This is a genomic window from Mesoflavibacter sp. (assembly GCF_964226795.1).
Taxonomy (GTDB): Bacteria; Bacteroidota; Bacteroidia; order Flavobacteriales; family Flavobacteriaceae; genus Mesoflavibacter; species Mesoflavibacter zeaxanthinifaciens.
In genome coordinates, this window is sequence record NZ_CAXQQP010000005.1 from 115,344 (window position 1) to 173,014 (window position 57,671).

52 protein-coding genes (2 of these 52 cut by a window edge) are annotated in these 57,671 nt (G+C 30.8%); 28 read left to right on the forward strand and 24 right to left on the reverse strand.

Annotated elements, in window-relative coordinates; genetic code table 11:
• The 4 genes from ileS to ACEQT4_RS02835 all read left to right on the forward strand — a co-directional run.
• On the forward strand, positions 1–1,489 hold the 3' end of the coding sequence (gene ileS / locus ACEQT4_RS02820) for an isoleucine--tRNA ligase (RefSeq protein ID WP_370225920.1). The gene continues 1,916 nt to the left of window position 1, outside the view; 1,489 of the gene's 3,405 nt are visible here — the last part of the coding sequence; its start codon lies beyond the left edge, outside the window; it ends in the stop codon at positions 1,487–1,489.
• A gap of 5 nt (positions 1,490–1,494) precedes the next feature.
• On the forward strand, positions 1,495–1,878 hold the full coding sequence (locus ACEQT4_RS02825; protein ID WP_027879607.1) for a TraR/DksA C4-type zinc finger protein: 384 nt from the start codon (positions 1,495–1,497) through the stop codon (positions 1,876–1,878).
• A 76-nt stretch (positions 1,879–1,954) separates the two neighbouring features.
• Positions 1,955–2,572 carry a hypothetical protein gene (locus tag ACEQT4_RS02830; RefSeq protein ID WP_370225921.1) on the forward strand — a complete coding sequence of 206 codons (618 nt, stop codon included), beginning with the start codon at positions 1,955–1,957 and terminating at the stop codon, positions 2,570–2,572.
• Positions 2,573–2,639: 67 nt separating this feature from the next.
• Positions 2,640–3,266 (forward strand): lipoprotein signal peptidase, encoded by a 627-nt coding sequence (locus ACEQT4_RS02835; protein ID WP_370225923.1) that lies wholly within the window; start codon positions 2,640–2,642, stop codon positions 3,264–3,266.
• On the opposite strand, the gene ACEQT4_RS02840 is transcribed toward ACEQT4_RS02835, so the two are convergent.
• The 4 genes from ACEQT4_RS02840 to ACEQT4_RS02855 are packed head-to-tail and all read right to left on the reverse strand — an operon-like array spanning position 3,263 to position 6,098.
• Positions 3,263–3,826, reverse strand: coding sequence for a 5-formyltetrahydrofolate cyclo-ligase (locus ACEQT4_RS02840; protein ID WP_370225924.1), 564 nt, complete (start codon positions 3,824–3,826; stop codon positions 3,263–3,265). The genes ACEQT4_RS02835 and ACEQT4_RS02840 overlap by 4 nt on opposite strands.
• Positions 3,827–3,832: 6 nt before the next feature.
• Entirely contained in the window at positions 3,833–4,804 is a 972-nt protein-coding gene (locus tag ACEQT4_RS02845; protein ID WP_370225925.1) for a succinylglutamate desuccinylase/aspartoacylase family protein, read from the reverse strand.
• Entirely contained in the window at positions 4,804–5,682 is an 879-nt protein-coding gene (gene rimK, locus ACEQT4_RS02850) for a 30S ribosomal protein S6--L-glutamate ligase (protein WP_106677232.1), read from the reverse strand. Before rimK ends, ACEQT4_RS02845 begins: the two co-directional genes overlap by 1 nt.
• Positions 5,679–6,098, reverse strand: coding sequence for a RimK/LysX family protein (locus ACEQT4_RS02855; protein WP_027879601.1), 420 nt, complete (start codon positions 6,096–6,098; stop codon positions 5,679–5,681). Before ACEQT4_RS02855 ends, rimK begins: the two co-directional genes overlap by 4 nt.
• 137 nt (positions 6,099–6,235) lie before the next feature.
• On the opposite strand from ACEQT4_RS02855, the gene uvrC reads away from it, so the two are divergent.
• From uvrC to ACEQT4_RS02905, 10 genes are all read left to right on the forward strand, one after another.
• Positions 6,236–8,029, forward strand: coding sequence for an excinuclease ABC subunit UvrC (uvrC, locus tag ACEQT4_RS02860; RefSeq protein WP_370225927.1), 1,794 nt, complete (start codon positions 6,236–6,238; stop codon positions 8,027–8,029).
• The gene (locus tag ACEQT4_RS02865; RefSeq protein WP_370225928.1) at positions 8,026–10,260 is read left to right on the forward strand and encodes a patatin-like phospholipase family protein; all 2,235 of its coding nucleotides are present in this window, start codon (positions 8,026–8,028) and stop codon (positions 10,258–10,260) included. The genes uvrC and ACEQT4_RS02865 overlap by 4 nt, the downstream gene beginning before the upstream one ends.
• 217 nt (positions 10,261–10,477) lie before the next feature.
• Positions 10,478–11,632, forward strand: coding sequence for a homogentisate 1,2-dioxygenase (locus tag ACEQT4_RS02870; protein ID WP_027879598.1), 1,155 nt, complete (start codon positions 10,478–10,480; stop codon positions 11,630–11,632).
• Positions 11,633–11,645: 13 nt separating this feature from the next.
• Entirely contained in the window at positions 11,646–12,806 is a 1,161-nt protein-coding gene (hppD, locus tag ACEQT4_RS02875) for a 4-hydroxyphenylpyruvate dioxygenase (RefSeq protein WP_027879597.1), read from the forward strand.
• 144 nt (positions 12,807–12,950) lie between these two features.
• A complete protein-coding gene (locus ACEQT4_RS02880; RefSeq protein WP_370225930.1) occupies positions 12,951–13,730 on the forward strand; it encodes a DUF3108 domain-containing protein in 780 nt (259 codons plus the stop codon).
• 3 nt (positions 13,731–13,733) lie between these two features.
• A complete protein-coding gene (locus tag ACEQT4_RS02885) occupies positions 13,734–14,657 on the forward strand; it encodes a tryptophan 2,3-dioxygenase family protein (RefSeq protein ID WP_027879595.1) in 924 nt (307 codons plus the stop codon).
• The gene (locus ACEQT4_RS02890; RefSeq protein WP_370225931.1) at positions 14,615–15,937 is read left to right on the forward strand and encodes a peptidoglycan DD-metalloendopeptidase family protein; all 1,323 of its coding nucleotides are present in this window, start codon (positions 14,615–14,617) and stop codon (positions 15,935–15,937) included. The genes ACEQT4_RS02885 and ACEQT4_RS02890 overlap by 43 nt, the downstream gene beginning before the upstream one ends.
• A complete protein-coding gene (gene pgi, locus ACEQT4_RS02895) occupies positions 15,937–17,580 on the forward strand; it encodes a glucose-6-phosphate isomerase (RefSeq protein ID WP_370225932.1) in 1,644 nt (547 codons plus the stop codon). Before ACEQT4_RS02890 ends, pgi begins: the two co-directional genes overlap by 1 nt.
• A 166-nt stretch (positions 17,581–17,746) precedes the next feature.
• On the forward strand, positions 17,747–20,398 hold the full coding sequence (locus ACEQT4_RS02900; RefSeq protein WP_370225934.1) for a TonB-dependent receptor: 2,652 nt from the start codon (positions 17,747–17,749) through the stop codon (positions 20,396–20,398).
• Between the two features lie 105 nt (positions 20,399–20,503).
• Entirely contained in the window at positions 20,504–20,932 is a 429-nt protein-coding gene (locus ACEQT4_RS02905; RefSeq protein WP_027879591.1) for a hypothetical protein, read from the forward strand.
• A gap of 57 nt (positions 20,933–20,989) precedes the next feature.
• Here the strand turns inward: ACEQT4_RS02905 and ACEQT4_RS02910 are convergent, their stop codons facing one another.
• The gene (locus tag ACEQT4_RS02910; RefSeq protein ID WP_370225935.1) at positions 20,990–22,066 is read right to left on the reverse strand and encodes an endonuclease/exonuclease/phosphatase family protein; all 1,077 of its coding nucleotides are present in this window, start codon (positions 22,064–22,066) and stop codon (positions 20,990–20,992) included.
• Between the two features lie 142 nt (positions 22,067–22,208).
• Between ACEQT4_RS02910 and ACEQT4_RS02915 the strand changes: the two genes are divergently transcribed.
• The 3 genes from ACEQT4_RS02915 to ACEQT4_RS02925 all read left to right on the forward strand — a co-directional run bounded on the left by ACEQT4_RS02915 (position 22,209) and on the right by ACEQT4_RS02925 (position 26,915).
• Entirely contained in the window at positions 22,209–25,088 is a 2,880-nt protein-coding gene (locus ACEQT4_RS02915) for a carboxypeptidase regulatory-like domain-containing protein (protein ID WP_027879589.1), read from the forward strand.
• A 32-nt stretch (positions 25,089–25,120) separates the two neighbouring features.
• Positions 25,121–26,473 (forward strand): DUF5689 domain-containing protein, encoded by a 1,353-nt coding sequence (locus ACEQT4_RS02920; RefSeq protein ID WP_370225937.1) that lies wholly within the window; start codon positions 25,121–25,123, stop codon positions 26,471–26,473.
• Positions 26,474–26,540: 67 nt separating this feature from the next.
• Positions 26,541–26,915, forward strand: coding sequence for a hypothetical protein (locus ACEQT4_RS02925; RefSeq protein WP_027879588.1), 375 nt, complete (start codon positions 26,541–26,543; stop codon positions 26,913–26,915).
• A 2-nt stretch (positions 26,916–26,917) separates the two neighbouring features.
• On the opposite strand, the gene ACEQT4_RS02930 is transcribed toward ACEQT4_RS02925, so the two are convergent.
• Both ACEQT4_RS02930 and ACEQT4_RS02935 read right to left on the reverse strand, forming a co-directional pair.
• A complete protein-coding gene (locus tag ACEQT4_RS02930; protein WP_370225938.1) occupies positions 26,918–27,823 on the reverse strand; it encodes a histone deacetylase in 906 nt (301 codons plus the stop codon).
• Positions 27,824–29,947 carry a Tex family protein gene (locus tag ACEQT4_RS02935; protein WP_370225939.1) on the reverse strand — a complete coding sequence of 708 codons (2,124 nt, stop codon included), beginning with the start codon at positions 29,945–29,947 and terminating at the stop codon, positions 27,824–27,826.
• Positions 29,948–30,068: 121 nt separating this feature from the next.
• Here ACEQT4_RS02935 and ACEQT4_RS02940 point away from each other — a divergent pair, with 121 nt between their 5' ends.
• The 5 genes from ACEQT4_RS02940 to ACEQT4_RS02960 are packed head-to-tail and all read left to right on the forward strand — an operon-like array spanning position 30,069 to position 35,491.
• Entirely contained in the window at positions 30,069–30,506 is a 438-nt protein-coding gene (locus ACEQT4_RS02940) for a hypothetical protein (RefSeq protein ID WP_370225941.1), read from the forward strand.
• 6 nt (positions 30,507–30,512) lie between these two features.
• Positions 30,513–32,771: a hypothetical protein gene (locus tag ACEQT4_RS02945; protein ID WP_370225942.1), complete on the forward strand. Its 2,259-nt coding sequence runs from the start codon at positions 30,513–30,515 to the stop codon at positions 32,769–32,771.
• A gap of 19 nt (positions 32,772–32,790) precedes the next feature.
• Complete coding sequence (locus tag ACEQT4_RS02950; RefSeq protein WP_370225943.1) at positions 32,791–33,801, forward strand: hypothetical protein; 1,011 nt, start codon at positions 32,791–32,793, stop codon at positions 33,799–33,801.
• Between the two features lie 3 nt (positions 33,802–33,804).
• The gene (locus tag ACEQT4_RS02955; protein ID WP_370225944.1) at positions 33,805–34,821 is read left to right on the forward strand and encodes a hypothetical protein; all 1,017 of its coding nucleotides are present in this window, start codon (positions 33,805–33,807) and stop codon (positions 34,819–34,821) included.
• 46 nt (positions 34,822–34,867) lie between these two features.
• Positions 34,868–35,491 (forward strand): hypothetical protein, encoded by a 624-nt coding sequence (locus ACEQT4_RS02960; protein ID WP_370225946.1) that lies wholly within the window; start codon positions 34,868–34,870, stop codon positions 35,489–35,491.
• Positions 35,492–35,544: 53 nt separating this feature from the next.
• Here the strand turns inward: ACEQT4_RS02960 and ACEQT4_RS02965 are convergent, their stop codons facing one another.
• The 4 genes from ACEQT4_RS02965 to metG all read right to left on the reverse strand — a co-directional run bounded on the left by ACEQT4_RS02965 (position 35,545) and on the right by metG (position 40,493).
• Complete coding sequence (locus tag ACEQT4_RS02965; RefSeq protein WP_370225947.1) at positions 35,545–36,246, reverse strand: OmpA family protein; 702 nt, start codon at positions 36,244–36,246, stop codon at positions 35,545–35,547.
• 12 nt (positions 36,247–36,258) lie between these two features.
• Positions 36,259–36,729: a lipocalin gene (locus ACEQT4_RS02970; RefSeq protein ID WP_370225948.1), complete on the reverse strand. Its 471-nt coding sequence runs from the start codon at positions 36,727–36,729 to the stop codon at positions 36,259–36,261.
• 287 nt (positions 36,730–37,016) lie between these two features.
• Positions 37,017–38,345, reverse strand: coding sequence for a hypothetical protein (locus ACEQT4_RS02975; protein ID WP_370225950.1), 1,329 nt, complete (start codon positions 38,343–38,345; stop codon positions 37,017–37,019).
• A gap of 90 nt (positions 38,346–38,435) precedes the next feature.
• Positions 38,436–40,493 (reverse strand): methionine--tRNA ligase, encoded by a 2,058-nt coding sequence (gene metG / locus ACEQT4_RS02980; protein ID WP_370225951.1) that lies wholly within the window; start codon positions 40,491–40,493, stop codon positions 38,436–38,438.
• 72 nt (positions 40,494–40,565) lie between these two features.
• Between metG and ACEQT4_RS02985 the strand changes: the two genes are divergently transcribed.
• Positions 40,566–41,582 (forward strand): LD-carboxypeptidase, encoded by a 1,017-nt coding sequence (locus ACEQT4_RS02985; RefSeq protein ID WP_370225952.1) that lies wholly within the window; start codon positions 40,566–40,568, stop codon positions 41,580–41,582.
• A 2-nt stretch (positions 41,583–41,584) separates the two neighbouring features.
• Positions 41,585–41,944 carry a YraN family protein gene (locus ACEQT4_RS02990; RefSeq protein WP_027879576.1) on the forward strand — a complete coding sequence of 120 codons (360 nt, stop codon included), beginning with the start codon at positions 41,585–41,587 and terminating at the stop codon, positions 41,942–41,944.
• On the opposite strand, the gene ACEQT4_RS02995 is transcribed toward ACEQT4_RS02990, so the two are convergent.
• The 3 genes from ACEQT4_RS02995 to mfd are packed head-to-tail and all read right to left on the reverse strand — an operon-like array spanning position 41,941 to position 47,024.
• On the reverse strand, positions 41,941–42,291 hold the full coding sequence (locus ACEQT4_RS02995; RefSeq protein WP_370225954.1) for a DUF2200 domain-containing protein: 351 nt from the start codon (positions 42,289–42,291) through the stop codon (positions 41,941–41,943). The genes ACEQT4_RS02990 and ACEQT4_RS02995 overlap by 4 nt on opposite strands.
• Before the next feature lie 29 nt (positions 42,292–42,320).
• Positions 42,321–43,655 carry a TlpA family protein disulfide reductase gene (locus tag ACEQT4_RS03000; protein ID WP_370225955.1) on the reverse strand — a complete coding sequence of 445 codons (1,335 nt, stop codon included), beginning with the start codon at positions 43,653–43,655 and terminating at the stop codon, positions 42,321–42,323.
• A 30-nt stretch (positions 43,656–43,685) separates the two neighbouring features.
• Positions 43,686–47,024, reverse strand: a complete 3,339-nt coding sequence (gene mfd, locus ACEQT4_RS03005) for a transcription-repair coupling factor (protein ID WP_370225956.1) — start codon at positions 47,022–47,024, stop codon at positions 43,686–43,688.
• A gap of 241 nt (positions 47,025–47,265) precedes the next feature.
• Here mfd and ACEQT4_RS03010 point away from each other — a divergent pair, with 241 nt between their 5' ends.
• Positions 47,266–47,697 carry a TerB family tellurite resistance protein gene (locus ACEQT4_RS03010; protein WP_027879572.1) on the forward strand — a complete coding sequence of 144 codons (432 nt, stop codon included), beginning with the start codon at positions 47,266–47,268 and terminating at the stop codon, positions 47,695–47,697.
• 49 nt (positions 47,698–47,746) lie between these two features.
• On the opposite strand, the gene ACEQT4_RS03015 is transcribed toward ACEQT4_RS03010, so the two are convergent.
• From ACEQT4_RS03015 to fbp, 5 genes are read right to left on the reverse strand one after another with little or no spacing between them, the layout of a single operon-like run.
• The gene (locus ACEQT4_RS03015) at positions 47,747–49,273 is read right to left on the reverse strand and encodes an ATP-binding protein (protein ID WP_027879571.1); all 1,527 of its coding nucleotides are present in this window, start codon (positions 49,271–49,273) and stop codon (positions 47,747–47,749) included.
• A gap of 18 nt (positions 49,274–49,291) precedes the next feature.
• The gene (locus ACEQT4_RS03020) at positions 49,292–49,783 is read right to left on the reverse strand and encodes a Rab family GTPase (protein ID WP_027879570.1); all 492 of its coding nucleotides are present in this window, start codon (positions 49,781–49,783) and stop codon (positions 49,292–49,294) included.
• Positions 49,770–50,588 carry a cell envelope biogenesis protein OmpA gene (locus ACEQT4_RS03025; protein WP_370225958.1) on the reverse strand — a complete coding sequence of 273 codons (819 nt, stop codon included), beginning with the start codon at positions 50,586–50,588 and terminating at the stop codon, positions 49,770–49,772. Before ACEQT4_RS03025 ends, ACEQT4_RS03020 begins: the two co-directional genes overlap by 14 nt.
• Positions 50,589–50,602: 14 nt before the next feature.
• Positions 50,603–50,959 (reverse strand): hypothetical protein, encoded by a 357-nt coding sequence (locus ACEQT4_RS03030; protein WP_027879568.1) that lies wholly within the window; start codon positions 50,957–50,959, stop codon positions 50,603–50,605.
• A gap of 53 nt (positions 50,960–51,012) precedes the next feature.
• On the reverse strand, positions 51,013–52,017 hold the full coding sequence (gene fbp, locus ACEQT4_RS03035; protein WP_027879567.1) for a class 1 fructose-bisphosphatase: 1,005 nt from the start codon (positions 52,015–52,017) through the stop codon (positions 51,013–51,015).
• Positions 52,018–52,134: 117 nt separating this feature from the next.
• Here fbp and ACEQT4_RS03040 point away from each other — a divergent pair, with 117 nt between their 5' ends.
• Genes ACEQT4_RS03040 through ACEQT4_RS03050 form a run of 3 tightly spaced genes read left to right on the forward strand, consistent with a single transcriptional unit; the run spans position 52,135 to position 55,730 of the window.
• Positions 52,135–52,614, forward strand: a complete 480-nt coding sequence (locus ACEQT4_RS03040; protein WP_106677287.1) for a GNAT family N-acetyltransferase — start codon at positions 52,135–52,137, stop codon at positions 52,612–52,614.
• Positions 52,615–53,865 carry an aspartate kinase gene (locus tag ACEQT4_RS03045; protein WP_370225959.1) on the forward strand — a complete coding sequence of 417 codons (1,251 nt, stop codon included), beginning with the start codon at positions 52,615–52,617 and terminating at the stop codon, positions 53,863–53,865. It begins immediately after the preceding gene.
• Between the two features lie 41 nt (positions 53,866–53,906).
• Entirely contained in the window at positions 53,907–55,730 is a 1,824-nt protein-coding gene (locus tag ACEQT4_RS03050) for a lysophospholipid acyltransferase family protein (protein WP_027879564.1), read from the forward strand.
• Here ACEQT4_RS03050 and ACEQT4_RS03055 read toward each other — a convergent pair whose 3' ends face one another.
• The 5 genes from ACEQT4_RS03055 to ACEQT4_RS03075 form a co-directional block, all read right to left on the reverse strand.
• On the reverse strand, positions 55,731–56,057 hold the full coding sequence (locus ACEQT4_RS03055; RefSeq protein WP_336128073.1) for a metalloregulator ArsR/SmtB family transcription factor: 327 nt from the start codon (positions 56,055–56,057) through the stop codon (positions 55,731–55,733).
• Positions 56,058–56,145: 88 nt separating this feature from the next.
• The gene (locus ACEQT4_RS03060; protein ID WP_370225961.1) at positions 56,146–56,619 is read right to left on the reverse strand and encodes a hypothetical protein; all 474 of its coding nucleotides are present in this window, start codon (positions 56,617–56,619) and stop codon (positions 56,146–56,148) included.
• Between the two features lie 20 nt (positions 56,620–56,639).
• Entirely contained in the window at positions 56,640–57,029 is a 390-nt protein-coding gene (locus ACEQT4_RS03065; protein ID WP_027879562.1) for a VOC family protein, read from the reverse strand.
• A gap of 1 nt (position 57,030) precedes the next feature.
• The gene (locus ACEQT4_RS03070) at positions 57,031–57,489 is read right to left on the reverse strand and encodes a DUF1801 domain-containing protein (RefSeq protein ID WP_223077979.1); all 459 of its coding nucleotides are present in this window, start codon (positions 57,487–57,489) and stop codon (positions 57,031–57,033) included.
• Between the two features lie 24 nt (positions 57,490–57,513).
• Positions 57,514–57,671, reverse strand: partial view of a 2-hydroxyacid dehydrogenase gene (locus tag ACEQT4_RS03075; RefSeq protein ID WP_370225963.1) — the 3' portion only. 778 nt of this gene lie beyond the right edge of the window; the window shows 158 of its 936 coding nt (coding positions 779–936); its start codon lies off the right edge, out of view; its stop codon occupies positions 57,514–57,516.

The window sequence follows — 57,671 nt, forward strand, 5'->3', positions numbered from 1 at the left end:
TGCCGAAGGTGTAGACCAAACACGAGGTTGGTTTTACACATTGCACGCAATTGGTACTATGGTTTTCGATTCTGTAGCGTATAAAAATGTAGTGTCAAACGGATTAGTTTTAGATAAAAACGGACAAAAAATGTCTAAGCGTTTAGGTAACGCAGTAGATCCTTTTGAAACTTTAGATAATTACGGTGCAGATGCCACACGTTGGTACATGATTGGTAATGCCAATCCATGGGACAACTTAAAATTTGATATTGAAGGTGTAGAAGAAGTAAAACGTAAGTTTTTCGGTACGTTGTACAATACGTATTCGTTCTTCAGCTTATATACCAATTTAGATAAATTTAGTTATGCTGAAGCAGAAATTCCTTTAGCAGAACGACCAGAGTTAGACCGTTGGATTCTTTCAGAATTACACACTTTGATTCAAAAAGTAGATGAATATTATGCCGAATATGAGCCTACAAAAGCAGCGCGTGCTATTTCAGATTTTACACAAGATTACTTAAGTAACTGGTACGTGCGTTTAAGTAGAAGACGTTTCTGGAAAGGCGATTACCAAACCGATAAAATTTCGGCTTACCAAACGCTGTATACGTGTATGGTAACCATTGCAAAGTTAGGCGCGCCAATTGCACCATTCTTTATGGATAAGCTGTATTTAGACTTAAATAGCGTAACTAAAAAAGAGACGTTTGAAAGTGTTCACCTTTCAGATTTCCCTAAATACGATGCAAGCTTTGTAGATAAATCTTTAGAGCGAAAAATGGAGAACGCGCAAACAATTTCTTCATTAGTATTATCGTTAAGAGCTAAAGAGAAAATTAAAGTACGTCAGCCACTACAGAAAATTATGATTCCTGTAGATTCTGCACAGCAAAGAGAAGAAATAAAAGCGGTAGAAAACTTAATAAAACACGAGGTTAATATTAAAGAAATCGAGCTTTTAGAAGACGCTTCAGATATCTTAGTTAAGCAAATAAAACCAAACTTTAAAGTACTTGGACCACGTTTTGGTAAAGATATGAAGTTGATTGCTAGTGAGATACAAAAACTTGGCGCAGACGATATTAAAAATATTGAACAAAATAACACTTTAGACATCGATTGTAATGGAAAAATTATTACATTACAACGTGAAGATGTTGAAATAACATCGCAAGATATTGAAGGTTGGTTAGTTGCTAATGAAGGTAAAATAACAGTAGCTTTAGATGTAACTATTACAGAGCCATTACGTGAAGAAGGTATTGCAAGAGAATTAGTAAACCGAATTCAAAACCTACGTAAAGACTCAGGATTTGAAGTAACAGATAGAATTACTGTACAAATCCAAAACGACCAAAATATCGAGCAGGCTATTAACAACAATCTAGATTATATTAAGACCGAAACCTTAACTGATAATCTTGAAATTATTAACCAAATAGACAATGGTATAGAAATTGCTTTTGATGACGTAAATACCAAATTGTCTATTCAAAAAAATTAAAAATTATGGCAACAGATACAAACGTAAGATACTCTGATAAAGACTTAGCAGAGTTCAAGGCTTTAATTCAAGAAAAAATCGATAAAGCACAGCACGATTTAGATTTAATAAAAAGTGCTTATATGAACGATCATAATAATGGTACAGACGATACGTCGCCTACTTTTAAAGCGTTTGACGAAGGTAGTGAAGTAATGAGCAAAGAGTCTAACTCGCAATTAGCTATTAGACAAGAAAAATTTATTCGTGATTTAAAAAATGCTTTAATCCGTATAGAGAATAAAACCTATGGTATCTGTCGTGTAACAGGTAAATTAATAAACAAAAAACGTTTAGAGCTTGTGCCACACGCAACCTTAAGTATTGAAGCAAAAAACATGCAAAAATAAGCTGTTGCTTAATATATAATTTAAAAAATTAACGCTTCAATTAGTTGAATTGAAGCGTTTTTTATTTCCACAAATTTTGAAATTCAAACTCGTCTTATTTTTTCTTTTAATTGTTCATTGTTCTATTGCACAGAAGCAAACCGAAAAACAATGGAATGCACAGAAAATCAAAAAAGTTGATATTGATGGTGAAGGAATTTTTAAGATTAACATTAAGAATAGTGAATCTAATACTATTGATTTGTTGGTTAAATTTGAAGGCGAGCATTCAGAAAATTTAGTGATAATCGATAGTATTAACCAAGGTGTTTTAAGGCTGTCTACAGACTTTCAACCTTTATTTAAAGCAGATAATGACAAGTTAAGTGCGCATAAAGTATTGTCTGTAGAGTTGCAATTAAGTATTCCAAAACATATTGATTTAAATATTAAAAGTGATATTGCGCAAACTAAAATAGAAGGTCAATTTCCAAATGTGTTTATAGAGTTAAAAACTGGTAATTGTATATTAGATCCGTTTTTTGGTAATGCAACAATAAATACTATAAACGGAACTATTAATATTAAAACAAACAACGCAAAAACCATTGCAAAAAGTAAAACAGGAATAGTAGACGTTATGCAATTTAAACTAGCATTACATCAATTAAACCTACAAACTGTTAACGGAAATATAATCGTCTCTAAAATTTAAAAAATAAGTCTATTTTTGTTTAAAACTAATCCTTGTCAACTAAGCATAGTTGACAAGTCTATACTTTATGAGCCTAAAAAAAGCTACAATCTTTATCATCTTAATTTTACTTATTGATCAAGTAAGTAAAATATATGTAAAAACACATTTTGTATTAGGAGAAGATGTTGCTGTTTTTGATTGGTTTAAAATTTATTTTATAGAAAATAGCGGTATGGCTTGGGGAACAAAACTAAGTGATTTGTTTCCTTTTATTAGTGATCGTACTGCAAAAGTTAGTCTTACTGTCTTCAGGATTTTTGCAATTATTGGTATTGGATATTGGTTGTACAATAGTATTAAAAAGCAACAATCTAAAATGCTTAATGTTGCACTTATCTTTGTGTTTGCTGGTGCTTTGGGTAATATATTAGATTCTGTGTTTTACGGTGTTTTATTTGACGATAGTATTGGTCAAGTAGCTACATTTATGCCAGAACAAGGTTACGATAGTATGTTGCACGGGAAGGTAGTAGATATGTTATACTTCCCGATTTGGCAAGGATATTTGCCAGAATGGATACCAAGTGTTGGCGGTAAATACTTTACTTTTTTTGAGCCTGTTTTTAACATTGCAGACGTAGCTATTAGTATTGGTTTTGGAATATTAATTTTCTTTAATAAAAAAGCGTTTCCAAAAATAGAAGATGCTTAGAATTTGTAAACCTTATCAGGTGTTACACAATAATCTAAAGCAATATCACCTTCGTAAGCATCCTTAATTTCAGCTTCAGCTTCAAAAAAAGATAAACCTATTTTTACAGTGTCTGGTCTACAATTGGATAAAAAGTTATCGTAAAATCCTTTGCCATAACCTACTCTATTTCCCTTTAAATCAAAAGCTAAAAGCGGTATAAATACAACATCTATATTATGATTTGGTATCTCAATACCACTAACAGGCTCTGGTATGTTATATTGATTAAGTTTTAAAGTGGTATTGTCCGATAACAGGTAATTGGTTAATGTGTTGCTTTCAAAATTGCTTTTAGAAATAGCTATGTTTTTATCTTTTCCGGATAGAATATTTAAAATAAATTCAGTTTGAATTTCTTTCTGTGATTCAATAGTTAAAAATAAGTGGTACACATTGTAATCCCAAATAGATAGTTTTAATAATTGGTTAGCAATATCAATGCTAAATTGATCTATTTGTTCTTCGGTAAGTTGTTGTCTTAAAGCTTTATATTTTTGGCGTAATCGGGCTTTATTCATTTTTAATTATTTAACTATTTCTGTTGAAATATGAAATAAAGCATCACCTTGATAAACAATAGGAGATTCATTTATATTAAACACGTAACCATCATGTTTTGCTTTTACAAAATGATTAAATTTTCCGTAAGGATCTGTAATATTACCAATGGTGTCACCTTCTTTTATATATTGACCTAAATCTACATTAGCTTTAAACATACCAGAAAAGCTTGCACGTTGCCATTTGCTATCTAATATTTTTATACATGCTTTTTTAGGCTCAGAAACATTATATTTTTTTCTTAGCATGCCAAAGTGATTTAGGATGCGTTTGGCGCCATTAACACCTGTGTTAGTGACTGTTTTGTCTATATGAAACGATTTTCCGCCTTCAAAAAGAAGGATAGGTTTACCAAGTTCGTTACACGTTTTTCTAAATGATTTGTTTAGGTTTTTAGAGTATAAGATAAATGGCGCTCCAAATATTTCTGCCATAACATCATCATCTTCATTACCAGGAGCAATACGTATTTGAGGTGCATTAAACCTAAAAGCGCCACCGGTATGAAAATCGACAATAAAGTCTACTTCAGGTATAATTTCGTTTACTAAAGTATGCGCAACACGACTGGCCAAAGAGCCATTTTTTATTCCAGGAAAAACACGATTTAAGTCTCTGCCATCAGGAAATTCGCGTTCCATATTAATAAATCCAAAGATGTTTAAAACAGGAATACAAATTGTGGTACCAACTTTAGGTTTATTTATTCCTTTTGAAATTAATTGACGTACAATTTCAATACCATTTACTTCGTCGCCATGTATGCCAGCAGTAAACAAAATTGTAGGTCCAGGTTTTTTAGAGCGTTCTATAATAACAGGAACATCTACTGGAGTACGTGTGTGTAAATGTGCAACATTAAAGCTTAGTTCTGCACTTTTACCTGGTTTAATAATTTCATCTAAAATATGTAAGTCCTTTTGTTGATAAATCATTAAGCGTTACTGTTTCGTTCTAAATAAGTTATAATGCTTTTAGCAATATTTTTTCCTGTAGCTTTTTCTATGCCTTCTAATCCTGGTGTAGAGTTTACTTCTAGCAGTAAAGGTCCTCTTTCAGATTGTAGCATGTCTACGCCACAAACGGGAAGTTTTAATGCTCTAGAAGCATTCATGGCAAGACGAAGTTCTGCTTCAGAAAGTTTTATGATTTTTGCGCTACCACCACGATGTAAATTAGATCTAAATTCGCCTTCTTTACCTTGGCGTTTCATTGCGCCAACAACTTGACCGTCTACTACTAAAGCTCTAAGATCTGCGCCTTTAGCTTCCTTAATAAATTCTTGTACAATAACTCTAGCTTGTAACCCATTAAAAGCTTCTAGAACAGATTCGGCAGCATTTTTAGTTTCGGCTAAGACAACACCAAGACCTTGTGTACCTTCTAAAAGTTTAATGATTACTGGCGCGCCGCCAACATGGTCTATAACTTCTTCTACATCTCTAGAATAGTTGGTAAATACTGTTTTAGGCATGCCAATTCCTCTTTTACTAAGACGTTGTAAACTTTTTAACTTATCTCTTGATCGTAAGATAGAATCTGAAGTTACTGTAGTAAATACACCCATCATTTCAAATTGCCTTACTACTGCACAACCATAAAATGTAACCGAAGCGCCAATACGTGGTATAACTGCATCTACGTAATCTAAATAGCGATCTTTATAGTAAATTGTTGGTTTTTCTTTTTCAATAATAATATCGCATTTTAAAGGGTCTATAACTTCTACTTTATGACCTCTATTTTCGGCTTCTTCAACTAATCTATCTGTTGAGTATAAACCTGCGTTGCGCGATAGAATAACTATATTCATTCTACTTTTTTATTAAATGATTGGTTTTGTAAATCGACATCAACTAAAAATTTTCGTTTTAAAAATTGCCTGCCTATTAAAACAGGAAACCTCATGTCGCTTCTTGTGCTTAAAGTTAAGTTAATCTTGTAGGTTTTACCAAAAAAAACAACATCAGTTTTTATTTTGTATCGGTTTTCTACAAAACCATTACTGCTTTTTACATCGGTTAAACTGTACTCTTTAAATAAAACAGGCTCTGATTTTTCGGTTTTATTATCATCAAAAAAGCAAAGTAAACCTTGGTCAGTAAGTGTAATGTTAGAACAATGTATGCTTGATGTGTAAGCGCCAGTATCTATCTTACAATTAATGTTTAATAAATTTAATTTAGGGAAGTCTATACAATCTGTTCTTCCTATAATTTTCTTTGTCATTTTTTTTATTTAAAAGTCGCGCAATGTAGTAAATATAACATTGCTTAAAATTTAATTTTGGTTAAAGTTTTAATTAAAAACTATTAAATAATTACCTTTGAGTACCACTAGATTTTACACCTATTTACTATTAATTTATGAGTAAAACCAACTTAGATATTCAATTAAAAACCATTCCAGAATCTGCTGGTGTTTATCAGTATTACGACAAAGAAGGTACTATAATTTATGTTGGTAAAGCAAAAAATCTTAAAAAACGTGTAAGTTCTTATTTTACAAAAACACATGACAGTGGTAAAACCAGAGTTTTAGTAAAACGTATTGCAGACATCAAATTTATTGTTGTTGAGACCGAAACCGATGCTTTACTATTAGAAAACAATCTAATTAAAAAGCATAAACCGCGTTACAATGTATTGTTAAAGGACGATAAATCTTATCCATGGATTTGTATCAAAAAAGAACGTTTTCCGCGTGTATTTCCAACACGTCGTTTAATCAAAGATGGAAGCGAATATTTTGGACCTTACACAAGTATGAAAACCGTACATACCTTATTAGATTTAATAAAAGGATTGTATCAATTACGAACTTGTAATTATGATTTAGCCGAAGATAAAATAGAAGACGGTAAGTATAAAGTATGTCTAGAATATCATTTAGGAAATTGTCAAGGTCCTTGTGAAGGCTATCAAACCGAAGAAGATTATCAAGAAAATATAAAGGCAATTCGCGAAATAATTAAAGGAAACTTTAAAGACTCTTTAGGACAATTTAAACAGCAAATGAAGGATTATGCCGAAAAAATGCAGTTTGAAGATGCGCAACGTATTAAAGAAAAAATTGAAGTTTTAGAAAATTATCAAGCAAAATCTACAATTATAAACCCAAGAATAAGTAATGTAGATGTATTTTCTATTGTTAGTGACGAGAGTTTTGGCTATATCAATTTTCTTCAGATATCTTATGGATCCATCATCCGGTCTCACACTTTAGAAATAAAGAAAAAGTTAGATGAAACCGATAAAGAGTTATTAGAATTAGCAATTGTTGAAATAAGAGAACGTTTCAACTCTAAATCAAAAGAAATTTACGTACCTTTTAAGGTAAATATAGGTGAAGAAATTAAAGTAACAGTACCACAACTAGGAGACAAAAAACACATTTTAGATCTGTCTTTAAGAAACGCAAAGTATTATAGAATGGAGCGTTTTAAACAAATAAAGATCACAGATCCAGATCGTCACGCCAATAGGATAATGGCACAAATGAAAGCCGATTTAAGATTATCTGAAGAGCCAAGACATATCGAGTGTTTTGATAACTCTAACATACAAGGGACTAATCCAGTTGCGGCTTGTGTAGTCTTTAAAAATGGTAAACCAAGCAAGAAAGATTACCGCCATTTTAATATTAAAACAGTAGAAGGACCAGACGATTTTGCATCTATGGAAGAAGTCGTTTTCCGTCGTTACAAGCGGTTATTAGAAGAAGAACAACCGTTACCGCAGTTAATAATAATAGATGGAGGAAAAGGACAATTATCTTCAGCATTAAAAAGTTTAGATCTTTTAGGTTTAAGAGGAAAAATTGCCATTATCGGAATTGCAAAACGTTTAGAAGAATTATTTTATCCAAATGATCCAATTCCGTTATATTTAGATAAAAAAAGCGAAACGCTTAAAATAATACAACAATTACGTAACGAAGCTCATAGATTTGGTATAGAGCATCACCGTAATAGACGAAGCAAAAATGCGTTAAATAGTGCTTTAGATACGATACCAGGTATTGGCGAAAAAACTATTGTAGAGTTACTTAAAAAATTTAAATCAACCAAAAGAATAGCTAATGCAAAACTAGATGAGTTAGAAGAAGTAGTAGGCGTATCTAGAGCATCAAAAATTTACAACCATTACCATAAAGAATGAAACCATTTATCATCGCTATTTTGCTATTACTAACTGTAAATACAGTTAGTAATGCCCAAGAAAAAAATATAAAAGAACCAAAAGTAGGTCTAGTTTTAAGCGGTGGAGGCGCTAAAGGATTTGCACATATTGGTGCCTTAAAAGTTATTGATAGTCTAGGAATAAGGGTAGATTATGTTGCAGGAACAAGTATGGGAGCAATTATTGGTTCTTTATACGCATCAGGTTATTCTGGTAAACAGCTAGATTCTATTTTTCAAGGCGTAAATTTTGATAATATTATTACAGACAAACTGCCAAGAGAAGCAAAGTCTAATTATGAAAGAGAAATTTCAGAAAAATACGCAGTAACCTTACCATTTGATAATTTTAAGATGAAATTGCCTTCTGCACTCTCAAAAGGGCAAAACACTTTTAATTTATTAAGTAAGCTTTTAATTAATGTTTGTAATAAAAAAGATTTTAGTGAGCTTCCTATACCTTTTTTCTGTATCGCAACAGATGTAGAAACAGGTAAACAAGTTGTGCTAGATAAAGGTAATTTAGCACAAGCAGTTAAAGCAAGCGGCGCTTTTCCTTCATTATTTGAACCGGTTTTAATTAAAGATCAATTATTAATAGATGGTGGAGTAGTCAATAACTATCCTATAGAAGAGTTAAGAGCTAAAGGGATGGATATAATTATTGGTGTAGATGTACAAGATGGTTTAGCAAATCGTACAGATTTATCTTCTGCACCAGCAATATTATTTCAAATAAATAATTTTAGAACCATAAATGATATGGTTAAAAAGTCTGAAGAAACAGACATATACATTAAACCAGATATATCTAAATTTACAGTTGTCTCTTTTGATGATGGAAGAGAGATTATTGATAATGGAGAAAAAGCTGCTTTGCAAAATTTAGAACAACTAAATCAATTAAAAGGCAAACAGATTAAACCAAGAATAAAAACACAAGTACAAAAATCTCCGGATAGTATAAGGCTTAATTATATAGAAACTCACGGTTTAGAAAAATACACCAGGTCTTATGTGTTAGGTAAACTTCAGTTAAGACCATATTCTAAAATAGCTTATAAAGATCTTACTTTGGGAGCAAATAATTTAGTGGCTACTAATAACTTTGATAATTTCTTTTATGAGCTTAAACCAGAAGAAAATGATGGTTATAAGTTAATAACTAAAGTAAGAGAATCTAAAAAAACTACTTTCTTAAAGTTTGCTTTACATTACGACGATTTATATAAAAGTGCCATTTTAGCAAATATTACTAAAAAGCAGTTTTTGTTAAAAAATGATGTGGCTTCTTTAGATTTTATAGTAGGTGATCATGTAAGATATAATTTTGATTATTTTATTGATAAAGGAATTTATTGGAGTATAGGAGTTAACTCTAGATTTAGCGAGTTTGATAACGGAGTTGTGTCTTCTGCTTTTCTGTCTGAATTAGAAATATCAAGTGCAGGAGTAAATAAAATTAATGCAGAATTATCAGATTTTACCAATCAATTCTTTTTTCAAACGTTGTTTAGAAATGATTTAGTGTTTACTATCGGTGCAGAACATAAAAAACTAAAAGTAAAAACAGAAACAATAATTACTGAAGAAGATGAAGAAGAAACTGTTTTTGAAAATAGTAATTATTTAAGTGTTTTTGGTAGTCTTAAGTTTGATTCTTATGATAGCAAATACTTTCCTACAAGAGGAATGTACTTTAACGCACAAGGTAATTACTACTTATATTCATCAGATTTTGGAGGAGATTTTTCGCCTTTTTCAATCCTAAAAGCAGAAGTAGGTTATGCTTTTAGAGCAACAGATAAATTATCTTTTAATATTACATCAGATGGAGGTTTTAAGATCAACCCTAAAGCAAATAGATTTTTAGACTTTGTATTAGGTGGTTATGGTAATGACTTTATAAATAATTTTAAACCTTTTTATGGTTATGATTTTTTAAGTATTGCTGCAGACTCTTATATCAAAGGATCTGTAAGTTTAGATTATAATTTTGTGCCAAAAAACCATTTAATATTGGCAGCAAATTACGCCAATGTTGAAGATAGATTATTTGATGATGGAGAGTGGTTATCTTGGCCACAATACTCTGGCTATGCAGTTGGATACTCTTTAGAGAGTTTTTTAGGTCCTATAGAAGTTAAATACACATATTCACCTGATACAAAAAAAGGATTTTGGTTTTTTAATTTAGGATATTGGTTTTAAGTTAAGTTTTTGAAAATCAGTTTGTTTAAACTTAACAAAAAAGACTTTCAAAACTCTAAAAAAAATACGATATTTGAAGTATATGAATACTATTTGGATGCATTTATTATCTCACTTAAAATTTCTTATTAAAAGAAATCCAGAATAGTATTCAATTATCTTAGCTAACAAACAATTAGACGTAGTTCTAATATTTCATTAATAAAAAATATTAAAAATGCCATTTTATCATAAATTAGGCAAGATACCGCCTAAACGACATACACAGTTTAGAAAACCTGATGGGTCTCTATATTCAGAGCAGCTATTTGGTACTATTGGCTTTGATGGTATGTCTACAAATTCATATCACGAGCATGCGCCTACAAAAGTAAAAGCAATTAAAAAGCAATACAGTGTAGCGCCCAAAATAGCAAAGTCAAATAATATACAATCATACAGATTTAGAGGTTTTCAAGTAAAACCAGAAAATGATTATCTACAAAGCAGAAAAACAGTATTAACTAATAGTGATTGTAGTATTATACTGTCTGCGCCAAAACAATCTACTAAAGATTACTTCTATAAAAACACTGATGCTGACGAGCTTATTTTTATCCATAAAGGAACAGGTAAGTTACGTACTATGCTAGGTAATTTAGATTTTAAATACGGAGATTATCTATTAGTACCAAGAGGTATAATTTACAAACTAGATTTTGATACAGAAGATAATAGGTTATTTATTGTAGAGTCAAGAAGACCGATTTACACTCCAAAACGTTACCGTAACTGGTTTGGTCAATTATTAGAGCATTCTCCATTTTGCGAGCGCGATTTGCGTCAACCACAAGAGTTAGAAACTTATAATGAAGAAGGAGAGTTTTTAATCAAAGTAAAAAAACAAGATGATATTTTTGATATGGTTTATGCAACACATCCTTTTGATGTTGTAGGTTACGATGGTTATAACTATCCATATGCATTTTCTATACATGATTTCGAGCCAATAACAGGACGTATACATCAACCGCCACCAGTACATCAGACTTTTGAAACAGACGCATTTGTAGTTTGTAGTTTTGTGCCAAGATTATACGATTATCATCCAGACTCAATTCCTGCACCATATAATCATAGTAATATAGATAGTGATGAGGTATTGTATTACGTAGACGGAGATTTTATGAGTCGTAATGATATTGATGCAGGTCACATTAGTTTGCATCCAGCAGGTATACCACATGGACCACATCCTGGTGCTGTAGAACGAAGCATAGGAAAAGTAAAAACAGACGAATTAGCAGTAATGGTTGACACATTTAAACCGTTACAAGTAACAGAAGAAGCATTAAAAATAGCAGACGAAGATTATTTTAAATCTTGGTTATAAATAAAGACAAACAATGAGTAAAGAAATAAAATCAGTAGATTACGGTTTAGAAAAAATATTTGATGGCGCGCAAGATTTTCTTCCGCTTTTAGGTACAGATTACGTAGAGTTTTACGTAGGTAACGCAAAACAAGCAGCACATTTTTATAAAACAGCATTTGGATTTCAATCTTATGCTTATAAAGGATTAGAAACAGGCTCTAAAGAGTCTGTAAGTTATGTTTTAAAACAAGACAAAATAAGACTTGTTTTAACAACACCTTTAAACAGTAAATCACCAATTAATGATCATATAGTAAAACACGGTGATGGTGTAAAGGTTGTAGCGCTTTGGGTTGAAGATGCAAGAAAATCTTATGAAGAAACCACAAAACGAGGTGCAAAATCTTTTATGGAACCTACGGTTGAAAAAGATGAATTCGGTGAAGTAGTTAGAGCAGGTATTTATACCTATGGAGAAACCGTTCATATGTTTGTAGAACGTAAAAACTACAACGGGCAATTTTTACCAGGTTTTACAAAATGGGAAAGCGATTACAATCCAGAACCAGTAGGTCTAAAATACATAGACCATATGGTAGGAAATGTAGGTTGGGGAGAAATGAATACTTGGGTAAAATGGTACGAAGATGTAATGGGATTTGTTAATTTCTTATCTTTTGATGACAAGCAAATCCATACCGAATATTCTGCTTTAATGAGTAAAGTGATGAGTAATGGTAATGGTCGTATAAAATTCCCTATCAATGAGCCAGCCGAAGGTATAAAACGTTCTCAAATTGAAGAATATTTAGACTTTTACGAAGGACCAGGTGTGCAACATATAGCTGTTGCAACAGACGATATTATTACAACAGTATCACAATTAAAAGCAAGAGGTGTAGAGTTTTTATCAACACCACCAGAAGAATATTATAAAGCGGTACCAGGAAGATTAGAAGAATTTAGTCACGAGCTAAGAGAAGATATCGAAACACTTAGAGGTTTAGGTATTATGATAGATGCCGATGATGAAGGATATCTACTTCAAATTTTTACAAAACCAGTAGAAGACAGACCAACACTATTCTTTGAAATCATACAACGTATGGGAGCACGTGGTTTTGGAGCAGGTAACTTTAAAGCTTTGTTTGAGTCTATAGAAAGAGAGCAAGCAAAAAGAGGTACACTTTAATATATGTTTACTTTTTAATAATAAAAAAATGCCATCTATACATTTGATGGCATTTTTTTGTTTTATATTTTTGGAATAGTAATTGTAATACTACGTTTAAATAAAGATGTTTAAGCTAATTAAGTGTTACAAATACAATATGTTATGAAAAGAATTTTACCAATTATAATATGTCTCTTAGCATTGCAATTAACTAATGCTCAAGAGTCGTCTTTTAAAACAGGCGAATGGTTTAAATTTAAAATGAGCTATAGCGGTTTTTTAAAAGCAGGTAATGCCACACTACAAGTAAATGAAACCGTTTTAGACGGAAAACAAGTGTATCATGTTGTTGGTAAAGGCTGGACAACAGGAGCAATAAAATGGTTTTTTAAAGTAGAGGATAGGTATGAAAGTTATTTTGATAAACGATCTATTGTGCCTTATAAGTTTATCAGAAAAATTGATGAAGGAGGACATAAAAAAGATATCGAAATCACTTTTGATCAAGACAAAAAAGAAGCACTAGTACATAATAAAAAACATAATACTAAAAAGTCATTTACAACAAAACCAAACATCCAAGATATGGTGTCAACTTTTTATTATTTAAGAAATAATATAGACACCAAAAACTTAAAAGTAGGCGATGAGGTTAAGTTAGATATGTTTTTTGACGAAGAAAATTATGGTTTTAAACTGAAGTATTTAGGAAGAGAAAATTTAGACACAAAATTTGGAGAAGTAGATGCTTTAATATTTAGACCCTATGTAATGGCTGGTCGTGTATTTAAAGAAGAAGAAAGTTTAACACTTTGGGTATCTAATGATAAAAATAAAATACCTTTGCGCATCAAAGCAGACCTTGCTGTAGGATCATTAAGAGCAGATTTAGAAGCTTTTAAAGGGCTAAAGCATCAATTTAAAATATTAGTAGAAGATTAATCGATGAGTGCTGACCAAAAAATTATAGATCAATTAGATAAAAAATATTCAGATTTAGATCAAAATCTAAATACACATTTAGAAGGCTTACTACACAGTAAGCCTATAGATTATTGGGACTATATCCAAACAGATGCCCTATTAAATTTACAGATAAAACGAACAACACTACCAGATGAAATGGTTTTCATCCTTTATCATCAAGTTAATGAATTGTTGTTTAAAATGATACTTTGGGAAATAGACCAAGTTGCAAATAAAAAAGACATAACAGCAGCATTTTTTGAAACTAAAATAATGCGAATAAGTCGTTATTTTGATGTCTTAACTTCATCCTTTACCGTAATGAAAGACGGTATGGATATAGAACAATACAATAAGTTTAGAAATACACTTACGCCAGCTAGCGGATTTCAATCTGCACAATACAGAAAAATAGAATTTGCTTCTACCGAGCTAATAAACTTAATAGATAATCGTTTTAGAGAAACTATTGATAGAAATACCTCTTTTGAACACGCTTTTGAACATTTGTATTGGCAAGCTGCAGGAAAAGACTATAAAACAGGTAAAAAAAGTTATACATTAACAGTTTTCGAGCAGAAATACAAAGACGAATTTATTAGATTTGCAGAATTCTATAACACACACAACCTGTGGACCATTTTTAAAAGTTTACCACAAGATGTTAAAGAAGACAAAGATTTAATAAAAGCAATGCGCCATTACGATTATACCGTAAACATCACTTGGGTTATGGCACATTATAATACCGCAAAACACTATTTAAACATAGGCGGTAAAACAGCAGAAGCAACAGGAGGAAGCGAATGGGTAAAGTACATGCATCCAAAATATCAAAGAAGAATATTTTTTCCAGACTTATGGAGCAAGCAAGAGTTAGAAGATTGGGGCAAAAATGTTTAGTAATACTAGCTTTAGCATTGCTAAGTATAGCCTGCAAAAACGAAGTAAAAGAACCTATACAAACCGTTGAGGTTATAGAGCCAGAAGAAGTGTATGAGTTTGGTTTTAACCTTAAAGATTATTTTGTAAAAAGAGATACTATCAGAAAAGGTGATAGCTTTGGAGAAATACTTCAACGTAATCAAATAGACTATTCAAAAATATTTCAAATAGCACAGCTAACAAAAGATAGTTTTGATATTACCAAGCTTCAAATAGGCAAGCCTTATACTTTATTGTGTTCTAACGATTCTTTAAAAGAACCAAAATGTTTTATTTATCAACCTACAAAAACAGATTATGTGGTTGTTAATTTTCAAGACTCAATTCACGCATATTCTTCAACAAAACCTATAAAATATGTCGAAAAAGAAGTGTCTGGAATTATAGAATCTAATATTTCAGAAGCATTAGATAAACAAGGGAAAAGTGTCATTTTAGCTTATAAAATGAGTGATGTTTATGCTTGGACAATAGACTTTTTTAGGCTTCAAAAAAACGATAAATTTAAAGTAATTTATACAGAAAAATATATAGACGACAGCATTTATGCAGGAATAGACGAAATTAAAGCAGCTTATTTTGAACATAAAGGCGAGCCATTTTACGCATTTCAGTTTGAAACCGATACCGTAAAAGGGTTAAAAGACTATTTTTCTGAGGACGCAAAAAACCTTCGTCGTGCATTCTTAAAAGCACCTGTAGAGTATAAACGTATTTCATCTAGATACAATTTAAATAGACGTATAGCACTTTACGGAAATCGTGTAAGACCGCATAAAGGGACAGACTTTGCAGCAGATATTGGTACGCCAATTAGATCTACAGCTAACGGAACTGTAATAGAATCTGCTAGAAGAGGCGGTAACGGTAATTATGTAAAAGTTAAACACAACTCAACTTACACAACACAATATTTACACATGCGTAATCGTGCGGTAAAAGTTGGTGATTTTGTAAAACAAGGAGACATTATTGGATATGTTGGGATGACGGGTAATACATCTGGACCACATGTTTGTTATCGTTTCTGGAAAAACGGAAAACAAGTAGATCCTTTCAAACAAAAACTACCAGAAGCAGAGCCTATATCAGACAGTCTAAAAGCAGAATATTTAAAGTTTATAAAACCTATAAAAATTCAATTAGATAATATAGAATACAATTATCCTATAGAAACTGAAGAGCAGGTTTTAGACATACATACCAATCAAGATAACGCAATTACATATACCAAATAATGGCATTACCTACAGTTAATCCAACAGCTACAAAAGCTTGGGAAAATTTACAAAAGCATTTTGATCAAGTAAAAGATTTAAAAATGAAAAATTTGTTTGCAGAAGATGCAAACAGAGCAAATAATCTAACTGTAAAATGGGAAGATTTTTACGTAGATTTTTCTAAAAATAGAATTACTGAAGAAACCCTAAAACACCTTTTACAACTTGCAGAAGATTGTAAGTTAAAGGAAGCAATTAATGCTCAGTTTAACGGTGAAACTATAAATAAAACAGAAGGAAGAGCTGTTTTACATATTGCATTAAGAGCTGATAAAGACGCTGTTTTTAAGGTAAATGGTGTTAATGTAATGCCAGAAGTTTTTGAGGTAAAATCAAAAATTGAAAAATTTACCAATCAAGTCACTTCGGGCGAATTAAAAGGATATACTGGTAAAGCGTTTACAGATGTTGTAAATATAGGTATTGGTGGTAGTGATTTAGGTCCAGCAATGGTTGTAGATTCACTTCAATATTATAAAAACCATTTAACAACACACTTTGTAAGTAATGTAGATGGAGATCACGTTAATGAAGTTATTAAAAAACTAAATCCAGAAACTACTTTATTTGTAATTGTTTCTAAAACATTTACAACCCAAGAAACACTATCAAACGCAACCACCATTAAAAATTGGTTTTTACAACACGGTAAAGAAGAACATGTTGCAAAACATTTTGTTGCAGTGTCTACAAATATCCAAAAGGTTAAAGATTTTGGTATAGATGCTAATAATATTTTCCCAATGTGGGAATGGGTTGGCGGTCGTTTTTCACTTTGGAGTGCAGTAGGATTGTCAATTAGTTTAGCAGTAGGATTTGATAATTTTAATAGTCTTTTAAAAGGAGCAAATAAAATGGATAACCATTTTAAAAGTGAATCTTTTGAAAACAATATACCCGTTATTTTAGCCTTACTAAGTATTTGGTATAACAACTTCTTTAATGCAGAAAGTGAAGCCATTATTCCATATTCTCAATACTTAAACCAATTTGCAACATACCTTCAGCAAGGCATTATGGAAAGCAACGGAAAAAGTATTGATAGAAACGGAAATAGAGTAGATTACCAAACAGGTACTATTATTTGGGGAGAACCAGGTACAAATTCGCAACATGCCTTTTTTCAGTTAATACATCAAGGTACAAAGTTAATTCCAGCAGATTTTATTGGATTTGCACAATCACTTCATGGTAATCAAGACCATCAAGATAAATTAATGTCTAATTACTTCGCACAAACAGAAGCTTTATTAAACGGTAAAACTAAAGAAGAAGTTATTGCCGAGTTTAAAGAGAAAAATGCATCTGAGGAAGAAGTTTTAACTTTAACACCTTTCAAAGTTTTTGAAGGAAACAAACCAACTAACTCCATTTTCATTAATAAATTAACACCTGAAAGTTTAGGTAAGTTAATTGCCATGTATGAACATAAAATATTTGTACAAGGTATTATTTGGAATATTTATAGCTACGATCAGTTTGGTGTTGAGTTAGGAAAACAATTAGCTAATAAAATTTTAAATGAGTTTGGAGAAGGTAATATAGCTATTCATGATAGTTCAACAACAAACTTAATTAAGCATTTTCAGTCTCTTAAGTAAACGTTAAGAAGTAGGTCTATAATTTTGTTATTCAGGATATTATTGCGTTTTTAAGTTGTTTGTTTTTAAAAAAGCACTTAATGTTAACATTAAGTTAATATTACATCTATAATTAGTAGTAATTTTGCATCAAATTTTGAAAACAAACAATTTTTAATTCAACATGATGAAAAACAAAATTCAATTTATGTTTTTGGCAGTAGCATTTATGTTTACTGCATTTACAATGGCTCAAAGTACAGTAACAGGTACTGTTCTTGACTCAGAAATCAATAGCCCTTTGCCAAGTGCAAGTGTTATGGAAAAAGGTACTTCTAATGGTACTACAACTGATTTTGACGGTAACTTTACTTTAAAAACTCAATCAGAGTCAGGAGAAATCGTAATCTCTTACGTAGGTTATGAATCAATAACTTTAACTTTTAACGGAAGTAAAAACTTAGGTAAAGTTTCTTTAGCTCCAGATAACTCTTTAGAAGAAGTAGTTATTGTAGGAACAGGTGTAATTGATTTAGCAGCAGGAAGAGAAACTCCTGTAGCAGTTTCTACAATTAGAGGTAAAGACATCCAATTAAAAGCTGCTGGTAACGTAGAGTTTGGTGAAGCTATGAAAAACACTCCATCTGTTTACGTTTCTAATCAAGCAGGAGGATTTGGAGATAGTCAAATTTTCTTAAGAGGTTTTGATCAAACTAACACGGCTTACTTATTAAACGGACAACCAATTAATGGTATGGAAGACGGTAGAATGTATTGGTCAAACTGGTCAGGTATGAGTGATGTTGCAAACGCAGTACAAGTACAACGTGGTTTAGGAGCGTCAAAATTAGCTATATCTTCAGTAGGAGGTACTGTTAATATTGTATCAAAAACAACAGATAAAACAGAAGGTGGTTTTGTTAGATTTTTAGGAGGTAATGATAGTTATTTCAAGACAACAGCTTCATATAGCTCTGGACTTAAAGAAAGCGGATGGGCTTATTCTGTTTTAGTAGATCATTGGCAAGCACATAGAAAGTATTCAATTGGTACAGCTGGTCAAGGACAAAACTATTTGTTTTCTGTAGGTTATAAGCCTAACGAAACTCACACTTTCAACTTTTTATTAACTGGTGCTCCACAATGGCATGATCAAAACTTCTCTGAAGATTTAGAATTCTATGAAACTTACGGAGAAAAAGCTAATGATAACTCTGGTTTTTTAAATGGAGAAAGATTTACAGAGCGTAGAAACTACTATCATAAACCTGTAGCTAACCTTAACTGGGATTTCAATATTAATGACAAAATGGAATTATCTACAGTATTATATGCATCATGGGGACGTGGTGGCGGAACTGGTAACGTTGGTAACGGACGTATTAGAAATGAAGATGTAGGTATTACAGGATTAAATGAAAGAGAAATTAATTTTGATGCAATCGTTGAAAACAACATTGCTACTGCTACAACAATAAACGGAGGTCAGTATGGTACTTTTGGTGACTCTTATTTAAGAAGATCTTCAGTTAATGCTCATAACTGGTATGGTTTATTATCTAATTTAAATTATGAAATTAATGATAATTGGAACTTAAATGTAGGGGTAGATGGAAGAACTTACAACGGTATACATTTTAGACAATTAGAAAACACATTAGGTTTAGATGGTTATAATGATAACTTTAGAACAGACCGTCCTTCTGATTATGTTATAACTGAGACTTTTGAAGCTAATCCATGGAGTGCATTATTTGATTATGCAGATAATGATCAAAGATATGATTACAATTACGAAGAAGTAATTCAATATGTAGGAGGTTTTGGACAAGTAGAGTATAAAAACGACAATTTTTCTGCTTTCGTACAAGGAGCTGTTTCTACTCAATCTTACCAAAGAGAAGGATTTTTTACAGGTAGAGGAAATGGTCTAGGAAAATCTGAAAAAGTAACTAAAGGAGGTTACAACATTAAAGGAGGATTTGCATATAAAATTAATGATAACCATTCATTCTTTGTTAACGCAGGTACATATTCTCGTCAACCATATTTAGATAATATTTTTGCAGATATTAGATATGATAACAGATTAGCAGAACCAGATGTAGATAACGAGGAAATTACTAGTATTGAAGGTGGATATAGATTTAAAGGTAAAGAATGGAGAGTAAATGTAGACGTTTATTCTACACAATGGGGTAATAGATTCTTATCTATTAATGGACCTGTTCAACCAGGTGCAGATGGATCTTTAAATACATCTGATGATGAGTTTAGTACTTACAGGCTTACAGATGTTACTCAAAGACATAATGGAGTAGAGTTTGATTTTGAATATCGTCCTATCGCTTCAAAATGGTCTTTCAGAGGATATGGTTCTTTAGGAAACTGGAAGTATGACGGAGAAACTCCTTATACACTTCAAAATGATGATACTGGAGACTTTATTATTTCAGATGGTAATGTTAATTTAACTGGAGTTAAAATAGGTAATGCACCTCAAACTTCATTTGGTTTTGGTGTTAGAGCTCAAATATTAAAAGGGTTAACCGTAGATATGGATTACAACATTTACACAGATTTATATGAGTTTGTAGATCCAGCAGATGTTGCAGCAGAAGCTCTTTCAGGAGGTACATACGAATCAGTAAGACTACCTGCTTATACTCTTGCAGATGCAGGTTTAACTTATAACTTTGATTTAGGGTCTAACAAAATGACTTTTAGAGCTAATGTTTACAACCTTTTCAATGCAGACTATATTAACCAAAGAGATGCTTTTGGTTACTACTTAGGTATTGGAAGAACGTTTAACGCAAGCTTAAGATATAACTTCTAATTCTATTAAAAAGAATTAAATTTAAAAACCGCTTCTGTAAAGAAGCGGTTTTTTTATGCAATATAATTACTACCTTTATAGCCTAATTAATTAAATAAAAAATATATGTATTCAACAGTAAAAATGTTACACTCTTATTGGGCATATTTAGTGTTTTTAATGTTAGTTGTAGCTACCTTTAATGCGCTTTTTAAAACATTTACAAATAAAGAATATGAAGCAAGAGATTTTAGAATTTCTTTATTCACTTTAATTGTATCTCATATTCAGTTTTTAATAGGAATTATTTTATGGTTTGTTGCTGATTACTTTGGAGAAATGAGCATGGGAGAAATTATGAAAAATAGCGCCATACGTAATGTAGCGGTAGAACATCCTGTAGCAATGTTACTAGCTATAGCATTTATCACTATAGGATACTCAAAACATAAGAAAAAACTAACTTCAGCAAAAAAACTAAAAACTATTGCTATATTTTACTCTATCGCATTAATATTAGTATTAGCTAAAATACCATGGTCTACTTGGTTTTAAAATATAAAAAAAGCGAGCTATATAGCTCGCTTTTTTGTTTAATATTATTATCGATATTTATTTATCGTTGTTCTTTTTGTCTTCAAGTTCTTTAATTAGATAGACATAAACCGGAAAGTGATCACTAAAACCATTGGTAAATCCACCATCAGCAAAACTTCTTAACGGGTAACCTTCCCAACGTCCTTTTTTATTCACTAAGTAGTTTTCATTAAAAATACCAGCTCTATAATAAGTCCAATTTGTATAATCTTTCTTTAAGAAAGGCTCTGTTAACATAATTTGATCAAATAAACTCCAAGCATCTCTATAAGCAGTAGTACCTAATCCTTCTTTTTTAAACATATCTATGTATGGATTATATATACCTTTAAAGTCTACCTTCTTTTTATTTCTTTCTGCTTTTAAAACGTCCTTAACACTAGCGTTGGTAGGATCATCGTTTAAATCTCCCATTGTTATTATTTTAGCATAAGGATCAATAGATTGTAAGCTATCAATAATACGTTTGTTTAACTTAGCAGCAGCAACTCTTTTAGGTCTACTTCTGGCTTCTCCACCACGTCTTGAAGGCCAATGGTTAACAATAAAATGCATTTTCTCGCCTTCAAGCTCACCAGATACTAATAATTGGTCTCTTGTGTTTATACGTTTTCTTGTTTCATCATCATAAATCTTTAAAGTATGTGTGCTTCTTGATGTTACTTGAAATAACTTTTTTTGATAAAGTAAAGCAACGTCAATACCTCTGTTGTCAGGAGAGTTAAAGTGAACAATACCATAATCTTTACCCAAAAGTAATGGGTCATTTACTACATCTTCAAGGACATTAACGTTTTCTATCTCGCAAACGCCAATAATTGCAGGAGAGTTTCTAGTAAAGTCAGATCCAATTTCTGAAATTACTCTAGCCATATTATGTACTTTCTTCTTGTATATTTCTTGACGGTTTGCTTTAATTTCCATCATTGGACTTGCCTCATCATTTTTTGTAGGGTCATTGATGGTGTCAAATAAATTTTCAAGATTATAAAAAGCAACAGTGTGGATTTTAAACTTTTTCTTTTCTTGTGCATTTACATTTATAATACTAATAAATAGTAGTGCAAATAGTAGGTAATTAAAATGTTTCATTAAAAAGTGTTTGTTACGTTTTTGTTATGTTATTTACAAAACTCCTGCCAAAAGTAGATATTTATTATAAATAATGTAAATTTGCACGCCTTAAATAATAATTATTTAATGGTAAAACAAAGTTTTAACAACAAATTCACTTATGAAAAAAAGTTTTTTATTTTTCTTATTTGGAGTTTTTTCAACGTTTACAGTGCTTGCGCAGCAAACTATTGTAAAAGGTAGTGTAAAAGATGCCGTAACCGATGAACCAATTCCGGATGTAACAGTAACAATTGAAGAGTCTAACGTAACAACTAAAACAGATGCTTTTGGTCAATTTACTTTTAAGCAAAACCTACCTTTAGGAGAGCAGATTCTTAAAATTGAAAAAGTTGATTATACCACAAAAAGATATCCTATTGTGGTTAATGAAGGTAAAACATTAGACATACAAGATATGACTTTATCTTATAATGCTAGTGATAAAAAAGACCTTTATATCATTTCTATTTCTGATGATCAGTTAAATAGTGAAGATGACGGATTAACAAGTAATGTGTCTGGACTATTACAATCATCTAGAGATGTATTTTTAAATGCTGCTGCATTTGATTTTAGTGCAACTTTTTTTAGACCAAGAGGATTAGATAACGCTAATGGAAAAGTGTTGATCAATGGTTTAGAAATGAACAAACAAGCAACCGGAAGACCACAATGGGGAAATTGGGGAGGAATTAATGATTTACAACGTAATCAAGAATTCTCAATGGGTAGTACGCCTAACGATTATAACTTTGGTGATTTAGCAGGTACAAATAACATTGTTATGCGTGCTTCTAAATATCGTGAAGGTGGACGTTTATCTTTTGCTTCTGCAAATAGAAGTTACGAAGGACGTATAATGGCAAGTTATAACTCAGGACTAATGGAAGACGGATGGGCATATAGCCTTTTAGCTTCAAGAAGATTTGGTGATGGTGGTTATATTGACGGAACACTTTATGATGCAAACTCTTTTGTTGCTGTAGTCGAAAAGAAAATTAATGATAAACACAGCTTAAACTTCACGTCTATCTACGCACAAAACAGAAGAGGTAGATCAACAGCTATTACAGAAGAAGTTTTTAGATTAAAAGGAAGACAATACAACCCATTTTGGGGAGATTTAAATGGAGATATAAGAAACTCTAGAATTAGAAGAATTGAAGAACCAATCCTAATGTTAAATCACTATTGGGATATTTCAGAAAAAACATCTATAAACACAAACATAGGTTACCAATTTGGACAAATAGGTAATACAAGAATAGATAATGGAGGAACAAGGTTAGTAAGATTTAACGGTCAAGATAGTTATATTGGAGGAGCTAGAAATACAGATCCAACTTATTACCAAAACTTACCAAGCTATCATTTAAATGTTGATGGTGGCCCAACAGCTTACGATTATGAACAAGCATACATCGCGCAACAAAATTTTGTAAACGATGGTCAATTTGATTGGAATGCATTATACACAGCAAATTCAACTTTTGAAAACTCAGTATATGCAGTACAAGAAGACAGAATAGACGATAAGCAGTTAATGGCTAATATTATTTTAGCTTCAGAATTATCAGACAATATCAGATTAAATGCATCTGTTAACTACAGAAACCTTAAAAGTGAAAACTTTGCAGAAGTATCAGACTTATTAGGTGGATCAGGATATTTAGATGTAGACTTTTTCTCTGATGAGCCAGCACAAAATACAGACGGAACTTTAACAACAGCACAATCTGATGTTAGAAACCCAAACAGAATTGCTAGAGAAGGAGATAGATATAAGTATAACTATGAAATTGATGCTAACGTATTAAGCGGTTTTGCACAAGCAGTATTTAAGTACAGTAAAGTAGATTTTTATTTAGGAGGAAGCATTTCTAAAACAGATTACCAAAGAACAGGTTTATTTGAAAACGGATATTTTGTAGGTAACTCTTTTGGTAAAGGTCCAAAAGTAGAATTTGAAAACTTTGGTGCTAAAGCAGGTTTAACATATAAAATTTCTGGACGTCACTTATTAGATTTTAACGGTGTATACATGACTAAAGCACCAAGTATTAGAAACACGTTTGCAAACGTAAGACAATCTAATATGTTGTTACAAGATGTAGATAGCGAAAAAATAACAAGTGTAGATGCAAGTTATATTTTCCGTTCTCCAATAGTTAAAGCTAGACTTACAGGTTTTTACTCTACAACAGAAGACGGAACAGATACAGGTTTCTTCTTTAGTGAAGGTGCAGGTAATAACTTAGTACAAGAAGCAATTACAAATATCGAAACTCAACGTATAGGAGGAGAATTAGGTATAGAAGCACAAGTAACACCAACAATTAAATTAAAAGGTGCTGCATCTTTTGGTCAATACATTTATAACAACAATCCAAATTTAACTTATTACAGTCAAGAATTTGGAACAGGTACAGCTCAATTTGGTGACGGTACAACCAACTTAAAAAACTTACACGTTGCAGGTGGACCAGAAAGAGCCTTCCAAATAGGTTTTGAATATAGAGATCCAGACTATTGGAATATAGGTGTAACAGCAAACCATTTCTCTAACGCTTATGTAGATCCTAGTGCATTAAAAAGAAGTGCTGCTTTTGTAACAGACCCAGAATTATATTCAGAAACTCAATTTCAAGATAATACAGCAAATGGTCAAAATTACGTAGTTACTGGAGGAGAAATAAATGATGTAGATCCTACAGTTGCAAAGCAACTATTACAACAAGAACAATTTGACGATTACATGTTAGTAAACGTTATAGGAGGTAAATCTTGGAAAGTAAATGACTACTTTATTGGGTTTTTTGCTACAATAAATAACGTATTTAATCAAGAGTATCGTACAGGTGGTTTTGAGCAATCAAGACGTGTGGATTACAGAAGTCAGTTGCAAGAACAAACAAATCCAAACGGACCTGTTTTTGGTAATCGTTATTTTTATGGTAACGGAACTACTTATTATTTAAATGTTTACGTAAGATTTTAATATATTTATAGAAAAAAATAATTCAAGAAAAGATGAAAAAAATAAATTTAAACAAAATAGCAGTACTTTTAGTAAGCTTAGTTGTACTAACAGGCTGTGTTGAAGACGATAACTTTGATGTACCTTCAACAATCGAAGGAATTTCAGAATACCCAAATACAGATGCAGAATTTAATACTTTAAGTGGTGTTTTAGGTGCATTTGGTAGTAATGGTAACGAAGCATACACTTACGAAGCTGCTAGCGAAACAGTATCAGAAAAATATACAGTAGGTTATGTTGTGTCTAGTGACGAAGGTGGTAACTTTTATAAGCAATTAGTAATCCAAGACGCACCAGAAAATCCAACTGCTGCAATTGTAGTGCAAGTAGATAAAAACCCATTATTTACTCAATACGAATTTGGTAGAAAAGTATATGTTAAGCTTAACGGATTAACTGTAGGCGAAAGTAACGGAGTATTACAATTAGGTCGTCTTAATGGAGATCAAATAGATGAAATAGCTAGCACATTAGTACCAAATCATATTATTAGAACTAGTGAAGTTGCAACTATTGTACCTAAAGAAGTTTCAATATCTCAGTTTAGTGATGCTCTAGAAAGTCAATATATCAGATTAAATAACATGCAATTTAATAGTAATCTTGTAGTAGGTAATACAACTACATTCGCTTCTGAAACTAATGACAGTTTTGATGGAGAGCGTTTACTAGAAAGTTGTGAAACAGGAAGTAGTGTAATTTTAAGTACAAGTACTTTCTCAGATTTTAAAGGATTACCATTACCAGCAAATAGAGGTAGTATTGATGGTGTATTAACTAGAGATTATTTTGATGATTTTTACACAATTTACATCAACACACCAGAAGCAATTAACTTTGATAATGACTTAAGATGTGATCCATTATTTGAAGACGATTTTTCTGCAGGAAACTTAGATAAATGGACACCTTACAACGTTACAGGAACACAAGAGTGGTATTACAATACATTTGGTAACCCAGATGATAGTGCAACAATGTCTGGTTTTTCTGGAGGAGCACAAACTAATGAAGATTGGTTAATCTCTCTACCAATTGATTTATCAAATACTCCAAGTGCCTTCTTAACGTTCCAAACTGTAAAAAGGTACAATGGTAATGATATAGAAGTATTTTATGCTACAGACTACAATGGTGGTGACCCAACTACAGATGGTACATGGGTAGCTTTATCACCAACTTTAGATACTAACACTGGTAGCTGGTCTTCTTGGACTGACTCAGGATCTTTAGATCTTTCTGCTGCTGCAGGTGGTAATGTGTTTATTGCATTTAAATATACATCTACAAGTTCTGCAGCTGCAACTTGGGAGATTGATAATGTAAAAGTTTCTGCAGAATAATAAATTCTTAAGAACATTAAAAAATAAAAAAACCTGCTATCTTTAGCAGGTTTTTTTATTTCAACATATGACAACATTTGATCAATTTTTCTTTGCTATATTTTCTGCATTTAAACCTAAGTTTAAACAAAAAGCTAACAGTATTGCCTTATTTTATATTTCAATACTTCAAATCGCTTTATTATTTGTTATAGGTGCTTTTCTTGTAACGTTTCTTAGTAAGATGCATGTTAAAACAATGTCTACATCTAGTATGTGGACGTTATTCATCATATTTTCAATAATCATTCACCTTAAAAACTGGATGAAGTACAATGGTAAAAGCCGAAAGGTTTTAAACGCAAAATTCAATAAAAGTAAAAACAGCTATAATACAAGTATACTTTTATTGTTACCTATAGGTTGTATTATTTTAGGATTAATTCTTTTAAAAAGTATTTGATCTTAAAAGAAGATATCTTGAGCTAATCTAAAAGTGTTAGCATGTGCACTAACAATTATCTTAATATCAGGACTATAACCGCCACCCATACTACACATTACAGGTATGTTTTGAGACTTACAAGTTTCTAAAACAAATTGGTCGCGCTGTTTACAGCCTTCTATAGTTAAGCTAAGTTTGCCTAGTTTGTCTGTAGCTATAACATCAACACCAGATAAATAATAAATAAAATCGGGTTGTTCTTTTTCTATTAATTGCGGAAGCACTTTTTTTAGTATAGATAAATACTCACTATCTCCAACATTATTATCTAATTCAATATCTAAATCGCTTTGCTCTTTTTTAAATGGATAGTTGTTTTTTCCGTGCATAGAAAAGGTAAAAACAGCGGAGTCGTTTTTAAAAATTTCTGCAGTACCATTACCTTGGTGTACATCTAAATCTACAATTAAAACTTTTTTAACTAAACCATTATTTAAAAGAAATCTGGCGCCTATTGCTTGGTCATTAAGCATGCAAAATGCTTCACCACGGTTAGTATACGCATGATGTGTGCCACCAGCAATATTCATTGCAATACCATGTTTTAAGGCGTACTCACTAGCTTTTATAGTGCCATCTGCAATAATAATTTCGCGTTCAATTAATAATTCACTTAAAGGAAACCCTATTTTTCTTGCAGCGCGTTGGTCTAGTGTTATATTTAATAAATCATAAAAATAGTTAGCATCATGGACTGCTAAAATAGGATTTTCATTTAGCATTTTTACAGGCTCAAAAAAATTATCCTCTATACAAGTCCCTTCGTGTAATAATTGTTTTGGTAATAACTCATATTTTAACATAGGAAACCGATGTCCTTCAGGTAAAGGATGGCTGTAAATAGGATGGTAAGCTATTTTTAACATCTATTTATGTAATTTAAGCTGAATACGCTTTCGCGGAAGATCAACACTCAATACCTTAACTATAATTTGCTGGTGTAAGTGTACATGCTGGTTAACATCTTTTACAAAACTGTCTGATAAGTTAGAGACGTGTATTAAACCACTTTCTTTAATACCAACATCTACAAAGCAGCCAAACGCAGTAATATTATTTACAATACCAGGTAATAATTGTCCTTCGCGTAAATCTTCAATCGTTTTAATGTTTTGATTAAAAGTGAAAACTTTTGCCTGCTCACGTATATCTAAACCTGGTTTTTCAAGTTCTTTAACAATGTCTTCTAAAGTTAAAAGACCAACTTCTTCTGTAATATATTTTTTTAAATTAATCTTTTTTAAAGTAGAGGTATTACCTATCAATTCTTTTACCGAAACACCTTCGTCTTTAGCCATTTTAGTAACAATAGCATAGCTTTCTGGATGTACTGCAGAATCGTCTAACGGATTATCTCCATCTTTTATTCTTAAAAAACCAGCGCCTTGTTCAAATGCTTTATCGCCTAATCTTGGTACATTTTTAATGTCTTTTCTACTAGAAAAAGCACCTTTTTCGCTTCTATATTTTACTATGTTTTCTGCTAATTTTGGACCAATTCCAGACACGTAACTTAATAAACTTTTACTTGCAGTATTTATATTTACACCAACTGCATTTACACAATTTTCTACTACAACATCTAATTGCTTTTGCAATTTATTTTGGTCTACATCGTGTTGGTATTGTCCAACACCAATAGATTTGGCATCAATCTTAACTAGCTCGGCTAAAGGATCTTGAAGACGTCGACCAATTGAAACTGAACCACGAACAGTTACATCGTAATTTGGGAATTCTTCTCGCGCAATTTTTGATGCCGAATATATACTAGCTCCAGCTTCGCTAACCACAAAAACTTGCACATCGGTTTTAAATCTAATTTTTCTTACTAAAGCTTCGGTTTCTCTAGATGCTGTTCCGTTACCTATTGCTATAGCTTCTATTTGGTAAGCTTCAGTTAACGTACTTAACTTTTTTAAGGCACCAATTTGGTCATTTTTTGGCGCATGCGGATAAATAGTTTCGTTGTGTTTTAAATCTCCTTTTTCGTCTAAACAAACTACTTTACAACCTGTTCTAAAACCAGGATCTATAGCCAAAACACGTTTTTCGCCTAAAGGCGATCCTAACAATAATTGTTTTAAGTTTTTGGCAAAGATGTTTATTGCTTCGTCATCTGCTTTTTCTTTGGCATTTTGTAATGCTTCGTTACTTAACGATGGGAATAATAATCGTTTGTAAGCATCGGTTATTGCTATTTCTATTTGATCGGCGCAAGCGTTGTCCGATTTTATGATTTTTCGGTCTATACGTTCTAACGCGCGGTCATTATCAATTTCAATTTTTACACGAATAAAGCCTTCTTTTTCGGCTCTAAGAATAGCTAATAATCTGTGCGATGGTATGCGATTTAGGCTTTCTTCCCAATCAAAATAATCTTTAAATTTTTGAGCCTCTTCATCTTCTTTTTTTGTTTTTACCACTTTCGTGGAAATCATAGCATAACGCTCTAATTGTTGTCTTAAACTAGTCCTAATATCGGTACGTTCGTTAATCCATTCGGCAATAATATGTCTTGCGCCTTCTAAAGCGTCTTCGGTAGATGTTACTTCACCTTTTATGTACTTAACTGCGATGTTTTCTATATCATTAGCATTTTGACTCATTATGATTTTTGCTAATGGTTCTAATCCGTTTTTTCTTGCAGTTTCGGCTTTAGTTTTTCGGCTTTTCTTGTAGGGTAAATATAAATCTTCAAGTGTTGTACTGTCTTGGCAAGCTTCAATTTTCGCTTTTAATTCGTTGGTTAAAACGTCTTGTTCTTCTAATGCTTTTAAGATGGTTGCCTTACGTTTTTCAAGCGTTTCAAATTCTTCTTTATATTTAACAATTGCACCAATTTCAACTTCATCTAAATTGCCAGTTGCTTCTTTACGGTATCTAGAAATAAAAGGAACTGTACAATCTTGATTTAAAAGAGTAACAGTGTTTTTTATAGAGGTTTCTGATAGGTTAGTTTTGGATTTAATGTAGTTTAATAGAAGCATAATTTCTTTAAAAAATGAAAGGCAAATATAAATGTTATGATTAGCAAAAATACGTCATATATCGTATAGTTTTAAGTCTTCTTTAAACCTAGTTTTGTTTTAAACCATAATTACATTTAAAATGAAACATTTACTATTAATCTTAACCTGCTTTATTTCTTTTCAAACAATTTCTCAAACCAAGCTATTAAAAGATGTGTCAAGTACTAAGCAAATGTCTGTAGAAGTAACGACACTTTTTAAGCAAAATAAAATAAATGAAGCATTTCAAATCCTTACGCCATATTGGCCAATACCGCAAAATGAGATTGAAACTTTAAAAGAAAAAATTATAAAGTATACCAATATAATTAGTAATCGTTTTGGAGAACCATTTAATTATTTAAAAGTCAAAGATGAAACTATTAGTGATATCGCAAAACGCGAAACATATTTAATCCAATATGAAAATACAGCAGTACGTTTAATATTTACCTATTACAAAAGTAAAAACGGTTGGATTGTAAATGCCTTTAAATGGGACGATAATTTTACCGAAGAATTTGTAACTACTAAATAATTTAAGATGAAACATATATTAGTAAGTTTAATTTTACTATTTGTAGTAAAAGCAAATTCACAAACCATAGATTGGCAAAATGCACCACTTAATCCAGCTGCAGAATATTATACACTTAATCATTACAATTTAAATGGCGAAGTAAAAAAATCTTATTCTCTAGATTTTGTAGAAAGAACTCTAAATCTAGATTTTAATGAAAACGGATTTTTAACCAAAAAGCTAACTTCTGGACCAAGTAAATCTTTTAGAAGAAAATACGAATACTCTTATTCTGATTTTGGGATAATAAAGTCTTTAAAAGAAACAGCAATAAATAGTAAAGGTGAAGTTACATATACTTCTATATCCGATTTTATTTATAATAAAGATGGTTTAATCTATAAAGAAGTAAATAGAGAAAACAACTATACAACAGAATTTAATTACGATAATTATAAACGATTAGTGTCTATTAAAACTATTAATCCAGATGGTAGCCAAAATGATTTGATAACATTTAAATACAATCAAAAAGGTCAATTAACAGAAGAAAGAAAAGAATCTAAATATGGTAAGTATTTAATAACATTAAGTTATGAAATTAATGGTGATAAATTAAAAATTAATGCTAGCTCTTATAAAGATGGAGAGCTAATTAAAAAAGGAATTTACTCTCCTGGTGTTTTAAATCGTTACAAATCTTTTTCTTTTTCTAACAATCCACAAGCATTTGAATTTACAAAAGACGGTCACGAAGCGTATAAAAAAAATGCTATAGATATGAGTTTTGACCAGTATGGTAATTTTAGAAGAAAATATTCTAAAATATTTGAAAAGGTTTTGGATGAGACAGAAATAACGTATTACAACGGTATAGAAAGTAAAATTCAAGAACATAAAAATAACTCTAATGTAGTTACAAATTGTATGTCTGGAGACTGTAATAATGGATACGGAGAATATAAATTTGATGATATGACTATTACAGGATATTTTGAAAATGGTCAAGCTAACGGTTATGCAAATCAAATTTTTAGTAATGGCGATAATTATATTGGCAATTTTAATGACGGAAAAAGAGAAGGCTATGGTGTTTATACTTGGAAAGCCTCCAATACTATTTATTACGGAGAATGGAAAAACGATAAAATAGCAGGTTACGGTTATCTAACTAAGGATAATATTACATCAGAAGCAGGTATCTATCAAGATGGGAAATTAGTAACAAACTTAGGTCAAGATTATCTTAATAAAAAGGTGGGTAATTCATGTCAAGGTAACTGTGTAGACGGTTATGGGGCTATCATATACAATAATCAAGATTCTTATATAGGCTTTTTTAAAAATGGAAAACCATACAAAGTAGGAACAAGAAAATGGAAAGCAAATAATAGACTTTATGTGGGGCAATTTAATATAAATGGAGAGCCAACGGGAAATGGTCATGTATCAACCTTAGATTATATTTATTTTGGAAGTTTTATTAATGGCGAAGTTACAGGTAAAGCCATTAAAGTAAATAAAAAGACTAAAAAATTAGAAATCATAAACATTAAAAAAACAACTCCTTCTTTAAATACAACAACAACAACTAATGTTAACACTAATAGTAATGTAGGTTGTGTTTCTGGTAATTGTAATAACGGTTATGGAGAATATAAAGGTCAAACCTATACAATTAAAGGAGTTTTTAAAAACGGAAAAGCTAATGGTTATGGTCTGCAAACTTATGAAGGATCAGGGTTTTATGAAGGAAACTTTGTAAATGGATCAAGAGAAGGTTATGGGCTATACAAATGGTACGAAACAGGAAGTACATACTTTGGTCAGTGGAAAAATGGTAAACAAAACGGTTACGGTTATTATTCAAAAAATGGAAAAATAACAGAAGTTGGTTTTTATCAAGAAGGAAAAAGAACAAGAAATTTATTATCACAGAACTATCTTGATAACAGAAAGATTAATAATTGTATAGGAAATTGCAAAGATGGTTTTGGGACCTATTTTTTTACCAACGGAGACACATATCGTGGATTTTTCTCTAACGGGAAAAAACATTATTTCGGAAGTTATTTCTGGAAAAATGGGACTTCTTATTTTGGAGAGTATTATTACGATAAAGCAAATGGAATAGGTGATGAGTCATATAAGACATCAGGAACAAGGTACTTTGGTAGTTTTACTAATGGTCAAAGAGATGGTTTTGGTGTGTTTTTTAATAAATCAAGGACAGTAGATAGTTATGGTATTTGGTCTGATGGTACCTTAATAACAAGGTATTAATTGCTGAAAATAATTAATAATGAACAAAATAAATAAAATACTATTTACTACAGTTTTATTAGGTTTCCAATCTCTTAGCTTTGCTCAATTACTTCCTGATATAAGTAACATAGATTACGGTTTTACACAAAAGGTTACAAGAGTAGAAGCTATTAGCTACAATCTAAATAAAGAGCCAATTAAGACAGCTGTATATCAATTTAACAAAAATGGCTTTATAAAAGATTACCATATCGAAAATTTAAAAGACAATTCTTGGCAAAAAACAAAAAGCTATTACAAAAATGACAGACTTTATAAACGAGTTTTTAAGTACAGTAACATCAAGAAAAACAAAAAACACTCTTATACTTACAATACCAGCGGACAACTAATTAAAGAAACTATAACTCATAAAAATGGAGATATTAATAATATTGTTTACGATTATAAAAACAATAAGTTGCACCAAATTATATCAGATATAAACAACTCTAAAACTACCTATTTTTATTCTAACAAAGGAAATCTTTACAAAGCCATTAAAACTCAAAAAGATCAAAATGAAATAGAGCAAAATATCCATTATCTCTATCTTGAAGGAAAAGAAATTACATCATACGTATCGCTAAACTCAAATGTTTTAGTAACAACATATCAAAATGATTTTACATTGCAGTTTGACTTAAATGAAAATGAATTTGCTATCAATAAATTACAAAAAGGTATTAAGCGTTTTAACGAAGAAGCACCAAAGGATAAATTGCCTTTTAGTTTAAGAAGTTATTCTAACCAAACAGCACAATTTTACTCAAAATACAAGGATAAATTAAAAGATTCTAAAATTGTCTTTTTTGATTATGTAACAGATGACCAAAAGAATAAAATAACTTATGCTAAGGCAGATGTTAATGTACAAACAAAAACCATTGCCAGTATCCAATTTTATAAAACCAGTTTAACTAACGGCACCGTTGTTGGCGATACTAAACTTAACGATAAAGTGCTTGAAAAGTTTAAGGACATTCACCAAAGTCTAAATCAATTATAATACATGACATCTCAAAATTTATATGAAATCAAACCGCTGTCAGTTAAAGATAGAAAAAAGCTTAAGCGCCAATATGTGTATGTTGTAACGTTTGGTGTTTTTGTAGGTGCAATTTTTTTCTTCATTTATAATTTTGTTTTGTCATCTAGTGAAATGGGAAACATACCTGTTTTAGTTTTTGCATCTTTCGCCCTTATTTTTACTCTATTTATCTCCTACTTTTTTTGGGGTATTTATCTAGATTTAAAAAAAGGAATAAAATATTGCTATACAGGTATTGTTACCGATAAGAGAATAGATAAACATACTACTTCTTCTGCCCAACACAATAGAGCAGCTGGATCGCATAGAAATGGTTCTTCACGTAAAAATACACAAACACATTATTACATTACAATAGAAGACAAACAACACAGTGTTAATTATAAACAGTTTTCTCAGGTTAAAATAAATGATAAAGTTTACCTAGAAGTTAGTCCCAAAAAAAAGGAAGTTTTAGCCTTTAATGTTTTAGAAAAAAATACAGAAACAACAGAGTCGTATAATTCAACAATAAGAAAGCAAAATTTTGATAATATAGAAAAATCTCTTCCTATGAGAGAAAATGATATTGAATTAGTCAAAAAAATATTTTTTAAAAAAACACGAAAAAACCTAATATATCTAATACCAATTACAGTCTTGCTTTTTGTACTATGGAAAGGTATTTTTATATTTCTAATACCATTAATTTTTGCGTTTGTGTACTATTCAATTAAAGTCTTAATTCAAATTAATCAATACGCAAAGTTTAAACGAAATGGGTATTTAAAAACAATAAATAGGGTTGAGGTCATAGATAAGCTAAAGACAACTTCTAATAGACACTCTACAGCTTTTCAAATTAAAACCAGTAATGGTATTATTAATGTGTCAGAACATATTTATAATAAAGTACAAGCACATCAAAATTTACTTTTACACAAAGCTACTTTTGTAAACATATTGTACGACGTTAGTATAGATGAATTAAACAGTTAAAAAATCTTTCATAATATTTCAATAAACCGGATAAATATAAAATCATATGAATAGCTTTTCTTCTATTTTAGAAAAACCATTAAAATATTATTCCCAATGGGATTTTTTAGTGTTTACATTGCTTACAACTTTATCCATTTGGAGCGGACAAACAACCGTATTTTATGTGATTTTATTTTTCTGGTGGAATGAATTTATTAGAATAATTATCGATAGGATTTTTTTCAAAAGAAATAAAAACGCTGTACTAGCCAGCAATAAAACAACATCCATATTTGGTTCTATTATACAAATGGGAGTTTATTTTATTTTTATTGTTGTCTTTTTCGGGTTTATGGCAAACTGGAATAATGAAGTACTTATTTTTACTAACATGAAAGTACTATTCTTTAGAAACTGGTTTTTTAATATTAACCTATTATTTGTGACCATAGAACGTGTATTGTTACACATAAAACAAACACCAGTTAAAGTTAGTTTTGGTGCTTTTACACCTAATATGTTAGTGCTTCATGTATCTATTATTTTAGGAGTTATTCTTATGCTTTTTATAGTACGTAACTTTCCAGAAACGTTTACACCAACAAATTTGCTTGGGTCTGTACTTATTATTTTCCCTTTTTTAATGATAAGAGCACTTGCTTTATATTTTAGAATACGATATAAATAAAAAAGAGGTGTAATTTAAAATTTACACCTCTTTTTTCTATGTTCAAATAATTATTAATTAGACTCGTTTTGCGCGTCTTGTATCATTTTTTCATTTGGTAAAATAGCAATATTTACACGTCTGTTTTTAGCACGTCCTTCGGCAGTACTGTTATCATACATTGGTTGTGTTTCTCCAAACCAATTTGTTGTTAATCTTGTACCGCTAATACCATTGCTAGTTAAGTAATTAGTTACTGCATAAGCACGATTTTTAGAAAGTGTCATGTTATAATCGTCAGATCCAGAACTGTCTGTATGACCAACGACTAATAAATTAGTGTCAGGATATTCTTTAAACACACCTATAAGCTTGTTTAATGTAGCTTGTGAAGCAGCGTTTATGTTATACTTTTCAGTATCAAAATATACACCACTATTTTCATCAAACGTAACAACAATACCATCGTCCACACGTTCTACTTCTGCACCTGGTATTTCTTGCTCAATTTCTTGTGCTTGTTTATCCATTTTCTTTCCTATAAGCACTCCAGCAGTACCACCAACTACACCGCCAATTACGGCTCCTAATTCTCCGTTTCCGCCTTTTCCTACATTATTACCGATAATAGCACCTAAAACAGCGCCACTTGTTGCACCAATAACAGCACCTTTTTGTTTATTATTAGCATTTTTTACTGCATTACAGTTGGTAAGTCCAATACACATTAGTAGTGTTAGACTAAATATTGAAATCTTGTTAATTGTCTTTTTCATGGTTTTTTAGTTTTAAATTTTGGTGAAGTTCATTGTAATTACAAAAGGTCGTCCGTCTAAACTAACGGTTTGTTTCCATTGCATGTTGGTATCTGATAACTGAGATAGATTAACACGGTAACCTTGATTAGTTTCAGACTTATTTTTTTCGTTGGTTGGCTTTAATAAAAAGTCGTATAATCCCATTTCTGGACTTACTTCTTGTATGGTAAATACAAAGTTTCTTTCGCCAGACATACATCCTGCCGAGTTAATTGTATAAATTCCTGTGTTATTGTTAGGAATAAATTGCCAAGTACTACCTTCAAAACAAGATTTTGAAGCATCGTCAAATAGTGTAACGTTAAAAGTACCTGTTTGGTTGTAGGTAATCGAGTTTAAAACCCAATCGCCTTTAATGACTTTTTTAGAATCTCTCACGGTTTTTGGAGTTCCGCAAGATATAATACTTAAAGTCACTAATAATAAAATTAGTCGTTTCATAGTAATGGTTTTTGGTTTGTAACTATTATAAGTTACGAAAATCATCACCTTCTAGACGACTAATTAAGACAAGTTTATCATATCTTTCACTTTGCAGGTTTTATTGTAAATCGCAGTTTATCAACACTTTAACTGTTGTTTTAAAGTGTTTTGTTTTAACAATTTTTAACTTTAACAACTAAAAAAAATAAATTTCAAATCATTAATAAACTTCAATTTTTATTAGAACACTAATACGTGACTTTATTTAAATAAAAGTTATTATTAAAAACTTGAAAACTAATTATTTAAAACTTTAATAGGTGATAAGAACTTTCTTTTTGGTTAAAATAGCCAAAGAATAAGTCGTTTTTATGAAAAAAAACATCTTCACCACTAGAGTATTTTAATGTCGATTTATAGTCTTTTATTTTATTAAAAGGTGTTGATTCAAAACTACCTTTTACATGATTAAAATTAGAATCTAAAATTGAATTAAAATAAGTAGACTTTGTAGTTGTATAAGAATTAAATGAAAGATAAGTAGTGTTATAACCTGTAAAATTTCCATTTACAGTATTTACTGATCCCATATTTGGTTGGGTAATAACTTGAAAACCTCCTAAAGTTAGATAGTAATTACCATCATTTTTTGTAACATTGATTCCGATATTACCATTATTTATTTTTCTAAGATATTTTCGGGTTTCTTCTAACTCTCTAGTAGTAACAAATGGTAAAGCTGTTTGACCTTCTTGTATTATTGGAGAATTTTTAAAATGTATTTTTTTATCTTTAAAAATATTGAATTCTTTAATGACTTTAGAATCAAAATCTGAAATCACAAACTTTAAAGTTTCTTTAGATGAAGCTATTTGATAGATGTTATTCTCAAAAATAAACGAGTTAAAGTTTTTAAATTCGTGACTTTTAGACTTTGGATAAGGATAGATTTTGTAATCTAGATTTAGTTGCTCTAAATCTATTTTATATAAATGTGTTGCCAATTCGTTAACATCAAAAGTTAAGTATATGGATTTATCATTTTGATACATTTTGTTTTTGGCAGAAGTTTGTTCAATCGAGTTAAAAACTCTTTGTTCAATTTTGGTAATGTTTGTTTTTTCTTTACCAGAAAACATGAAAAGACCATACTGAAATTTTGTGCTAATTAAGTTAGTTTCGTCTTTAATTTCTTCTAATTCAAAAGATTTTACTAAATCAAATCCTTCATTATTATATACTCTAAGATTAAGTATAGAATCACTATTAGCAGATAAAATATATAATTTGTTTTTATAGTTGATAGCGTCTAAAAATAGGTCATTATCTAAATTAAGATCAACCTCAATAGATTCTCCTGAAAAATTATTAAAATCTAATTTTAAAATTGAGAATTTATTTCTTGAATCATTAGTGTAAAGTACGTGGTAGTTATTTTGTTTTATACTAAAACCTAAAACTTTGTTGTATTTTGATTTTATGTTTTTTGTTTTAATAAATTTTGTAGAATTAACTTTAAAGTTAGAATCACTTAAGTAAGCATAGATATCTTTGTTTTCAACTAAAATTATAGCTAAATCATTAGTTATAGAATTAGAAATAGTGTAAGAATTTTTTCTAACTCGTTTAGACATTTCAAGGTTTTTAAAAGTCAAAACTTCAGTTTGACTCCATAAAGAAAAGCTACAACAAAAAAGTAAAAAACAAAATATGTACCTCATAACCTAACTAATCTGCAACCCATTTTTGACCGTTGTATCAGGATTTACAAATACTAAATCACCTTCGGCATTTTCGGTCATTAAAATCATCCCTTCACTTTCTACACCACGTAAAGCTCTTGGTGCTAGGTTAACTAAAACAGTTACTTGTTTACCAACAACTTCTTCTGCAGTAAAACTCTCGGCAATACCAGAAACAATAGTGCGTACATCTATGCCAGTATCTACTTTTAAAACTAGTAATTTTTTGGCTTTAGGCATTTTTTCGGCTTCAATTATAGTTCCGACACGTAAATCTAATTTTGTAAAATCATCAAAAGTAATCGTGTCTTTTTGTGGCTCTACTTTTTTGTTAGCAGCTTCGTTAGCTTTTTTACTAGCTTCTAATTTATCTAATTGAATTTGAATGTCTTTGTCTTCAATTTTATTAAATAGTAATTCGCTTTGTCCAATTTGGTGATTAGCTGATAATAACACGTCTTTTGTTGAAATATCACTCCAAGACATCTCGACTGCGCTCGATGTGACATTCAAAATTTGTTTCAATTTAGTTGAAGTAAATGGTAAAAACGGTTCTGATAATGTAGCTAAAGCGCTAGCAATTTGTAAAGCAACATACATAATGGTTTGCGTACGTGCTTCATCTGTTTTTACTAATTTCCAAGGTTCTTCATCTGCAAGATATTTGTTACCAAGTCGTGCTAAATTCATTAGTTCTTGACTTGCTTCTCTAAAACGGTAACGTTCTAAAGAGCTTTCAATAACCGCAGGATAGGCTTTTACAGCAGCTAAAGTGTCTTCATCTATTGCTGTAAATGTTGAAGGCGTTGGCACAATACCATTGTAATATTTGTTAGTTAAAACGACAACACGGTTAATAAAGTTACCAAAAATAGCAACAAGTTCGTTGTTGTTTCTGGCTTGAAAATCTTTCCATGTAAAATCGTTATCCTTGGTTTCTGGTGCGTTAGCGGTTAAAGTGTAGCGTAATACATCTTGTTTACCAGGAAAATCTTTAAGGTAATCTGGTAACCAAACTGCCCAATTTTTTGAGGTTGATAATTTGTTGCCTTCTAAATTTAAAAATTCGTTAGCAGGTACATTGTCCGGTAAAATGTAGCTGCCTTCTGCTTTTAACATAGACGGGAAAATAATACAGTGAAACACGATATTATCTTTACCAATAAAGTGAACTAATTTAGTGTCTTGGTCTTTCCAATATGGTTCCCAATCTTTTCCTTCGCGTTCTGCCCATTCTTTAGTAGAAGAGATGTAGCCAATTGGCGCATCAAACCAAACGTAAAGTACTTTTCCTTCGCCACCTTCTACAGGAACAGGAATTCCCCAATCTAAATCGCGTGTTACTGCACGCGGACGTAATCCATCGTCTATCCAAGATTTAACTTGTCCGTATACGTTTGGTTTCCAGTCTTTTTTATGACCTTTTAAAATCCACTCGCGTAAAAAGTTTTCGTGTTTATTTAATGGTAAAAACCAGTGTTTTGTTTCTTTTAAAGTTGGTGTATTACCTGTTATTGCAGATTTAGGATTGATTAAATCTGTGGCGTTGTGCGATGTACCGCATTTTTCGCATTGGTCACCATAACTCTCTTCGTTACCACATTTTGGACAAGTTCCAATCACAAAACGATCGGCTAAAAATTGTTTAGCCTCTTCGTCGTATAATTGCTCTGTAACTTCTTCAACAAATTCGTTTTTATCGTATAAGGTTTTGAAAAATTCTGAAGCTGTATCATGATGAATTTTCGCCGATGTACGTGAGTAATTATCAAAGCTAATACCAAATTCTTCAAAAGAATCTTTAATAATTTTATGATATCTGTCTACAATTTCTTGTGGTGTAACACCTTCATTTTTTGCTTTTATAGTAATTGGCACACCATGCTCGTCACTTCCGCAGATAAAAGCAACATCGTTGCCAGTTAGACGCTTGTAACGTGCATAAATATCTGCCGGAACATAAACACCAGCCAAATGCCCAATATGAATAGGACCGTTAGTATAAGGTAAAGCAGCAGTAATTGTATATCTTTTTGACATCTTAAAATCTTTTTGAAGCCGTAAAAATACACATTTTAACAGCGATTTAGAAAAAAAATGTACATTTACAATATGTCAAAAAACAGATTTATAATTATTACTTTATTGGTGTTTCTTTTTACAGGAACTAACGCCATGATATCCCAAAATTCAAACTTTAAAAACCCAACAGAAAATTTGATACAACCACCATATTTAAAAGCTGGTGATACCGTTGCAATTGTAGCACCATCAGGAATTTTAAAACATAGAAATGAAGAAATTGAACGCGCAAAACGTTTATTAAAACAATGGAATCTTAATGTTGTTGTTGGTAAACATGTGTTTAATCAAGCCAATCATTTTGCAGGTACAGATCAAGAACGTTGTGAAGATTTTCAAAACGCTTTAGATAATCCAAATATTAAGGCTATTTGGTGCGCACGTGGCGGATACGGTACGGTTAGAATTTTGGATAAATTAGATTACACTAAATTTTTAGAACAGCCTAAATGGATTATTGGATATAGCGATATTACAGCACTACATAACCAAATACATAATTTAGGTGTACAAAGTCTACATGCGATGATGTGTGTAAGTTTACCTAAGGATGAAAGTGAAATAGAACAAACTATAGCGACGTTTAAAAAAGCCATTTTTGGTGACTCCTTAAGTTATACATTAGAAGGATCAAAATACAATCAAACAGGTGAAGTTACAGCACCAATTGTTGGAGGTAACTTGACGATACTTCATACTATGTTAGGTAGTAAAACTAGCGTTGATACTTCTGGAAAAATATTATTTATAGAAGAAATTGGCGAGTACAAATACCACATAGATCGTATGTTACAAAGTCTAAAACGTGCTGGTTATTTTGATCAATGTAAAGGTGTTATTGTTGGCGATATGACTAAGCTAAGAAAAAATACGACCCTTTGGGGAACATCTATAGAACAACTAATTTTAGATGCACTTGCCGATTATGATTTCCCGATTGCATTTAATATGCCAGCAGGACACGAAGATGATAATAGAGCTTTAATTTTAGGTAGAAAAGCTACTTTAAAAGTTGAAAAAACAAAATCTACACTTGTATTTGAATAGTAATGGCTAATCACAACCAGCTTGGTAAAAAAGGAGAACAACTTGCAGTCGATTTTTTAATTGAAAATGGCTACGATATTGTTGAACGTAATTACCGTTTTAATAAAGCTGAAGTCGATATTATTGCTCAAAAAGAAGATGTTTTAGCTATAATTGAAGTTAAAACACGATCTACAACAGATTTTGGAAATCCGCAAGATTTTGTAAAACCAAAACAAATAAAAAACTTAGTTAAAGCAGTAGATGAGTATGTGACTGTAAATAACCTAGAGGTAGATGTGCGTTTTGATATTATAGCAATTGTAAAAGAAGAAAAGCAATTTAATATTGAGCATTTAGAAGATGCTTTTTTCTTTTTTTAAGATCTTAAAATACTTTCCATTTTTTTGCCTCTAGCAAGCTCGTCTATTAACTTGTCCAAAAATCTAATTTTTTGCATTAAAGGATCTTCAATGTCTTCTACACGATAACCACAAATTAGACCTTTAATTTTATCAACGTTAGGATTAAGTTTTGGCGCTTTTTCAAAAAACGTTTCAAAGTCTATTTTAGTTTCTAAAATAGTATCTATATCTGCATTAGTATAACCTGTTAGCCAAGTAATAATAGTGTGTACATCTTCTTTTGTTTTTCCTTTTTTTTCGGCTTTAGTGATGTAATGAGGATACACACTAGCAAATGACATTGCAAAGACTCGGTTTTTTTTCATAATTATTAGATACTAGATTTTAAAGATAACTATTCTTCTAATGTTTTAGAAAAATAATCTTTAAAAGCTTCAAAGTCGTATGGTTTTTTAATAATTACTTTGTCTTTGTCAAGTATAAAATAGCTTGGTGTAGCTTTGACATTATAGTTGTTACCTATCTGGTTATCCCATTTTCCTTCACCAAAAACATGATAAAATTCTGGAAAATCGTATGTCATGTCTTTCCAGCGGTAACGGTCTTCATCCAAAGCAACAGCGATAACTTTTAATTGTTTTTTATCTATTGTTTTTACGTAGTTATGTAGTTGCGGAATTTCTTCTAAACAATGAGAACATGTTGTGCTCCAGAATATGATTAGGTAGTTTTCAGCTTCGTCTAAATCATGCATTTTTTTTACGGTAGCTTTACCGTTTTCATCATAGATTACAATATCAAAATTGTAACCTTTGTGACCTATTGATGCATTTTTAAAATTGGTAAGGTCTTTTATTAAATCTGTATCATTATCTGCTTTTGCTATGTCTAATAAGTATTTTGTTGCAATGTGATTGGCTACTGTTTCTATATTCTCGTAAGCAAATTGAGAATATAATACTTCTAATATTACTTTTTTTACTTTAGTGTTATTACCAATTGCTTTTACAGCAGTATCAATATTTTTTATATATGAAGCATTGGTTTGATCTTGATCTATAAAATTAAAAATATAGTTTAAAGTAGCTTCTATAAGAAAATTTGAGTTTTGTAAAATAGGATTGCTATAGTTGATGTGGTTAAAATATTCTGCTTTTGCTAGTTCTGAAAATGTTTTGGCATCTACATATTTAGTAGGTATATATGGCTTACTTGCAGTAATAAAGTTTAGTGCCATTTTGCCTTCTGCTGCTTTCTCAAATTCGGATTGTGTATTTTGTAAAATTTGTATGATTTTATTAAAATCTTCTTCGTTGTTTTCTCCTTTTAGGTAAAAGTTGTTAAGACTATTTGCAACTAATTGAATGCTTTTATTGTAAGATTTCCAAAGCTTATTTTCTTCAGATTTAATAAAGGTTAAACCATTGTCAAAGTCGTAAGTCAATTCTATATCTTCATTATTATATAAAAAATCAAAATTATATCGATCTTGTGGTTGATTGTAGACGATGCGGTATGTACCTGCAGGTTGATTTTTGTCTAAAGTAAAACTAAATGAACCGTCTTCTTTTATTTCGGCATTATTTACAAATTTGCTGGTTTGTGTTGTTACTTGATATAGAAAGGCAAATTTAAAATCGTCTGTATTTGGGAATTTTCCTTTTATGGTATGTTGTGCTAATGCAAAAAATGGAATTATAGCAAATACAAAAAATAACTTTTTATTCATGGGTTTTATTTTTTTATCAAGTTTCAAAAATTATTCCAAAATTGGTTTTAATACCTGAAGAGCTTTTTCTACTGTTTTTATATTATCAAAGGTAAGTAATAAACGTAAACCGTTACGTGTTTGTTTTTCTTTCATTTTACAAGTTTGTGGATGCGTTTGCACGTATTGTAACACTTTTGTAAAGTAATTACTTTGGTAAAATCCGCTTTTTTGGTCGTTAATAAAGTAACCAATAAGTTTACCTTTTTTCATGATTACTTTTTCTACACCTATTTTTGTAGCTATCCATTTAATTCTAACGCTGTTAAGCAAGTCTACTACTTGAGTTGGTAACTCGCCAAAACGATCTATTAATTGATTTTCGAAAGTAGTTAACTCGTCTTCCGTTTTTAGGTTGTTTAAAGTGGTATACAGGTTTAACCTTTCGGTTATGCTATTTACGTAATCGTCTGGGAAAAGTAGTTCAAAATCGGTATCGATTGTAATGTCTTTAACGTATTGCTTTTTCTCTTCAGGTTCGTCGTAAAGGTCTTTAAATTCATTTTCTTTAAGCTCTTCAATAGCTTCATTTAAGATTTTTTGGTAGGTATCAAAACCAATTTCGTTAATAAAACCACTTTGTTCGCCACCAAGTAAATCTCCTGCACCACGAATTTCTAAATCTTTCATTGCTATATTAAATCCGCTACCAAGCTCAGAAAACTGTTCTAATGCTTGAATACGTTTTCTGGCATCTGTTGTCATAGCGTGATAATCTGGAGTAATAAAATAGCAAAAAGCTTTTTTATTGCTTCGTCCGACACGACCGCGCATTTGGTGTAAATCACTTAACCCAAAATTGTTCGCATTATTAATAAAAATAGTATTGGCATTAGAAACGTCTAAACCACTTTCTATAATGGTTGTGCTTACTAAAACATCAAAAGTACCATTCATAAAGTTTAGCATAAGTTCTTCCAACTTTTTACCTTCTAATTGTCCGTGACCAACACCAATTTTTGCATCAGGCACTAAGCGTTGGATCATACCTGCAACTTCTTTGATGTTTTCAATACGATTATGGATAAAAAATACTTGTCCGCCACGTTCTATCTCGTAACTAACAGCATCTCTAATAGTTTCTTCGCTAAAACGAATAACATGACTTTCTATTGGATAACGGTTTGGTGGCGGCGTTGTAATTACCGATAAATCTCTTGCAGCCATTAAACTAAACTGAAGTGTACGCGGTATTGGTGTAGCAGTTAGCGTAAGTACGTCTACGTTTTCTTTTATGCTTTTAAGTTTTTCTTTAACAGCAACACCAAATTTTTGTTCTTCATCAACAATTAAAAGTCCTAAATCTTTAAACTTAACGCTTTTATTAACTAATTGATGTGTACCAATAATTATATCTACATGACCTTTTTCTAGTTTTTCTAAAGTGATGCGTTTTTCTTTTGCAGTTTTAAAACGGTTTACATAATCTACCGTTACCGGAAATTCTTTTAAACGCTCGCTAAAGGTTTTATGATGCTGAAAGGCTAGGATAGTAGTTGGTACTAAAACCGCAACTTGTTTACCATTATCTACAGCTTTAAAGGCAGCACGAATAGCGACTTCGGTTTTACCAAAACCAACATCACCACAAACCAATCTATCCATTGGTCTTTCGCTTTCCATATCGGCTTTAATATCTGCAGTAGCAGTAACTTGATCTGGCGTATCTTCATATAAAAATGAAGCTTCTAACTCATGCTGTAAATAACTATCAGGCTTATATTGAAATCCTTTTTTTAACTTACGTTTTGCGTATAGTTTTATTAAGTTGAAGGCAACGTGCTTAACTCTAGATTTGGTTTTTTCTTTAAGGGTTTTCCAAGCCTTACTACCTAGTTTATAGATTTTTGGTGGCGCACCATCTTTACCATTAAATTTAGTTATTTTATGCAAAGAGTGAATGCTTAGGTATAACACATCACGCTCGCCATACACTAATTTTATAGCTTCTTGTTTTTTACCATCTACATCAATTTTTTGTAGTCCGCCAAACTTACCAATACCATGATCTATATGCGTAACATAATCGCCAATGTCTAGATTTGTAAGTTCTTTTAAGGTAATGGCTTGTTTTTTTGCATAGCCATTTTTAAGATGAAATTTATGGTAACGTTCAAAAATTTGGTGATCTGTATAAACCACCATTTTTAAGTCGTGATCTATAAAACCTTGATATAAAGGTTGTACAACTGTTTGATAATGTACATTGCCATCAACATCTTCAAAAATATCATGAAAACGCTTTGCTTGTTGCTCGCTTACGCAAGTAATATAATTGGTGTAACCTTTGTCGTGATTAGCATTTAAATTATCTATTAATAAATTAAATTGTTTGTTAAATGCAGGTTGAGGGACTGTGTCAAACTTTACAAATTGCTCTGCTTTAAAAACAGATGTTGTCCCAAATTCGACTATGCTAAAATCTAATAATTCTTTTTTTAAGGTTTCAGAATTTGAAAATAGCTCATTTGGTTTGGCGTGTTTAAGCTCGGTAGATAAGTTGTTAAATGCAGTTTGAGCTTTATTGAAAAAATCGTCTATTCTGTTAAAAGTTAAATCGAAATTTTTCCCAAAAACAACTGTTTTTTGAGCGATGTATTGTAAAAAGCTTTGCCTTTTTTCTTCAATTAGTTTATTAGCAACATTAGGAATAATGCTAATTTTTTTAATTTGCTCTGTAGATAATTGTGTTTCTACATCAAAGGTACGAATGCTGTCTACTTCGTCACCAAAAAATTCTATACGATATGGTTGGTCGTGACTAAATGAAAACACATCTACAATACCGCCACGTACCGAAAATTCTCCAGGTTCGGTAACAAAATCTACACGTTTAAATTTGTATTCAAACAAGACTTCGTTTACAAAATCTATAGATAAATTATCGTTTACGGTAATTTTTAGTGTATTACGTTCTAGCTCTTTTCTAGTCACAACTTTTTCAAAAAGCGCATCTGGATACGTAACAATTATAGCAGGTTTTTTACGTGAGTTTATACGGTTTAAAACTTCTGCACGAAGTAAAACGTTGGCGTTATCTGTTTCTTCAATTTGGTAAGGTCTGCGATAGCTTCCTGGATAAAATAAAACATCGTTTTTATTTATTAAATGTTCTAAATCGTTTAAATAGAAAGCAGCTTCTTCTTTATCCTGAAATATTAGTAAAAATGGTAATTCGGATTGTTTAAAAATTTGTGAAATTATAAACGAAACCGAAGATCCTACTAATCCTTTAACATGTGTTTTACTTTTAGGTAGGGCAATAGCAGTTTGCAATTTTTGCGTTTGCAAAGATTGTAAATAGGCTTGCGAGATGTTAGATTTACTCACCTTTAATAGAATTTTTTGCAAATATAAGGCTTAGATTTTTTAAAAGCTTTCTGATTAATTAATTTAATCTGATATTAACAATACTAATGAATATGAATACTAAGAATAGGTTTAAAGTTTTGATAATAAAATATTTATATCATATTTAATGATGTTAAGTTTACATGTTAAAAAAAGAAACTTTTTAATTTTAAAAGGAGCAAGGTTTAACTATATTTGCAGTGAATTAAAATTAAAAAGTATGTCATTTTCAGATTTATTTGATAGTGGGTTTAAGAAGCGAAATGAAGATCATTTTGCTGCAATTGTAAGAGTTGCTATGAGTGATGGTATTATCACAGAAGAAGAAAAGGCGTTTTTAGATAGATTAGCACGTAATTTAGATATTAGCGAAGAAGATTATAAGTTAATATTAAAGGATTATAAATCTCATCCTATAAACCCACCAACTTCTTATGATATGCGTTTAGAGCGTTTATACGATTTAGCTAGAATGGTTTGGGCAGATCAAATTGAAGGAGAAAACCAAATGGCTATGTTAGAGCGTCTTTGTGTTGGCTTAGGTTTTAAGTCTAGTAATTCTAAATACGTTGCAGATAAAGCTTTAGAGCTTGTTAAAAACGGAGTAGATTTAGAGGTTTTTATGGAAGAAATTAAAACTATGAATAGATAAAATAGTTTTTGAAATACATAAAAAAAGCAAGCATAACGCTTGCTTTTTTTTATTTTAGATGTTCTCTTATTTTGGTTAAAAGGGTATCTTCATCAAAAGGCTTTTTTACAACATCATTAATACCTGCTTTTTTATATTTTTTTAAATCATCCTTAAATACTCTAGCTGTTAAGGCAATAATTGGTATTTTTTTATGCTCTCTCTCTGGTAATTTTCTTACCAGTTTTGCTACTTCATCACCATTTATATCTGGTAATTTAATATCTAAAAGGATTAAATCTACAGGAGAATCATAGTTTGTTACTTTTGGTATGACATCTTCTCCTTTTGTGGCAATATCTAAAAAGTAATTACCCTTAGAAGCAAGTATTTTAAGAACTGATAGCTGAGTGATTTCTGAATCGTCTACCAACAGAATATTGTATTTTTTATCAGATTCTATAAAAGAAGTTTCTTCATTATTAGATTTTTCTAATTTGTAACTTGGGTCTATTCTAAAGTTTAAATTAGTAGAAAATGTAGAGCCTTTTCCTACTGTAGAATCTACTGTTATTTTGTTTCCGGTTAACTCTACATAATGTTTTGCAATAGCAAGTCCTAAGCCTGATCCAGTATATTTATATGAATGGTTAAGTTGTTTAAAACTTTCAAAAATTGAGTTTTGATCTTCTTCTGGTATTCCTATTCCAGTATCAGAAATTTCAAAATGAATATTAGCTTTTCTTGCTCTTGTTTGATTTAATGAAGCTTTAAAAGTAATTGATCCTACTTCTGTAAATTTAATAGCATTACTTAATAAGTTGCTTAAAACTTGTCTTAGCTTCATCTTATCACCACCAACTATTTGTGGTAAATTGCTATTAAAATCAGTAATAAATTCTAAACCTTTTTTTTCAGAATTAATTTTGTGTATTTGAGCTATTTCATCTAATAATTCATGTAGATTAAATGGTTCTAAGATAATTTCTGCTTTTCCAGATTCTATTTTAGATATGTCTAGTATGTCTTCTATTAACTGCTTTAAGTAGTTTGTAGAAGAGTCCATGACTTTTATATAGTTAGTTTGCTCATCTGTTAATCCTGTCTTTTTTAAAATCTCAGAAAAAGTTAAAATACCTGTTATTGGATCTCTTAATTCATGATTAAAATTTGCTATGAATGCATTTTTAAAAGCTTCTTTTTCTTTTAAATACTCGTTTTTTAGTTCTAGTATTTGAGAGTTTATTACCGACTCATTTCTTACCTGCGCTGTAGTTTGGTAGTTATTGTAGTGTACCGTTAAATCTAGGATAACAATTAATGGTGGTTTTTTACCATCAAAAGTTTTTACAATAATATCTGTTATTATAGTATTGCCTTCTTCATCATTAAGATGAATACAAGAAAATACTAAATCTTTGTTTTTTTCGGTTAATGTAGCTGTTAGACTTTCAAAAAAAGGATGAATATCTGATATATGTTTACCTTCTATTTTTTTAAAGATAACATCATCAGATTCTTTAATGTTGCCTTCTGTATCTACAATTAAATATTGATTTACAGATTGTGCGTAATTTTTTTTATACTCTTCTAACATTTTAAGAATGTTTTATGTTTAAACTAAAGATTTAGCTAGTTGATTAAAAACCTCTTCTACATTTTTGCCAGTTTTTGCACTTGTATATAAGTCTACATACTGTTTAAAAATCTCTTTATTTTCTTTAATAAACTCGTTTGTAACTAAGTCCTTTTTGTTGCCAATAACTTTAACAGGTAAGTTAGGATAACGTTCTTTTATATAATTTAAGTCAAATTCTAAGTTTTTATAGGTGTTTGGTCTTGTTAAATCAAACACGTAAATAAAACCATGTGTTCCAATAAGATATGATGGTCTTGTGTTGGTAATATCATCATTACCTTCTAAGTCCCAAATAACTAGAGTAACGTCTTTGTTGGTTTCTGGAATTTGAATATCTTTTTTTAAGATATGTACACCAATAGTGACTTTATAATCTTCTGTAAAAGTGTTTTCTACAAAGCGTCTAATTAAGGACGATTTTCCTACACCAAAGTGCCCTATTAAAACAACTTTTTTAGATAATTTCATGTTCAAATTGTGCTTTTAATTTTGTTGCTAAAATACTACTATTTTCTAAGTCTGTTTTATTTATAACATTTTGAGCAAAATCTAATAACTTATCCTCTAGTTTGTTTCTAAATGTGGCTGTAAATGCTCCAGATATTACTACAGCAATGTAGTAATTAGAAAAGTTTTGAAGGTGAATATGATAGTTTTCATATTCTATATATTCTAAATTTTGAGTTTCAGCTTGAAAAGCATCTTCTGCAAAACTTTTAATTGCGGTAAGCATACCAGCAACTGTATCTTGGTCTATGTTTTGGGTTTTTGAATATTCTGAAGTTACAATACCAGAACCTTGCTCTATAACCATAATCTGCTCTATAGCTGGTTTAAAGTGGTCTTGAAGGATTATATCACCTTCTGATACGCCGCTTCTTTTTGCTCTAAACCTTCGTTTTAAAGACTCAAAAGAAAAGGTGTTATTCATTTTATTGTTAATAGCTTCGGATAAAAGTTGTATTTCTTTTTGCACATACTTTTTTATCATTTTACCCATAATAGGGTATAAAGCTTCTACAACAGCATCTTGAGAGTTTTTAATCTCTGCTTTTAAAGTTTCGGTAATAGTAGGTCCTAATGTTTCAGGTATTTCTTCAACAAACTCTTGTAATTTATCGTCAATTATTGGATTAATTTTTTTTGATAAATTGGGTTGTTGGTTTATTACTGCTTCAAGATCTTTTAGTTTTTGTTCAAGCGATAATGCATACTCATGCTCATCTTTTAATAAGATGTCTTTTAAGATTTGTAATTTATCGTCTTGAGTCATTTATAGAGTCAATTTTATTGACTAATCTTCTCACCAAGCTTTGTGAAAAGTTCACCCAGAAGTTTACGGTCTACTTTTTTCTCTTCTAAAGCGTCTGTTTTTTCTTCAAGAGAAGCTTCAAGCTCTGTAATACGTATGTTTACGTCTGTACTTAAATTATCAATATTTTGAAGTAGCTCTGTTTTAACCTCGTCTATTAATTGCTCTAATTCTTCTTTTTTGTTAAGTATATCTTTTTTTAGAGTTTCAAACTCACTATCGTAAGCTTGCATGTTTTCTCCAAAAATAAGCTGTTTTATAGCGTCAATTTTTGAGCTAGCATCTACAGCGTTTGGCGCCATATTTTCTTGATTTTTATCTTGTTTTGCCATGTTGATAGTTTAAGGAGATAAAAATAGCAAAAAAATAGTTATTTAACTACCAGTTAAGCGTTTTGCATAAACTCTTCAGCTTTTAATACCATATTTTTACTTCCGCAGAAAAAAGGTACGCGTTGGTGCAGCTCTGTTGGGGTAATGTCAAGTATTCTAGTATAACCATCACTAGCTTTACCATTAGCTTGTTCTGCTAAAAATGCCATAGGATTACACTCGTATAATAAACGTAGTTTTCCGTTAGAATTTTTTGAGCTTTTTGGATACATATAAATTCCGCCTTTAATCATATTTCTATGAAAATCTGAAACTAAAGATCCAATATATCTTGAGGTGTAAGGTCTATCGCCTTCTTCCATTTGGCAATACTTAATGTAGTTTTTTACACCTTGCGGGAAGTGAATGTAATTACCTTCGTTTACAGAGTATATATTTCCATCTTCAGGAAATTGCATATCAGGATGCGATAAGTAAAACGTACCAATTGCTGGGTTTAGCGTAAAGCCATTTACACCGTGACCAGTTGTATATACTAACATTGTAGATGTACCATAAACCACGTATCCAGCAGCAACTTGTTTGTTACCTTGCTGTAAAAAATCTTCTATAGTTACAGGTGTACCAACAGGTGTAACACGCCTAAACACTGAAAAAATGGTTCCAACAGAAACGTTAACATCTATATTTGAAGAGCCATCTAAAGGATCTATTAAGACTACATATTTGTTTTGGTTGTTAGAATCTTGACTGTTTATGCTAATAAAGTCGTCTTCCTCTTCACTAGCAATTCCACAAACAATGTTTCGGTTAGTTAATGTATGTATAAACTTATCATTTGCGTATACATCTAGTTTTTGTTGATCTTCTCCTTGTATATTCGTGTCGCCAGCAGCGCCAATAATATCGACTAGTCCAGCTTTGTTTACTTCATGATTTACAACCTTTGCAGCAAGTCTAATAGAGTTTATTAGTCTAGATAACTCTCCAGAAGAATACTTAAAAGAGGATTGGTTTTCGATAATAAATTCACCTAAGGTTTGATTTTTTTTAGACATGAAGCTTATATTTGGATACAAATATCATAGAATTTTCAATAAACTACAACGTTTTCGTTTAAATTAATTTTATGGTCTATAATCTGTTTAGACTATATTTGAATAAAACTTTTTAAGATGAAATTTAATATTCGTTTTGCAAAGCAATCTGACATGCCAAAAGTATTAGAGCTAATAAAAGAATTAGCTGTTTTTGAGAAAGAGCCAGATGCTGTAATTGTAACAGAAAAAGATTTAATAGAACACGGTTTTGGTAAAAATCCTTTATTTACTTGTTTTGTAGCCGAGAGCGAACAAGAAATCGTAGCAATAGCCTTAATTTATTTTAGATTTTCTACATGGAAAGGAAAAACTGTTCATCTAGAAGATTTAATAGTAAAACAAGAGTTTAGGGGACAAGGGTTAGGTACATTACTGCTTGATGAGGTTATTAAATACGGTTACAGTCAAGGTGTACAACGTATTTGTTGGGAAGTTTTAGATTGGAATACAAGTGCTATTAATTTTTATGAAAAACAAGGAGCTAAAATATTAAAAGATTGGTATTTAGCTCAATTAGAAGGAGACGCCATAAAAAACTATATAGAAAAATTATAAATGAGAGTATTTAAGTTTGGTGGAGCATCTGTTAAAGATGCTTTAGGTGTAAAAAATTTAGTATCTGTATTAGAAGAGGTTGGACATGAAAACACACTGATTGTTATCTCTGCAATGGGAAAAACAACCAATGCAATGGAAGTCGTGATTGGCAATTATTTTAACAATCAAGCAGAATTACAAGCTGCTTTACAAGACGTTATAAAATACCATAATCAAATTATCATTGATCTATTTGAAAACGAAAGACATGCTGTTTTCAATATTGTAAAAACACTCTTTGAAGAATTAAAAGCATTTTTAAAAACCAATAAATCTCCAGATTACAATTTTGTTTATGATCAAGTTATAGGTTATGGAGAATTAGTCTCTACAACCATAATAAGCGCCTATTTAAATGAAGTTGGCTATAAAAATAATTGGATAGATGTAAGACAATTAATAAAAACAGATGATTATTATAGACGTGCAAATGTAAACTGGGATCAAACTCAGACTAACATTTTAACTCATATAAATACTAAGCAATTAAATATTACACAAGGGTTTTTAGGAAGCGACAAAAACAATTTTACGACTACTTTGGGTCGAGAAGGAAGTGATTATACTGCAGCAATTATTGCCTATTGTTTAAATGCAGAAAGTGTAACCATTTGGAAAGATGTACCAGGCGTATTAAACGCAGATCCAAGATATTTTGAACAAGCACAATTATTAAATGTGATTTCTTATACAGAAGCTATAGAGTTAGCATTTTACGGTGCATCTGTAATACATCCTAAAACATTACAACCACTACAGCGTAAAGAAATACCGTTACATGTAAAGTCTTTTATACAACCACAAAATGATGGTACAGTAGTTAAAAAGTTTAAAGGTATTGATCCCGTAGTACCATGTTTCATTTTAAAACAAAATCAAGTTTTAATATCATTATCTACCTTAGATTTTTCATACGTGGTAGAAGAAAATATCAGCGAAATTTTTAACTTGTTGTCCAAATACAAAATGAAAGTAGATGTTATTCAAAACTCAGCTATAAGTTTTTCTGTGTGTTTTGAAAACAATTATAATAACTTAGAGCCGTTATTACTTCATCTAAAAGCTAAATTTAAAGTAACTTGTCACGATAATGTATCACTATTTACTATTAGGCATTATAATGAGCAAGCAATACAGAAATTAGAGAAAGGAAAAACGATTTTATTAAAACAAATGTATCAAAATACGGTACAAATAGTAACTAAATAAATGTTTGCTTACTTTTGTGGGCATTAACTTTAAAAAAATAAATGGGATTAGTCACTGCTAAAGAAGTTTCGTCTGCTATAAAACTTGATAAATATGGGTTTTTAGGCACTTTTGTTGGATGGCTTTTAATGAAAGTTTTAAAAATTTCTACATTAAATAAAATTTACGATAGAAATAAGCACCTAAAAGATTTAAATTTTTTAGATAGTATTTTGGATGAATTTCAAATTAAATTTGAAATTCCTGAAGAAGACCTAAAGCGTCTACCAAAAGATGGAGCTTACATTACTGTGTCTAATCATCCATTAGGAGGTATTGATGGTATTTTGTTGTTAAAATTGATGTTAGAACAACGCAAAGATTTTAAAATTATAGCCAATTTTTTATTACATCGTATAGAGCCATTAAAACCTTACATCATGCCTGTTAATCCTTTTGAAGACAGGAAAGATGCTAAGTCAAGCATATCTGGTTTTAAGCATGCTATAATGCATTTAAAAGAAGGTCATCCTTTAGGGATTTTTCCAGCAGGAGAAGTATCAACCTATAAAGATGAAAAGTTAATGGTTGATAAACCATGGGAAGAAGCCGCAATGAAGTTGGTGCAAAAAGCTAATGTGCCAGTTGTTCCAATTTATTTTCACGCAAAAAACAGTAATCTTTTTTATAAACTATCTAAGATTAGTGACACGTTTAGAACAGCAAAATTACCTTCAGAATTATTGACACAGAAAAGACGTGTTATTAAAGTAAGAATAGGTAGACCAGTATCTGTAGCAGATCAAAATGAACATGAAAGTCTAGCAGACTTTTCAGAGTTTTTAAGACGAAAAACCTATATGCTTTCTAACTCTTTTGAGCCTAAAGAGAAGATAATAGAGACAATTTCATCTACATTAAAGTCTCCTAAAAGTATAAGACCGCCAAAAAAAATTGTAACTCCTGTAAGTCAAGAAACTATGATTGCAGAAGTTAATGCATTGCGAGATGCCGATTTAAGATTACTAACCAGTAAAAACTATGAGGTCTTTTTAGCATCTGCAGATAAGATGCCCAACTTGTTACGTGAGATAGGTCGTTTACGTGAAATTACTTTTAGAGAAGTAGGAGAAGGAACAAACGAAGCTATAGATTTAGATAGTTTTGATACTTATTATCACCATATGTTTTTATGGGATAATGAAGCTAATGTTATAGCAGGTGCTTATCGTATGGGATTAGGATCTAAAATTTTTGCCACTTACGGTATTGATGGTTTTTACCTTCAGGATCTGTTTAGATTTGAGCCAGAGTTGTATAAAATGATGAGCCAATCTATAGAAATGGGTCGTGCATTTATCATTAAAGAATATCAACAAAAACCAATGCCTTTATTTTTACTTTGGAAAGGTATTGTACACACAACATTACGTTACCCTGAACATAAATATTTAATTGGAGGCGTAAGTATTAGTAACCAATTTTCAAACTTCTCGAAATCTTTGATGATCGAGTTTATGAAATCGCATTACTATGATCCTTATATAGCGCAATACGTTAGACCTAAAAAAGAATTTAAGGTTAAACTTAAAGATGCAGATAAAGATTTTGTGTTTGATGCTACTGAAGCCGACTTAAATAAGTTTGATAAAATTATTGACGAGATTGAACCAGGCGCATTACGCTTACCAGTACTACTTAAAAAATACATCAAACAAAATGCACGTTTAGTAGCTTTTAATGTAGACCCTTTGTTTAATAACTCAGTAGACGGTTTAATGTATATAGAGATTGCCGACTTACCAGAAAGTACAGTTAGACCGGTAATGGAAGAGTTTCAAGAAGAACTTGAGCGTAAGTTGTCAGAGCAAAGTGAAAATGAGTAGTTATTTGGAACAGTTTACCTGCGTTTTTACAAAAAAGTCATTAACAACACGTCTACACTCATTTAATTGATCTTTATTGATAGTGTAGTATAAGTTTTTACCTTTTACTTTTTGATTTAATAAACCTGTTTTACGTATTTCTGCAAGATGTTGAGAGATTGTTGGTTGTGCTAAACCAATAGCTTTTACTAAATCGTTGCAATTACAGTCTTTATTTTCGCTAATGTGTTGTATGATAGCAACACGTGCTGGATGACCAATAACTTTTGTATAGTTAGCAATAGTGTTAATTTGATCTGTAAAAATATGTTTTTTAGTAAATCCCATAGTTTAATAATTATTAACGTGATATTGCAATATTACAATTTTATTAAATAAAATAAAAGTCTAAACATTAGTCTAGACTTCGTGATTTTTACTTTTTACTAAACAACCTTTGAAAGAAGCTTTTAGTTTTTTTAGTAGTTTCTTCAATAACTTCTTTAGCATCTTCTGCCTCATCTGCAAATTTAGATACCTTTTCTTTAGTTTCATCTACAAACTCTTTTGCGTCTTCATTAATAAACTCGGTTGTTTTTGCTTTAGCTTTCTCGTATGCTGCTTTAGCATCTTCTTTAAGTTCGTCTAGTTTTTCTTCAGCTTCGTCAGCTATTTTAGATGCTTTTTCTTTAGCCTCATCATAAAGTTCTTTAGCATCTTCTTCTACAAATTCTTTCGCTTTTGCTTTGGCTTTTTCAAAAGTATCTTTTGCGTCTGCTTTTATATCTTCAAACTTAGTTTCAGCTTTTTCTGTAAACTGATCTATTTTTTCTTTAGCTTGTTCTGTGTTTTTGGTAGTATTATTTAGCTCTTCAGCTTTATCTTCTAGGTTTTTGTTGTCTTCGCTCATTGGTTTTGTATTTTAATTGGTTATTTTTCAAAAGCACTATCAATTGGTTCCCATAATTCTATTTTATTACCATCATTATCCATAATCCAACCAAATTTTCCATAACTATAGGTTTCCATTTCGCCAATAATTGTTACGCCTTCTTCTTTTAAAACCTTTAGTAGTTCTTCTAGGTTTTCGACTCTATAATTAAACATAAAGTCTTTTTTTGAAGGTTCGTAATATTTGGTGTCTTGATCAAAAGCACTCCATTGTGTAGAGCATTTATTACCTGCTTCATCTTTCCACCAAAAAGTACAACCGTAATCGTCGGTATTAAATCCTAAATGTTTTTGATACCAATCTTTTGTCGCTTTTGGGTCTTTGGTTTTAAAGAATAAACCTCCAATTCCAGTAACTCTTTTTTTCATTTTATTTCTTTTTTAAAACAGATTCGTAGATTGAAATCCATTCTTCAACTGTCATTTTTTGTACTAGTTCTGCAATTAAATCATAAGGAATTTCGTCTATTTTTTTAAACCTAACACAGCTTTTTCCCATATCTAGTTTACGTTTATTATGCTTTGGATATTCATTGACAAACCAGTCATGTAATTCTGGTTTTGCATAAATACCGCTATGGTAAAAGTTAATTGAGTTTTTTTGAGAAGCAAAACTCATAAAAGGTAATGGTAATTTGGGATCGCAATGGTATCCATCTGGATAAATCTCGTGAGGTACAACATAACCAATCATGTTATAGTTTATGCACTCTTTAAACCCATTAGGTAAATTATCGTTTATTGTTTTACGAAGTTTTTTTAAAGCGTCTTGTCGCTCTTCAGGGACTTGTTTTATGTAATCTTCGGGTGTTTTTGCGTCGTATGTCATTTAGTGTTTTATTGAAACACTAAGTTAGCAAAATTTTGCTTTTATTTTATTTACGATTGTTTGCGCAAGTTTTTCTTTACTTTCTATGGTCCAACCTGCTACATGTGGTGAAAGAATTACATTTTGTGCTTCTATTAAATATTGAAATGCTTCTGGTAAAGTTGAAGAAAATAAACTCTCAA

What these genes read in the sequence shown, in the direction of transcription:
- ACEQT4_RS02930 (WP_370225938.1), bottom strand. Translation starts at nt 27,823, where the DNA reads ATGTTAAAAATAGCTTACCATCCTATTTACAGCCATCCTTTACCTGAA.
- ACEQT4_RS03060 (WP_370225961.1), bottom strand. Translation starts at nt 56,619, where the DNA reads ATGAGCGAAGACAACAAAAACCTAGAAGATAAAGCTGAAGAGCTAAAT.
- ACEQT4_RS02865 (WP_370225928.1), top strand. Translation starts at nt 8,026, where the DNA reads ATGAAACCATTTATCATCGCTATTTTGCTATTACTAACTGTAAATACA.
- ACEQT4_RS03010 (WP_027879572.1), top strand. Translation starts at nt 47,266, where the DNA reads ATGTCATTTTCAGATTTATTTGATAGTGGGTTTAAGAAGCGAAATGAA.
- ACEQT4_RS02900 (WP_370225934.1), top strand. Translation starts at nt 17,747, where the DNA reads ATGAAAAACAAAATTCAATTTATGTTTTTGGCAGTAGCATTTATGTTT.
- metG (WP_370225951.1), bottom strand. Translation starts at nt 40,493, where the DNA reads ATGTCAAAAAGATATACAATTACTGCTGCTTTACCTTATACTAACGGT.
- ACEQT4_RS02890 (WP_370225931.1), top strand. Translation starts at nt 14,615, where the DNA reads ATGGAGCAAGCAAGAGTTAGAAGATTGGGGCAAAAATGTTTAGTAATA.
- uvrC (WP_370225927.1), top strand. Translation starts at nt 6,236, where the DNA reads ATGAGTAAAACCAACTTAGATATTCAATTAAAAACCATTCCAGAATCT.
- hppD (WP_027879597.1), top strand. Translation starts at nt 11,646, where the DNA reads ATGAGTAAAGAAATAAAATCAGTAGATTACGGTTTAGAAAAAATATTT.
- ACEQT4_RS02905 (WP_027879591.1), top strand. Translation starts at nt 20,504, where the DNA reads ATGTATTCAACAGTAAAAATGTTACACTCTTATTGGGCATATTTAGTG.
- ACEQT4_RS02960 (WP_370225946.1), top strand. Translation starts at nt 34,868, where the DNA reads ATGAATAGCTTTTCTTCTATTTTAGAAAAACCATTAAAATATTATTCC.
- ACEQT4_RS02950 (WP_370225943.1), top strand. Translation starts at nt 32,791, where the DNA reads ATGAACAAAATAAATAAAATACTATTTACTACAGTTTTATTAGGTTTC.
- rimK (WP_106677232.1), bottom strand. Translation starts at nt 5,682, where the DNA reads ATGAATATAGTTATTCTATCGCGCAACGCAGGTTTATACTCAACAGAT.
- ACEQT4_RS03015 (WP_027879571.1), bottom strand. Translation starts at nt 49,273, where the DNA reads ATGTTAGAAGAGTATAAAAAAAATTACGCACAATCTGTAAATCAATAT.
- ACEQT4_RS03030 (WP_027879568.1), bottom strand. Translation starts at nt 50,959, where the DNA reads ATGGCAAAACAAGATAAAAATCAAGAAAATATGGCGCCAAACGCTGTA.
- ACEQT4_RS02970 (WP_370225948.1), bottom strand. Translation starts at nt 36,729, where the DNA reads ATGAAACGACTAATTTTATTATTAGTGACTTTAAGTATTATATCTTGC.
- ACEQT4_RS02935 (WP_370225939.1), bottom strand. Translation starts at nt 29,947, where the DNA reads ATGCTTCTATTAAACTACATTAAATCCAAAACTAACCTATCAGAAACC.
- ACEQT4_RS03045 (WP_370225959.1), top strand. Translation starts at nt 52,615, where the DNA reads ATGAGAGTATTTAAGTTTGGTGGAGCATCTGTTAAAGATGCTTTAGGT.
- ACEQT4_RS02955 (WP_370225944.1), top strand. Translation starts at nt 33,805, where the DNA reads ATGACATCTCAAAATTTATATGAAATCAAACCGCTGTCAGTTAAAGAT.
- ACEQT4_RS02910 (WP_370225935.1), bottom strand. Translation starts at nt 22,066, where the DNA reads ATGAAACATTTTAATTACCTACTATTTGCACTACTATTTATTAGTATT.
- ACEQT4_RS03025 (WP_370225958.1), bottom strand. Translation starts at nt 50,588, where the DNA reads ATGACTCAAGACGATAAATTACAAATCTTAAAAGACATCTTATTAAAA.
- ACEQT4_RS02940 (WP_370225941.1), top strand. Translation starts at nt 30,069, where the DNA reads ATGAAACATTTACTATTAATCTTAACCTGCTTTATTTCTTTTCAAACA.
- pgi (WP_370225932.1), top strand. Translation starts at nt 15,937, where the DNA reads ATGGCATTACCTACAGTTAATCCAACAGCTACAAAAGCTTGGGAAAAT.
- ACEQT4_RS02995 (WP_370225954.1), bottom strand. Translation starts at nt 42,291, where the DNA reads ATGAAAAAAAACCGAGTCTTTGCAATGTCATTTGCTAGTGTGTATCCT.
- ACEQT4_RS02945 (WP_370225942.1), top strand. Translation starts at nt 30,513, where the DNA reads ATGAAACATATATTAGTAAGTTTAATTTTACTATTTGTAGTAAAAGCA.
- ACEQT4_RS02915 (WP_027879589.1), top strand. Translation starts at nt 22,209, where the DNA reads ATGAAAAAAAGTTTTTTATTTTTCTTATTTGGAGTTTTTTCAACGTTT.
- ACEQT4_RS02840 (WP_370225924.1), bottom strand. Translation starts at nt 3,826, where the DNA reads ATGAATAAAGCCCGATTACGCCAAAAATATAAAGCTTTAAGACAACAA.
- ACEQT4_RS02985 (WP_370225952.1), top strand. Translation starts at nt 40,566, where the DNA reads ATGTCAAAAAACAGATTTATAATTATTACTTTATTGGTGTTTCTTTTT.
- ACEQT4_RS03020 (WP_027879570.1), bottom strand. Translation starts at nt 49,783, where the DNA reads ATGAAATTATCTAAAAAAGTTGTTTTAATAGGGCACTTTGGTGTAGGA.
- ACEQT4_RS02975 (WP_370225950.1), bottom strand. Translation starts at nt 38,345, where the DNA reads ATGTCTAAACGAGTTAGAAAAAATTCTTACACTATTTCTAATTCTATA.
- ACEQT4_RS02870 (WP_027879598.1), top strand. Translation starts at nt 10,478, where the DNA reads ATGCCATTTTATCATAAATTAGGCAAGATACCGCCTAAACGACATACA.
- ACEQT4_RS02920 (WP_370225937.1), top strand. Translation starts at nt 25,121, where the DNA reads ATGAAAAAAATAAATTTAAACAAAATAGCAGTACTTTTAGTAAGCTTA.
- ACEQT4_RS03000 (WP_370225955.1), bottom strand. Translation starts at nt 43,655, where the DNA reads ATGAATAAAAAGTTATTTTTTGTATTTGCTATAATTCCATTTTTTGCA.
- ACEQT4_RS03050 (WP_027879564.1), top strand. Translation starts at nt 53,907, where the DNA reads ATGGGATTAGTCACTGCTAAAGAAGTTTCGTCTGCTATAAAACTTGAT.
- ACEQT4_RS02835 (WP_370225923.1), top strand. Translation starts at nt 2,640, where the DNA reads ATGAGCCTAAAAAAAGCTACAATCTTTATCATCTTAATTTTACTTATT.
- ACEQT4_RS02885 (WP_027879595.1), top strand. Translation starts at nt 13,734, where the DNA reads ATGAGTGCTGACCAAAAAATTATAGATCAATTAGATAAAAAATATTCA.
- ACEQT4_RS02990 (WP_027879576.1), top strand. Translation starts at nt 41,585, where the DNA reads ATGGCTAATCACAACCAGCTTGGTAAAAAAGGAGAACAACTTGCAGTC.
- ACEQT4_RS02965 (WP_370225947.1), bottom strand. Translation starts at nt 36,246, where the DNA reads ATGAAAAAGACAATTAACAAGATTTCAATATTTAGTCTAACACTACTA.
- ACEQT4_RS02880 (WP_370225930.1), top strand. Translation starts at nt 12,951, where the DNA reads ATGAAAAGAATTTTACCAATTATAATATGTCTCTTAGCATTGCAATTA.
- ACEQT4_RS03065 (WP_027879562.1), bottom strand. Translation starts at nt 57,029, where the DNA reads ATGAAAAAAAGAGTTACTGGAATTGGAGGTTTATTCTTTAAAACCAAA.
- fbp (WP_027879567.1), bottom strand. Translation starts at nt 52,017, where the DNA reads ATGTCTAAAAAAAATCAAACCTTAGGTGAATTTATTATCGAAAACCAA.
- ACEQT4_RS02845 (WP_370225925.1), bottom strand. Translation starts at nt 4,804, where the DNA reads ATGATTTATCAACAAAAGGACTTACATATTTTAGATGAAATTATTAAA.
- ACEQT4_RS02855 (WP_027879601.1), bottom strand. Translation starts at nt 6,098, where the DNA reads ATGACAAAGAAAATTATAGGAAGAACAGATTGTATAGACTTCCCTAAA.
- ACEQT4_RS03040 (WP_106677287.1), top strand. Translation starts at nt 52,135, where the DNA reads ATGAAATTTAATATTCGTTTTGCAAAGCAATCTGACATGCCAAAAGTA.
- ACEQT4_RS02925 (WP_027879588.1), top strand. Translation starts at nt 26,541, where the DNA reads ATGACAACATTTGATCAATTTTTCTTTGCTATATTTTCTGCATTTAAA.
- ACEQT4_RS03070 (WP_223077979.1), bottom strand. Translation starts at nt 57,489, where the DNA reads ATGACATACGACGCAAAAACACCCGAAGATTACATAAAACAAGTCCCT.
- ACEQT4_RS02825 (WP_027879607.1), top strand. Translation starts at nt 1,495, where the DNA reads ATGGCAACAGATACAAACGTAAGATACTCTGATAAAGACTTAGCAGAG.
- ACEQT4_RS03055 (WP_336128073.1), bottom strand. Translation starts at nt 56,057, where the DNA reads ATGGGATTTACTAAAAAACATATTTTTACAGATCAAATTAACACTATT.